At 38.2% G+C, this 44,029-nt stretch carries 45 protein-coding genes and 1 riboswitch; of the genes, 14 read left to right on the forward strand and 31 right to left on the reverse strand.

Translation table 11 applies throughout. The annotated features are described in order from the left end of the window. Positions 1-125 precede the first annotated feature (125 nt). The 3 genes from argF to F1560_RS05315 form a co-directional block, all read right to left on the reverse strand. Positions 126-1,088 carry an ornithine carbamoyltransferase gene (argF, locus tag F1560_RS05305; protein ID WP_149473603.1) on the reverse strand — a complete coding sequence of 321 codons (963 nt, stop codon included), beginning with the start codon at positions 1,086-1,088 and terminating at the stop codon, positions 126-128. Between the two features lie 230 nt (positions 1,089-1,318). Next, positions 1,319-2,509: a class I SAM-dependent rRNA methyltransferase gene (locus F1560_RS05310; RefSeq protein ID WP_149473604.1), complete on the reverse strand. Its 1,191-nt coding sequence runs from the start codon at positions 2,507-2,509 to the stop codon at positions 1,319-1,321. A 74-nt stretch (positions 2,510-2,583) separates the two neighbouring features. Beyond that, positions 2,584-2,847 carry a DUF3219 family protein gene (locus tag F1560_RS05315; RefSeq protein WP_149473645.1) on the reverse strand — a complete coding sequence of 88 codons (264 nt, stop codon included), beginning with the start codon at positions 2,845-2,847 and terminating at the stop codon, positions 2,584-2,586. Between the two features lie 137 nt (positions 2,848-2,984). On the opposite strand from F1560_RS05315, the gene F1560_RS05320 reads away from it, so the two are divergent. Continuing rightward, positions 2,985-4,346, forward strand: coding sequence for an FAD-dependent oxidoreductase (locus F1560_RS05320; protein WP_149473605.1), 1,362 nt, complete (start codon positions 2,985-2,987; stop codon positions 4,344-4,346). A 184-nt stretch (positions 4,347-4,530) separates the two neighbouring features. Further along, positions 4,531-5,796 carry an ATP-binding protein gene (locus F1560_RS05325; protein ID WP_245347898.1) on the forward strand — a complete coding sequence of 422 codons (1,266 nt, stop codon included), beginning with the start codon at positions 4,531-4,533 and terminating at the stop codon, positions 5,794-5,796. Positions 5,797-5,853: 57 nt separating this feature from the next. Here the strand turns inward: F1560_RS05325 and F1560_RS05330 are convergent, their stop codons facing one another. From F1560_RS05330 to F1560_RS05350, 5 genes are all read right to left on the reverse strand, one after another. Then, positions 5,854-6,480 carry a LysE family translocator gene (locus F1560_RS05330; protein WP_149473607.1) on the reverse strand — a complete coding sequence of 209 codons (627 nt, stop codon included), beginning with the start codon at positions 6,478-6,480 and terminating at the stop codon, positions 5,854-5,856. A gap of 128 nt (positions 6,481-6,608) precedes the next feature. After that, the gene (locus F1560_RS05335; protein ID WP_149473608.1) at positions 6,609-7,310 is read right to left on the reverse strand and encodes a hypothetical protein; all 702 of its coding nucleotides are present in this window, start codon (positions 7,308-7,310) and stop codon (positions 6,609-6,611) included. Next, positions 7,307-8,053 carry a hypothetical protein gene (locus tag F1560_RS05340; protein WP_149473609.1) on the reverse strand — a complete coding sequence of 249 codons (747 nt, stop codon included), beginning with the start codon at positions 8,051-8,053 and terminating at the stop codon, positions 7,307-7,309. Before F1560_RS05340 ends, F1560_RS05335 begins: the two co-directional genes overlap by 4 nt. After that, a complete protein-coding gene (locus F1560_RS05345) occupies positions 8,040-8,930 on the reverse strand; it encodes an ATP-binding cassette domain-containing protein (protein WP_149473610.1) in 891 nt (296 codons plus the stop codon). The genes F1560_RS05340 and F1560_RS05345 overlap by 14 nt, the downstream gene beginning before the upstream one ends. Continuing rightward, positions 8,930-9,313, reverse strand: coding sequence for a GntR family transcriptional regulator (locus tag F1560_RS05350; protein WP_149473611.1), 384 nt, complete (start codon positions 9,311-9,313; stop codon positions 8,930-8,932). Before F1560_RS05350 ends, F1560_RS05345 begins: the two co-directional genes overlap by 1 nt. Positions 9,314-9,497: 184 nt before the next feature. On the opposite strand from F1560_RS05350, the gene F1560_RS05355 reads away from it, so the two are divergent. After that, positions 9,498-10,055 (forward strand): GNAT family N-acetyltransferase, encoded by a 558-nt coding sequence (locus F1560_RS05355; protein ID WP_149473612.1) that lies wholly within the window; start codon positions 9,498-9,500, stop codon positions 10,053-10,055. Positions 10,056-10,106: 51 nt separating this feature from the next. On the opposite strand, the gene F1560_RS05360 is transcribed toward F1560_RS05355, so the two are convergent. Further along, the gene (locus F1560_RS05360) at positions 10,107-11,108 is read right to left on the reverse strand and encodes an HAAS signaling domain-containing protein (protein WP_149473613.1); all 1,002 of its coding nucleotides are present in this window, start codon (positions 11,106-11,108) and stop codon (positions 10,107-10,109) included. Continuing rightward, on the reverse strand, positions 11,095-11,457 hold the full coding sequence (locus F1560_RS05365) for a PadR family transcriptional regulator (RefSeq protein WP_149473614.1): 363 nt from the start codon (positions 11,455-11,457) through the stop codon (positions 11,095-11,097). The genes F1560_RS05360 and F1560_RS05365 overlap by 14 nt, the downstream gene beginning before the upstream one ends. A gap of 138 nt (positions 11,458-11,595) precedes the next feature. Between F1560_RS05365 and F1560_RS05370 the strand changes: the two genes are divergently transcribed. Continuing rightward, a complete protein-coding gene (locus tag F1560_RS05370) occupies positions 11,596-12,048 on the forward strand; it encodes a YaiI/YqxD family protein (RefSeq protein ID WP_149473615.1) in 453 nt (150 codons plus the stop codon). A 69-nt stretch (positions 12,049-12,117) separates the two neighbouring features. Here the strand turns inward: F1560_RS05370 and F1560_RS05375 are convergent, their stop codons facing one another. After that, on the reverse strand, positions 12,118-13,023 hold the full coding sequence (locus F1560_RS05375; protein WP_149473616.1) for a macrolide 2'-phosphotransferase: 906 nt from the start codon (positions 13,021-13,023) through the stop codon (positions 12,118-12,120). Between the two features lie 31 nt (positions 13,024-13,054). Then, complete coding sequence (gene hflX / locus F1560_RS05380) at positions 13,055-14,320, reverse strand: GTPase HflX (RefSeq protein ID WP_149473617.1); 1,266 nt, start codon at positions 14,318-14,320, stop codon at positions 13,055-13,057. 695 nt (positions 14,321-15,015) lie between these two features. Here hflX and F1560_RS05385 point away from each other — a divergent pair. Then, on the forward strand, positions 15,016-15,597 hold the full coding sequence (locus F1560_RS05385) for a hypothetical protein (protein ID WP_149473618.1): 582 nt from the start codon (positions 15,016-15,018) through the stop codon (positions 15,595-15,597). A gap of 93 nt (positions 15,598-15,690) precedes the next feature. Here F1560_RS05385 and F1560_RS05390 read toward each other — a convergent pair whose 3' ends face one another. From F1560_RS05390 to F1560_RS05410, 5 genes are all read right to left on the reverse strand, one after another. Continuing rightward, positions 15,691-16,386, reverse strand: a complete 696-nt coding sequence (locus tag F1560_RS05390; protein ID WP_149473619.1) for an undecaprenyl pyrophosphate synthase — start codon at positions 16,384-16,386, stop codon at positions 15,691-15,693. Positions 16,387-16,406: 20 nt separating this feature from the next. Further along, the gene (locus F1560_RS05395; RefSeq protein WP_149473620.1) at positions 16,407-17,858 is read right to left on the reverse strand and encodes a DUF4153 domain-containing protein; all 1,452 of its coding nucleotides are present in this window, start codon (positions 17,856-17,858) and stop codon (positions 16,407-16,409) included. Positions 17,859-17,966: 108 nt separating this feature from the next. After that, entirely contained in the window at positions 17,967-18,599 is a 633-nt protein-coding gene (locus F1560_RS05400) for an HAAS signaling domain-containing protein (RefSeq protein ID WP_149473621.1), read from the reverse strand. After that, the gene (locus F1560_RS05405; RefSeq protein WP_149473622.1) at positions 18,596-18,928 is read right to left on the reverse strand and encodes a PadR family transcriptional regulator; all 333 of its coding nucleotides are present in this window, start codon (positions 18,926-18,928) and stop codon (positions 18,596-18,598) included. The genes F1560_RS05400 and F1560_RS05405 overlap by 4 nt, the downstream gene beginning before the upstream one ends. 580 nt (positions 18,929-19,508) lie before the next feature. Next, on the reverse strand, positions 19,509-20,600 hold the full coding sequence (locus tag F1560_RS05410; protein ID WP_149473623.1) for a nitric oxide synthase oxygenase: 1,092 nt from the start codon (positions 20,598-20,600) through the stop codon (positions 19,509-19,511). A gap of 554 nt (positions 20,601-21,154) precedes the next feature. On the opposite strand from F1560_RS05410, the gene F1560_RS05415 reads away from it, so the two are divergent. After that, entirely contained in the window at positions 21,155-22,729 is a 1,575-nt protein-coding gene (locus F1560_RS05415; RefSeq protein WP_149473624.1) for a Vga family ABC-F type ribosomal protection protein, read from the forward strand. An 88-nt stretch (positions 22,730-22,817) separates the two neighbouring features. Here the strand turns inward: F1560_RS05415 and F1560_RS05420 are convergent, their stop codons facing one another. Next, a complete protein-coding gene (locus F1560_RS05420) occupies positions 22,818-23,000 on the reverse strand; it encodes a hypothetical protein (RefSeq protein WP_149473625.1) in 183 nt (60 codons plus the stop codon). Positions 23,001-23,144: 144 nt separating this feature from the next. On the opposite strand from F1560_RS05420, the gene F1560_RS05425 reads away from it, so the two are divergent. Then, positions 23,145-23,492: a hypothetical protein gene (locus F1560_RS05425; RefSeq protein WP_149473626.1), complete on the forward strand. Its 348-nt coding sequence runs from the start codon at positions 23,145-23,147 to the stop codon at positions 23,490-23,492. A gap of 43 nt (positions 23,493-23,535) precedes the next feature. Here the strand turns inward: F1560_RS05425 and ltaS are convergent, their stop codons facing one another. The 4 genes from ltaS to F1560_RS05445 all read right to left on the reverse strand — a co-directional run bounded on the left by ltaS (position 23,536) and on the right by F1560_RS05445 (position 30,944). Then, positions 23,536-25,482, reverse strand: coding sequence for a lipoteichoic acid synthase (gene ltaS, locus F1560_RS05430; RefSeq protein ID WP_281292625.1), 1,947 nt, complete (start codon positions 25,480-25,482; stop codon positions 23,536-23,538). Between the two features lie 164 nt (positions 25,483-25,646). Beyond that, positions 25,647-26,837 carry an amidohydrolase gene (locus tag F1560_RS05435; RefSeq protein ID WP_149473627.1) on the reverse strand — a complete coding sequence of 397 codons (1,191 nt, stop codon included), beginning with the start codon at positions 26,835-26,837 and terminating at the stop codon, positions 25,647-25,649. A 43-nt stretch (positions 26,838-26,880) separates the two neighbouring features. Then, positions 26,881-28,308, reverse strand: a complete 1,428-nt coding sequence (locus F1560_RS05440; RefSeq protein ID WP_149473628.1) for an MFS transporter — start codon at positions 28,306-28,308, stop codon at positions 26,881-26,883. 296 nt (positions 28,309-28,604) lie between these two features. Further along, a complete protein-coding gene (locus F1560_RS05445; protein ID WP_149473629.1) occupies positions 28,605-30,944 on the reverse strand; it encodes a helix-turn-helix domain-containing protein in 2,340 nt (779 codons plus the stop codon). Positions 30,945-31,167: 223 nt separating this feature from the next. On the opposite strand from F1560_RS05445, the gene F1560_RS05450 reads away from it, so the two are divergent. From F1560_RS05450 to F1560_RS05460, 3 genes are read left to right on the forward strand one after another with little or no spacing between them, the layout of a single operon-like run. Beyond that, positions 31,168-31,599, forward strand: a complete 432-nt coding sequence (locus F1560_RS05450) for a MarR family winged helix-turn-helix transcriptional regulator (protein WP_149473630.1) — start codon at positions 31,168-31,170, stop codon at positions 31,597-31,599. A gap of 52 nt (positions 31,600-31,651) precedes the next feature. Then, a complete protein-coding gene (locus F1560_RS05455; protein WP_149473631.1) occupies positions 31,652-32,260 on the forward strand; it encodes a flavin reductase family protein in 609 nt (202 codons plus the stop codon). A 14-nt stretch (positions 32,261-32,274) separates the two neighbouring features. Beyond that, on the forward strand, positions 32,275-32,874 hold the full coding sequence (locus F1560_RS05460) for an alpha/beta hydrolase (RefSeq protein ID WP_149473632.1): 600 nt from the start codon (positions 32,275-32,277) through the stop codon (positions 32,872-32,874). Between the two features lie 57 nt (positions 32,875-32,931). Here the strand turns inward: F1560_RS05460 and F1560_RS05465 are convergent, their stop codons facing one another. Next, positions 32,932-33,798: a VOC family protein gene (locus tag F1560_RS05465; RefSeq protein WP_149473633.1), complete on the reverse strand. Its 867-nt coding sequence runs from the start codon at positions 33,796-33,798 to the stop codon at positions 32,932-32,934. A gap of 203 nt (positions 33,799-34,001) precedes the next feature. Here F1560_RS05465 and F1560_RS05470 point away from each other — a divergent pair, with 203 nt between their 5' ends. Both F1560_RS05470 and F1560_RS05475 read left to right on the forward strand, forming a co-directional pair. Further along, positions 34,002-34,733 carry an ABC transporter ATP-binding protein gene (locus F1560_RS05470; RefSeq protein ID WP_149473634.1) on the forward strand — a complete coding sequence of 244 codons (732 nt, stop codon included), beginning with the start codon at positions 34,002-34,004 and terminating at the stop codon, positions 34,731-34,733. Continuing rightward, positions 34,730-35,485, forward strand: coding sequence for an ABC transporter permease (locus tag F1560_RS05475; RefSeq protein ID WP_149473635.1), 756 nt, complete (start codon positions 34,730-34,732; stop codon positions 35,483-35,485). Before F1560_RS05470 ends, F1560_RS05475 begins: the two co-directional genes overlap by 4 nt. Positions 35,486-35,586: 101 nt before the next feature. Here F1560_RS05475 and F1560_RS05480 read toward each other — a convergent pair whose 3' ends face one another. The 7 genes from F1560_RS05480 to F1560_RS05510 all read right to left on the reverse strand — a co-directional run bounded on the left by F1560_RS05480 (position 35,587) and on the right by F1560_RS05510 (position 42,018). After that, the gene (locus F1560_RS05480) at positions 35,587-36,183 is read right to left on the reverse strand and encodes an ABC transporter ATP-binding protein (RefSeq protein ID WP_149473636.1); all 597 of its coding nucleotides are present in this window, start codon (positions 36,181-36,183) and stop codon (positions 35,587-35,589) included. Further along, on the reverse strand, positions 36,173-37,096 hold the full coding sequence (locus tag F1560_RS05485) for an ABC transporter ATP-binding protein (protein ID WP_149473637.1): 924 nt from the start codon (positions 37,094-37,096) through the stop codon (positions 36,173-36,175). Before F1560_RS05485 ends, F1560_RS05480 begins: the two co-directional genes overlap by 11 nt. Positions 37,097-37,136: 40 nt before the next feature. Beyond that, on the reverse strand, positions 37,137-37,991 hold the full coding sequence (locus tag F1560_RS05490) for an ABC transporter permease (protein WP_149473638.1): 855 nt from the start codon (positions 37,989-37,991) through the stop codon (positions 37,137-37,139). Next, a complete protein-coding gene (locus tag F1560_RS05495; protein ID WP_223116398.1) occupies positions 37,963-38,976 on the reverse strand; it encodes an ABC transporter permease in 1,014 nt (337 codons plus the stop codon). The genes F1560_RS05490 and F1560_RS05495 overlap by 29 nt, the downstream gene beginning before the upstream one ends. Positions 38,977-38,989: 13 nt before the next feature. Continuing rightward, complete coding sequence (locus F1560_RS05500; protein ID WP_149473639.1) at positions 38,990-40,606, reverse strand: ABC transporter substrate-binding protein; 1,617 nt, start codon at positions 40,604-40,606, stop codon at positions 38,990-38,992. Between the two features lie 39 nt (positions 40,607-40,645). After that, positions 40,646-41,065, reverse strand: coding sequence for a nickel-responsive transcriptional regulator NikR (nikR, locus tag F1560_RS05505; RefSeq protein ID WP_149473640.1), 420 nt, complete (start codon positions 41,063-41,065; stop codon positions 40,646-40,648). A gap of 518 nt (positions 41,066-41,583) precedes the next feature. Then, positions 41,584-42,018 carry a CBS domain-containing protein gene (locus tag F1560_RS05510; protein ID WP_149473641.1) on the reverse strand — a complete coding sequence of 145 codons (435 nt, stop codon included), beginning with the start codon at positions 42,016-42,018 and terminating at the stop codon, positions 41,584-41,586. A gap of 187 nt (positions 42,019-42,205) precedes the next feature. Further along, positions 42,206-42,250, forward strand: a riboswitch (PreQ1 riboswitch). A 7-nt stretch (positions 42,251-42,257) separates the two neighbouring features. Between F1560_RS05510 and F1560_RS05515 the strand changes: the two genes are divergently transcribed. Further along, on the forward strand, positions 42,258-42,743 hold the full coding sequence (locus F1560_RS05515) for a QueT transporter family protein (protein ID WP_149473642.1): 486 nt from the start codon (positions 42,258-42,260) through the stop codon (positions 42,741-42,743). Positions 42,744-42,856: 113 nt separating this feature from the next. Continuing rightward, positions 42,857-43,624, forward strand: a complete 768-nt coding sequence (locus F1560_RS05520; protein ID WP_149473643.1) for a DUF3891 family protein — start codon at positions 42,857-42,859, stop codon at positions 43,622-43,624. Positions 43,625-43,641: 17 nt separating this feature from the next. Here the strand turns inward: F1560_RS05520 and F1560_RS05525 are convergent. Then, positions 43,642-44,029, reverse strand: a 388-nt coding sequence (locus F1560_RS05525; RefSeq protein ID WP_149473644.1) for a small multi-drug export protein, incomplete at its 5' end; no start/stop codon positions are given.

Genomic DNA, 44,029 nt, shown 5'->3' on the forward strand with positions numbered 1-44,029 from the left:
TTGCGTTTCTCTAGTGGTTAGTTGATGTGTACCCCCACAGTGGACTTTCACCACCTAGATAGTCGCCATGCCTGGCGCACATCAAAAAGGACCACCGCCTTCTAGCGATAGCCCTTTTTAAAAAATTAGCTCATCAATGCTGTCATTAATGCTTTTTGTGCATGTAGACGATTCTCCGCTTGCTGGAAGACAACAGAATGTTCTCCATCAATTACTTCCGCAGTCACTTCCTCACCACGGTGTGCAGGCAAGCAATGCATAAATGTAACATCCGATTTTGCCTTTGCTAACAAAGCTGCATCTACACGGTATGCGTCAAAATCTTTTTCTCTTTTTGCTTGTTCTTCCTCCTGCCCCATACTTGCCCATACGTCTGTATAGATAACATCTGCATCTTGAACAGCTATAGCGGGATCCACCTCGATACTAATTTTCGCATTGTGTTCCGCTGCTATTTCCTGTGCTTTTGCTGTTACTTCTGGATTAGGCTGATAATCAGCAGGAGCTGCAATCACTAACTCCATCCCCATTTTAGCAGCTCCATGCATAAGAGAGTGTGCCATATTATTTCCGTCTCCAATATAAACTACCTTTTTGCCCTCTAGCGTCCCTTTTACTTCTTTAATCGTTTGCAAATCTGCGAGCACTTGGCAAGGATGATACAAATCTGTCAATCCGTTGATTACAGGGATACTTGAGTATGCTGCAAGCTCCTCAACCATCTCTTGAGAAAATGTACGAATCATAATTCCATCCAAATAACCAGATAACACCTGCGCCGTATCAGCGATTGTCTCGCCTCTACCAATCTGAATATCTTTTGAATTTAAGAAAATACCCATACCGCCTAATTGATAAATGCCAGCTTCAAATGATACACGCGTTCTTGTTGACGATTTTTCAAAAATCATCCCTAATGTTTTTCCTTTTAATGGTTCAAAAGGAATCCCTTCTTGCTTCTGCTTTTTAATATAATCCGCTAATTCCAATAAATAATTAATCTCATCCGTTGTATAATTAGAAAGCGTTAGAAAATCCCGACCTTTTAGCTCCTGTTTTATCAAATCGACTTCCTTTACTCCTACCATGATAAAACTCACATCCTCTTGTAATTTATATATGAATTATTATGCATTATTTAGAATAAATATACAAGTGTTTTAATAACTTTTTAATATATTTTTATATGGGTATGATTTTGATTGGGGCAAGCGCTGACTAATCAAATGAGAGTAGCAACCTCAAAATACCAACCACTGTCTAACTACTTCTAAATACCAAAAACCCGCTTTGAATCAAATCAAAGCCGGTTTTTTTGCTAACCTAATTTCTGTACAATGACTACCTTCAAATAATTACCTTGATTAAAATTACGATTCACTTGAAAGTCAGATGGCAGTGAAAACTCTTCAAGAATTTTATATTTCATTCCATTGAATCCTCGATCGATGAATCCTTTAAACTTCTTCATTCCAAAAGAAGCGTTATTCGTAGATGCCACAATAATGCCGTTCTTTTCCGTAATCGCTAGTGTATCTTGAATCAGGCCTGGATAATCCTTCGCAGTACTAAATGTATGTTTTTTCGAGCGAGCAAAGCTCGGCGGATCAAGGACAACGAGGTCGAATTTCAATTCTTTTCGTTTTGCGTATTTAAAGTAATCGAACACGTCCATCACGATAATATCCTGCTGCTCATAATCAATCCCATTTACAGCAAACTGCTCGATCGTTTTACTTTTACTACGCCCCGCAAGGTCTACACTCGTCGTTTTTGTAGCGTCCCCAAGTGCAGCTGCTACGGAAAAAGCACCCGTATAGGAAAACGTGTTTAACACATTTTTCCCTTTCGCATATTTATCCCGAATAGCTTTTCGCACATCGCGTTGATCAAGAAAAATTCCCACCATTGCACCATCGTTCAAATGAACCGCATAGTTCATGCCATTCTCTTTGATTATAATCGGAAACTCGCCTTGCTCTCCTTTTACAAAATCATTATCATCGACGTATTGTCCTTTTGTATCAAAGCGTTTCTTTTCATAAATCGCTTTATAATCGCCAAGTTCATCAAGTTCACGAATAACCTTGTCTTTAAAAGAATAGATTCCTTTACTATACCAGCTGATTAAATAATACCCATCAAAATAATCAATCGTAAATCCACCAATACCATCGCCTTCTCCATTAAAGATACGAAATGCATTCGTATTTTCGTCGTGGTAATACGACTGCCTTTTATTGATTGCAGCTAGTATTTTATTCTTAAAGAAGACCGTGTCCACCTTTTCATTTTCATTAAAAGATAGCACCCAGCCTAGACCTTTGTTTTGCTTGCCATAATAACCCTTTGCAAGAAACCGACTATGCTGATCTACTAAATGAACAATCATCCCCTCCTCAGACAAAGCCCCTGGATTTGCGATTGCGTCCTTTGTAATTAGAGGATATTTATTTTTATAATGCTTGATAAAATCCGGTTTCACTTTTAACTCAACGATATTTGTCATGTTTTCATCCTATTCCATTTTTGCCCATTATCGCATGTGATCCATGATTAGCGCAAGCTGTCGGCTAAATACGATTACTTTTCGACTAATTCGAGACTGAAATCCCCAACAGCACCAGCTTCGTACAAATTTGTAATCGAAGTAGCATAATTGTGGATTGTAGCTTGGAATTCAAGATTCTCTTCAGGAATCTGTATAATAAAATCGTTTTTATAGAGCATGGTAGTTAAATCATGATATTCTTCACTCGTTACTTTAAAATCAAAGCTCACTTTTCGGTTCTCATTCTGCAATGCCTCCACCTGGAAATGGAAGGCATCAATTTCATACCCATTCATGATCACTTTTCGCTTCAATCGACTCACTCCCTTTTTAATAATAGTTTAACAGCTCCATCGCCAACTGTTTACTAAAGCAACTTAATTTGTTTAATTCCTAACCTTTAAGGTAATAGTTTAATGAAAGGGTGATTTTGATGGAACATTTTGATGCAATAATTATTGGTTTTGGAAAAGGCGGGAAAACATTGGCATCGTCTCTTGCTAAGGCTGGAAAACGAGTTGCCATGTTAGAGCAATCTTCTAAAATGTACGGTGGGACATGCATTAACATTGCCTGTATCCCAACTAAATCGCTTGTTTTCCAATCACAAGATCGTTATAAGTCAACCGAATCTAATGAGGATTATTACCAGGAATCGATTCAAGAAAAGGATCAGTTAACCTCTACATTAAGAGATAAGAACTTCCATATGCTCGATGATCAAGAAACAGTTATGGTATATACCGCAAAAGCAACATTTATAGATAATAACAAGATACAATTAAACGCTGATACGGAATCCCTTGAGCTCACTGCAGATACGTTCTTCATTAATACTGGCTCATCCCCAATTATTCCACCAATTGATGGACTGGAAGAAACGGATTATGTCTATACTTCTACAACCCTTCAGAAGCGTAATGAACTCCCGGAAAAGCTAATTATCGTTGGTGGTGGCTATATTGGACTTGAATTTGCTTCGATGTATGCAAACTTCGGATCCGAGGTTACGGTGATTGACAGCTCTAAAGAGTTCTTATCAAATGATGATCGTGATATTGCAACTGAGGTACAAAAGATATTTGAGGAAAAAGGAATTACAATACAATTAGATAGCCGGGTACAATCTGTTAAGAATAAAGATAGTGGCGTTGCAGTAACTTATCAAACAGGCGATACAACCGAAGAAACATATGGTTGTGCACTACTACTTGCAACAGGAAGGAAGCCAAACACGGAAGGATTAGGTCTAGATAATACTTCCATTCAACAGGATGAAAAAGGAGCTATTCTTGTAGATGATTACTTAAAAACAGATGTAGATCATATTTGGGCATTAGGCGATGTTAATGGCGGTCCACAATTTACTTATATTTCGCTAGACGATTTCCGTATCGTTCGTGATCAATTATTTGGTAAAGGTACTTACTCCAAAAAGGAACGAAAAAATGTACCCTATTCCGTTTTCATCGAACCTGTCTTATCCCATGTTGGTCTAAATGAAAAGACAGCCAAAGAAAAGGGCATTGACTATAAGCTAGCATCCATTCCTGCTGCAGGAATTCCCTATGCACGTATCATCAAACAAACAGATGGTCTTTTGAAAGCTCTTGTTGACCCAGAGACAGATGAAATTTTAGGATGTACTCTATTTTGCGCTGATTCCAGTGAGATGATCAATACCGTGCGAATTGCGATGGAAGCTAAATTACCGTACTCACGTTTAAAAGATAATATTTTTACGCATCCATCCATGAGCGAAGCATTGAATGATTTGTTTTCTAGCTTTGATTGATGGTAGATATGAGGGCTGTTAAAGCCCTTTTTATTTTGGAAAAATATCGCGTTTTATTTCAAGCTAGATGGGAAATTTTTCATTACATAATCACGGGTATATGGTATTATGATTTTGATAACTATCAGAATTATTTCATAAAAAATCACGTATAAACTAAACAGAAGGCGAGAGGACATGCATATTGAAAAAGAATCCATCATTAATTAAATTCAGTGATACAGATAGTACGACGATTCCACATTATTACGATTATGCAGTAGGGATTGATAAAGTAAAAGAACTATTCATCGAAAAGCTTGGTTTTGACTTAAAGCTTTATGAAGCAGAAGAAGGATTAGAGGAAATTGACGACACGATTGAGCAAATCCTTTCTCGAAATGATACTGATATCGAAATTCTAGCAAGTGTTTATGATGCAGTAGGTACATCAGCCATTACATATAACGATACGGATAAGTATATGATTAAACCTTCTCTAACAAATAATATTTTTTACTTTCCAAACTATGAGGTCGCCATCGTAAAAATGCCACTCTATCAAAGTCATATGGAATATGTAAGAGACTTTATCTTTGCGAGAAACGACGAAGCTTTATTAAGCTTTCTTAACTTCATCATTGAAAAGCAAAGGGAATTCATGCTTGATGGAATTAACGTACTTACGGATACAGAGGATGGCTTAGAGCGTTCACGAGAAGAAATTACCTATCAAATTAAACGAGAAGATATACTTTTAGAAGAAGATGTAAAAACAGATATTTATCGTTCGATTGATGAATTCTTCTTAAAGGGTGGAGCATTTTTCAAAACCTACAATATTCCATACAAACGTGGAATTCTATTATATGGTTCTCCCGGTAACGGTAAAACAACGCTCGTCAAATCCATTGCAGGTAGTGTTGCCGCTCCTGTTGTTTATTGGCAAATTACAGAATATACATCCAGCTACTCCATTAAGGAAGTTTTCTCGACTGTTACAAAAATGGCTCCAATGATTCTTATGATTGAAGACATCGACTCCATGCCAGAAGAAGCTCGTTCTGTTTTCTTAAATACATTAGATGGCGCAACATCTAAGGAAGGAATCTTCTTAATTGGGACAACGAATTATCCAGAAAAGATTGACCCTGCCTTGATTAATCGAGCTGGACGTTTCGACCGTGCTTATGAAATCAAACAGCCTGATGAAACATTGCGAAATGAATACCTGCACAAAAAAGGGCTAACACAATTTTTAGATGTGGCTACGCTTGCTCAATTAGCGAAGCAAACAAAAGGACTGTCCATTGCACAGCTTAATGAGCTCTATATGTCGATTGCTCTCCAGTGGCATTATGAAAAGCAAGTAGATGTTGATAAAATTGTAAAAGACTTACAAGAGAATCAGCGAAGAACAATGAGACAAGACTGGGAAACAGAAGAATATGCAGGGAGATTGGGGTTTTAAGGAACCCACCTGAAAAATCTTGCTTCCATTAGGATGAAGCAAGATTTTTTTAATTCCCTATAAAAATTGATGAATAAACTCATATCCAAAATAGAAACTAAACCCAAATAAAATACAAGCAGCAAGGATGGAAACACCTTTTAGAATCTTTTGATTTAGAAATCGCCTCGTGTAATGAATGACACTCATTAATCCAATATCATGTACGAGTATACCAACCAGAATTCCCGCTGCGACAACTACAAAGTGTGTGCCAGCTCCATCACTTAAAGAAGATACAAGCAACGGTCCAAATATTCCAATCCAAAAAACAATATTAGCTGGTGAAATCGCCATCAAGAACCCTGATGTATATGCTTTTGCTACCGATTTCTTCGGAGCCGTTCCACTGAAGTCAACCGGTGTTTTTGATTCTTTTAAACTATCAATCCCAATGATTAATAAAAATACAAAACCAACAAACCACATTACGGTTTCAACCATTGGATTTGTTAGAAATTGAGAAAAGCCAAAATAAATAAGCGCAATTAATGTAAAGTCAATCGTCATGCCACCTAAACCTACAAACCAACCACTCAAAAAGCCATTCCGTAATGCTTGTTGAACCATTTGGACAGTCATCGCTCCCGGTGTCAGTGAGAGTGCTAGCCCCAATAGAAAATAAGTTAAAAATGCTGTAATCATACGCTGCTCCATTCTTCATTTAGTATTTGAATGGAATTATTATAGCGCTAAATGTATTTTTACACAACAAAATGAATTGTTATGCAAATAAAAACGCGATACTTAAATACGTATCACGTTTTTTACCTTCACTCACTTACATTCAAATATTCAATATTAATATCATAGTTACTACTAGTCTCAATCCCATTCGGTATACGCAAGTAAAGCAGCTGGGTTCCCCATTCTATTCCATAGCCGCTCCACCACCAATCATCATTTCCCTCCCTAAATTGTTGCATCGGAAACTCTTTTGCAAAGGAGGAAAATCTTAATTCCCTTAATTCCGCTAATTCAATTACCAACTGATCAGAGTACAATTGAAGATCAATCGGGGTCATGTATTCTTGTACATTTTCACCATTAACATAAGTAGGTGTTTGATAAAATGCCGCTTCGATTGAATTCCCATCGTATCTTTCAACAGCAACATTTATCGTATTCATATCGTCACCTAAATAATCAATATGAAGCGTATCTTCCTCATATGGAAATTCCCATTCCTTTTCTAAATATTGTTGGTAGGATTCAATTGGTGCTCCTTCATAAAGCACATTGTATAGATCCCCACGATTCATATCGTTATACTTAGATTCGACATTCTCTTCCTCCGAAACTGAAGAGAAATAATAAACTCCAACAGAAATAATTAACAGTAAGAAGTACCCAAAAAGCATCCAATACCCTCTTTTAGCAGTAAACAATTTACTTAACCTCCCAGCAGCTACGGCAATTGCCACGATAATGAAAACAAAAATAACTAATGGAAGAAGCATTGAAATCATGCTCATCGTCTCGCCTCCAATCGATTCGAAACTAGGATTGCACCAAGAAAACAGAGTATTGACGTTACGAGAATTTTTAAGATAAAGAATAGCGCATTCGTTTCTTGATAATAAAATTCACTTAGCCTAATAATTACATCTGACTCGGTTTGTGCAATGGTAATGATTATCCCAATTACTAAAACAGGTACAATTACCGGAAGCATGCGGTGTAGCTGTGTAATCATTCCTAATAAATAACCAAATGAGCCTAAAAGTATTAAATAGAATATCATAGCAACGATTCCGATAAGCACATCGCTTAACTGATACGTAAAACCAGTTCCTATAATTGGATTCGTATCAATGAAAAAATAAACAATAACACGCAGTAAAAACCCCGCTAGAATCGTAGTTACGCCACCAACAATACTAGCTAACAATAAAAACAAAGCATTAGACAGATTATTACTTAATTGATTGGACACAAACGTAAATCCATTTTCCCTTTCGGCTTTCGTTGTTATCATAATCGCATGAATGACAATCCAGAGCATTGTTAATATAAGTACGCTTGTATTGGTATAGAGCGTCGTATTTATAGATAAGTTATTATTATACGAACCACTTGATCCATTGCCTCCAAGCGAAAAGAGAATCGCAATGAGTTGCAGAACAACCAATGAGCTAAACACACTTGCATATGCCTTCAGCTTATATTGAAATTGTTTTTTCACAACCATTCCTAAGCTAACTTTATTTAAAGACATCATCAATACCGCCCTTCTGTTTGCGAGTTAAGTAGACACATAGATCACTAGCGGCTACAGAAGATACTTCTATCCCAAGCTGTTTCGCCTGCTCTAACGGAAAATAATCCTGCCTTACAACACAATACGTCGTATCTTTTCCCACCTGTTGACTATAGATGACTTCCTTATTTGCCGTCCATTGTTCAATAACCTCTGTTCTCCCCGATAACCCAACAGCATATTCCTTCAGCTCATCCATGGAAAGATGGAAGTATTTTTTTCCTTGATCAATTAATAAAACATCTTCTAATAAATCTTCAATTTCTTCTAAATGATGACTCGAAATAATAATCGTCCTCGGGTGAGCTAAGTAGTCTTTTAGCAGTGCCCGATAGAAATCCTTTCGTACCGACGCGTCCATTCCAGTCGTTGGCTCATCAAACATGGTCAACGCACACCTCGATGCCAAACCAATAATCATATTAAAAGTGCTTTTTTTCCCTTTTGACAGATGAACGTGTATTTGCTTTGGGTGAAATGAAAAGTAGTCAAATAATCGTTTAGCAAGCTTAGCATCCCAATTCGGGTAAAACCTGCCAGCTTCCTTTAAAATATCTGCTAATGGTAATCTTCCAGAGAAACTCATTTGGTCATCCACATAAATCGCATTCGTAGATACGAAGAGATTTTGAAACGGCTGTTCATTAAATACGCGGACTTCTCCAGCTGTTTCATACCAATAGCCTGCAAGAATTTTTAAAAGCGTTGTTTTACCTGCCCCGTTTCGGCCAATCAATCCAGTTATCGTATTCTCTTTAATCGTAAATGATAAATCATGTAAAGCATTTAGCTGCCCTTGCTTTTTGGTTAAACCTTCACACTCCACTACATTCATCACAAATCCCCCTTGCGTTCTTTCATAATTTGCCCTAGCATCTTCACTAATTCATTTTCCGTAACATGTAATCGTTCTGCCTCCAAAGCAACCTCCTGAAGTAGTCCTTTTAATGTCTGGTTTTTTCGTTTATTCATAATGATTGTGAGTGCATTTTCGGTCACAAACTTCCCCAGACCTCGCTTCGTATACAGAATTCCTTCATCAGCGAGAAGATTTAATCCTTTGGCTGCTGTTGCTGGATTAATGGTAAATAATTCTGCAAGCTTATATTGCGAATAAACTTTATCATCTTTTGTAAGGTTGCCGTTCAGTATTTCCGTTTCAATCCATTCAGAAATTTGAATATAGATTGGTTTGGAGCCATCCGCATTAAGAATCAATCCTGCAAACCCCCTCTCTAAACTAGTGCATTACTCATGTGACTTAGTATATTACTTAAATTAAATAATTACAACATGGAATTTAAAGCAGTAACACTTTTCAGTATTATGGTAAAATTAGATTGAAAGAAATCTAATAAAATGTACTTCAGCTAAACAAATTAAATAAATAGGAGTAGTTTTCATGAACATTGATATGAATGCCTTCCCGACACTTGAAACGAAACGGTTAAGATTACGAGAAATTGAAGAGAAAGACGCAGCTAGTATTTTGGAATACCTTTCAGATCAAGAGGTAATGAAACACTATGGACTTGAACCTTTTCAAACACTAAAAGAAGTCTTTGATGAAATTTCATGGTATCAATCGACACTAAAACAAAAAACAGGGATTAGATGGGGAATTACATTAAAAGAGGAAGATGTGGTTATTGGTAGTTGCGGTTTTCTTAATATCGCTTCACAGCATTCTCGAAGTGAAATTGGCTATGAATTACATAAAAATTACTGGGGTAAGGGAATTGCAAGTGAAGCGCTGGATGCTGTTATAGCATACGGATTTGAACAATTGAAGCTCCAACGAATTCAAGCCTTAATAGAGCCACCTAATATTGCTTCACTAAAGCTAGCAGAGAAACAGGGATTTATTAGAGAAGGATTACTAAGAAATTATGAATTTACTTGTGGGAAATTTGATGATATGTATATGTATTCCTTGCTGAGACAAGACTTGGAATTGTAAAAAAGCAGAATGGCTACTAACCATTCTGCTTCTTTAGAACATACAGTTCCCTTATTTTTTCCGCGCTCGAATAAATCCATCTACCGCATCCCAAATTAATCCAATGACGAGCAATACGAAAATCCAAAATGTAGATTGTTCCCAGATTTTCTGTCCGACTTCATATCCCTCGCTGCCAGCTGTGACAACACCAGCCTGGGCTAACTCATTCATAAAATCAGGATTCCAGAAGGTTGGTCCATTAACCATAAGCAAAATGACAGCCATAGAGATTGCATTCAATATCAACGTATACCCTGCTAGCTTATATGTCCATTTTCCAGAGACGAGCTTCAGACATTCTTTGATAATGCCAAAGCCAAATATAAGCAGGATAAACAATAAATACATACCATATGTTCTTTCATTTAGAAATGGAACAACTCCTGAAAAGCCATCGTTAAATACCCATACACCAAAATAGTCACTTGAAAATGCTAGTATGACGATAAATACAGCATAGAATATAATTCCGGCAATCGATTCTCCACGTTTAATTTGTCGTTTTTCATCTGGAATAGGAGCTAAATCAGCTGGGCTCCACTCCGCATCGATCTGGATATCCTTCATCTTGTATGCACCTAGATACTCCGGCAGTGCAAATCCGAATGTCGTCCAAGCAAAAGCCATCGGAATTCCGGTTACGGTCGATACAATTAAATCAACAAAATGATCGAGTATCAAAACAGGATCGAGTATGGTTTGCACCACGAATATCACGCCTAATATTGAGGCAACTGTTACAAGTACAATTTTCAAGACAATCAAATATGAATCAAAAAGCTCTGGTCCAATTAGATATTTTTTTGCGCCACGGTATTTATCTGCCAATTTCCTTGGGGTTCCTAATTCCAGTAGAACCTCTTCCACATCTTTATCGCTAATGTCTCTACTTCCAACACGTTCCTCGAGCATATCTTCAATTAAACCACGCAGTTCTTTCGCAATATCTTCCCTTTGTTCCTGCCGTATTTTTTGCGTAACCGCATAGATATATCGCTCAATCAGCTCCATTCTCATCATCTCCTTTATTTTCAATTACATGATTTAAGCTTTCCACAATACTTTTCCATTCAACGACAAGCAAATCATATACACTTTTTCCTGTTTCACTTAACAAATAGTACTTACGCGGTCGAGCTTCATTCGTATCCCATTTACTATCAAGCAATCCCTGTTTTTCTAGTCTTCTAAGCAATGGATATAATGTCCCTGGTTCGACCTGAATTCCTTTCTCTGCCAGCATTGTAACGAGGGAGTATCCATATTGGGGATTAGACAACTGACTTAACACCCCAATCGTAATCGTTCCCCGACGCAATTCCTGCATTAATTTATCTAAGTGCTCATTTTCATCGCTCATGTTATCAACTCCTAAAATCATTATAGTGTATGACGCACACTATTGTAAAGTGCATATTAATATAAATTTTAAATTGTATTTCAGTTGACAAATATAGGTTATCCGATTATTATCACAATCAATTAAGGAGCGAAGAAAATGAAAATATATGTTGATGCAGATGCATGCCCAGTAAAAGATGTCATTATAAAGGAAGCTGGTATGTTTAAGATCCCAGTGATTTTAGTTACAAGCCTGTCGCATTTTTCCCATGCAGAAAATCCCGCAGGTGTAGAAACCGTTTATGTTGATTCAGGTGCAGAGGCAGCTGACTACCGCATTATGAAACTTGCAGAAAACGGCGACTTCATCGTCACACAGGACTACGGACTAGCATCACTTGGTCTTGCGAAAGGGTGTATGGTAATGCACCATAAAGGATTTATCTATACGAATGACAATATTGATCAACTCCTGCAAACAAGATACTTGAGTGCAATGGCGAGAAAAAGCGGACAGCGTACAAAAGGGCCCAAAGCTTTTACAAATGAGGATAGAGAGAAGTTTAGGGAGATTTTCAAACAAAAGTTGGAGGAATTTTATGACGGATAATTACATTAGCTTCTGAACATGAAAAATCCCCGCCAGTATAACCTAGCGGGGGCATTTCCTTATTTCCTTTTATTCAGCGCCTACTCCGAGCGACTGCTTCGCCATTTCCATCATATCGTCTAGACCTGATTTCTCTGCAAACTCAGCGATACCAACTGGATATGCTGCTTGAAGCTCGACCACATGTTCAAACAAATTTGGCCAAACCTTTCCTCCAGCTCTTTCGTATGCATCAATTAATTGTTTGAGCGAATCCTCGCCAAATGCCATTAAATGAGATACAAAATCAGCTGCTGGATCATCCACTTTAGCTTCCGTCCAATCAATAAATCCAGTTACACGAGCATTTTCATCAATTAAAATATGTCCAGGGTGCAAATCGCCATGGATAAAGACTGTTTGCTGTGGCCACATGGATTCATTCGCAAGCCACTTTTGCCAACGGTCCCAAAGCGGTTGACTCACTCCAAACGTTGCCTTTACTTTTTCCATTCTCTCACGCATTACATCTCTCATTTCTACAGCAGTTTGCACCGTTAAACCTGCTTCTTTAACCTTTTCATGATTTATTTGATGCAACTCAGCCATAGCCTTCCCTAATGTGTCTACGTAAGCCTCGGGCAGATTTTTTTCATCAATCTCCCATACATATGCTTTCTTTTCAGGATCAATCGTTCCTGCAGGGATTCCAATTAAAAGTTTATAAGCAATTAATTCATCGGAAAATATCTCCCATTTCGGCGCTTGAAAGGAAATCTCAGGCACTACTAAATCTAGTATTCGCTTTTCTTGTTTTGCAGATGGGATAACATCGCTACGTCTTGGAAAGCGTAATACCCAATGGTCCCCCTTTTCATCTGTTGCGAATACCACCTGAAAGTCAAGGCCCGATTCATTGTACTTTAAAGAGTCCAGCGTAATATAAAGTCCATGCTCTTTTGCTTTAACAACTACTTGTGTGTTTGATAATGTCATGTAATTCACCACTTTCTCATGTTAATGCTTACTATTTATCCTCGATGATTTGATATTGCTTAAATCTTTCTGCATCTGAAGGCTTACATTCTACACGTAACCGAGTTCCATTCTCTTCAAACGCTTCTTCAAGAATGTTAGCTTGCTCATTAAGATAGGACACAACCTGCCCCTCTTGATAAGGTATTAACAGTTCACAAATCACATAGTCTTTAAAAATATTTGCCTTAATCAACTCGAGTAATTCACGAATACCGATACGCTTTTTAGCAGACAAGTAAATGTGATTGTTATCAACTACAGGATAACTCATTTCCATTTGATCGGCTTTATTATAGGCATAGAGCATCGGTATATCTGTCGCTCCAATTGCAGCTAAAATTTCATTCGTTAGCCTGCGATGCTCTTGATAATTCGGATTCGATACATCCAATACATGGATCAGAAGATCTGCTTCGATAACCTCTTCCAATGTAGAGCGAAATGCTTTTACAAGGTGATGTGGGAGCTTATTAATAAATCCAACCGTATCCGTTAGAAGAAAGGTTTGATTCGTTTCCAGCTCAACCTTTCGCACCGAAGTTTCCAGCGTTGCAAAGAGCATATCTTTTTCAAATACTTGTTTATCTATTCCCGATTGAAAAAAATCTAATACACCATTCATCATCGTAGATTTCCCTGCATTTGTATAACCAACGAGAGAAACGACAGGTACATCATTTTTTTCACGTTGCTTCCGCTGTGTTTTCCGTTGATTGACGAGATTTTCCAACTCGCGATTTAATTTAGCAATCTGCTCTTCAATTTTACGACGGTCCGTCTCAAGCTTTGTTTCACCAGACCCTCTATTAATCAGACCAGATCCACCGCCTTGACGACCAAGTGATTCACGGCTGCCAATTAATCGTGGCAGCATATATTTAAGCCGAGCTACTTCTACTTGAAGCTTCGATTCCCTCGTTTTAGCCCGATTCGCAAAGATTTCCAGAATGAGCATCGTGCGGTCCACGACTTGACATTCCGTTGCTTCTTCAATATTACGGATTTGGGAAGGAGATAATTCATCATCAAAGATAATCATATCGGCTTCTTCCGCTTCAACTATTTCCTTCAATTCATCTATTTTACCTGTACCAAGATAGTAGCCTTGGTTGATTCGATTCAAATTCTGCTTCAGTTCCCCAACAGCTTCAATTTGACAGGCTTCCGCTAAATTCCCCAATTCTTCCATGGAATAAGCAAATTCTTCTTCCTGCTTAGACGTATTAACGCCAACTAATATTGCTTTTTTATTCATTTAATTTCCTCCAATTTTAATAAAGCACAGACTTCTGCCTGTGCTTTGTAAAGGGATATACAGTTGTCTTTATCACTAAAGGCAACCTCATTTTTTAGACAACAAAAAGAAGGTAGACTACTCCCCTTCTTTCTGCATAAAAAACCGTATATAAAAGTTTTCCTTACGAAAAGGCAGACCAATCCCATTTACTCTGCGACACAGGCAGAGCTGAACATATTCAATTAATTGTTCAATCCTTGGATTCGAAGTCTGATAGTTGCCACAAGGAAAACCTCCATTTCTGTTTATAGTACCATCACTCTAACATAAATATGTCAATCAAACAAGATGTATTCCTTTGTGAAGAGCCCAATTCGGTTTTAGAGATGATTGTCTTTTGGACTTGATTGCAGACGGGGTGCGCGCTTTGATGATGGGTCTAATCGGCTTGGATAACTAAGGAGCGCACTCCAACCACAGGCCTGATCGTTTGGATGGCCAAGATGCAACAAAAGCGCGCTCGCCGCATTAGGTTAGAGTAAATACGTCTTCAGACCTAGGATGAAATATTACTCAGGTTGCTTATTAGATTACCTATTCTCGATTACTATTAAGAAAGATTAATCATAAAAAGTGAAACCTATGTCCATCTTACTTCGTCTATAAGGTGGCAGCATTTGAATGTTTCATGATGAGTTTAGGGGCGATTGTTATTGAATGAAAAAAAGTTATATATACTTTTAACGGATACAGGAACCGTTTTTACTAGATTAATAAAATCATATACAAAAAGACCATATAATCACGCTTCCATTTCCTTTGATCCACAGTTAGTGAATGCCTATAGTTTCGGCAGAAAAAAACCTCGAAACCCTTTCATTGGTGGATTTGTCCAGGAAAATATGCGGTCTGGACTATTCAAGCATGCGAGCGCAGCTATTTATAGCTGTACCGTCAATGAAGCTCAGCTTCAAAAAATCAATGCATATTTGGAAAAGATAGAAGCAGAGAAAGAACAATATCGCTATAATTTCTTAGGTCTGTTTGGAGTTATTTTAAACAAGCCAATTAAAAGAGAAAAAGCTTTCTTTTGTTCGCAATTTGTTGCATCCGTTCTAAAGGAGTGTGACATTGTAGACTTTCCGAAGCCGTTATCTTTAATAACACCTCATGACATTCAAGAATCAGGCAACTTTCAGCTCGTATACAGAGGAAAACTAGCCGATTTTTATGCAGATGGAAATCATATAGATATCATGGAACCTTCGTTTAACATGGTTCCACTAAAAATATAATTTACGCTTCCCTTTACTAGGTTGATTAGCAATCTTATAATCTAACACAAAAAACACCCAAAACAGATCACCTCACACTGTTTTGGGTGTTTTTCACACGAAAGAATACCGTTTCTGTAACGTACCAATCGCATCTTCTAATAACTGCTTATTTACATCAGGGAAAAACATGTCACTAAAATATAGCTCTGATGCCGAGCATTGCCATAACAAGAAATTACTCATTCTTTTCTCTCCACCTGTACGTATGACTAGCTCTGGATCTGGTAATTCCTTTGTATATAAAAACTGCTGGAATAGTGATTCATCTAGCTTTTCTAATTCTACATGATTGTGCTGCACTTCATAGATAACCTTATGCACAGCTTGGAGAATATCGTCTCTCCCTCCATAATTAAAGGCAAAATTAACAATCAGCCCATTATTATTTCTTGTTGCTTCAATAGAATCACCCAGTGCTCTTCTTGTAGCTGTCGGAAGAGCTTCCATGTTCCCGGTAACGAGAATTTTAATATTTCTTTTCATAAACTCTGGTAGCTTTTGTTTAAGGAATTTCACAGGTAAGCGCATGAGATAATTAACTTCGTCTTTTGGCCGTCTCCAGTTCTCTGAAGAAAAAGCATATAGCGTCAGTATTTGAATACCTAATTCAATACTGGCATCGATCATTCGCTCCATTGCCTGGGCTCCTGCATAATGTCCCTGACTCCTTGTTAAACCTCTTTTCTTACCCCACCTGCCATTTCCATCCATAATAATAGCAACATGCTTTGGTATTACGTTCCGCATTCTGCTACACCTCCATAAACTCATAACTCTAGACTTTGAATTTTTGCAATTACTTCTTGCTTCTTAAAATTAAACGATTGCCAAGAATTCGGCTCAAGCTCTAGTTTTCGTTGTTCGATTTTCAACAAGCGTTGTAAGTCTGGATAATCTGGTTCCATTTTATATAGTTCTATTAAAGCCTCTATCCCAGTGTAGGATAAGGTGCTCAAATAATAAATATCAATCTTCTCTGTTTGCTCATAACGCTCTAAATTATTTGTAACGATGATTTGTTCGATATGGATAACATTTAACACAACATAAAACAATAAACTCGTAATCAGATAGAAATGCAATAAAGCTAGCCTCTCGATCCACACTCGAATAAAGGTATATGCAAAAATCACCATAAGAAAGATCATAAATGCATGCGCTAAAATTCGATCCACGGTAAACCCGTAAGCAGCTTCATACATACTTAGTCGCCCAAACGCAGAGACAAGCATCACTCCACTCACAATAATTAGCAAGGAATTAAGTATCTTTAATGTAAGCTTCATAGCTTTATTCGGAGTGTTTACGCGCTTCAAAATAAAAATCAGCAATGTCCAATTAATCAATGTTACGATCATCAATTCAAAGAATCCTCTTCTTGCATATTCCGCATAAGTAAGTTCGGCCTGTAATCCCCCGCCGAAAAAATACGTAAACTGTATAGCTACAAATATTGCGTAAACCAGATTTAGCATCGCTAAGATTGTTACAACAATAACACTATCCAAATATATATGCTTTTTTTCTGGATTCATAACATTATTCGTTTCTATTTCAGTTCTTCTAGGCAGTACCTGAAAAATACCAAAGAATAAAAGAGAAAGAACAATGACAACAATCAGACGGAATAGATCTTCCGTAAAATTGAACCGCATCATAAACGACGGCAATTTTAACATCATATCCTGAAATACTTTGTCCGCTGACATTAACAATCCTATAATAACCAACAATAATGGAATACCTGTTACCAAACCAATCACAATACGTTTTATCGTTTTGCCTGCTTCTTCGTTCATCGGTTTAACCGTTACCCTACAAAATCTCGTGCTATATTGAATTGCTTCTTTCAATTTCGTTATCAATAAGATTACAAACGTTGGTTTACTCCAGACAATCTTGTTCGGACTCGTGATCATGATTAGATGAAAGAAAACGAGAGCAGGTATTAAAACTAAATTTAAAGGATAAAACAAGGTACTACTGTAAAAAAGATAACTCCCTGCTAGTATCCAAACTGCAGCCATAAGCAGTAAACCGATTCTGCGACGTTGATACGGAATTCTAATCTTTAAGAAAAAAACAGCATAAAACACTGCGATGAAAACGAGGTATGATAAGCCAATTTCTCCATGGAAAAAAATAATTTCTGCAAGTATTCCAAGTCCAATACATACAAGCAAAAACAGCCAATCTCTTTTCGTCACTTGAACATCCATCCATATCCCTCCAATACTTTGTTATTCTATATACATAGAATTTCTATGTATATAGGCAAAAAATAATAACGAACCAGGACTGAATGCATTACCCGTCTTCAGCCCATTTCATATCGAAGCTTTCCTTCCCCATCGATACCCCAGCCAGCTTATTGGGTACAGTACCGCCGTACAAAGAATGCAAATAATAATAAACGGCGTACTCAATAACGGTTGAAACCAGTGATGTGGAATAAGCTTAAAAACAATTAAATACATCAAGGTCAAATTAGGTACAACAGAGAACAAAAATGTCCTCTTCAACAATTTATGACCACGGGGCCCAAACTCTCTGCCAATTTCATAACCGAGCAATGCCCAAAAGAATCCATAAATAAGTACGATAATAGACGTAGCATTTGTTAAGCCCGCCCATAAACTTTCCAACCAGTCCCAATCAAATGCGTTATAGCCAATTGTAAGCAGCACCCCAAAAGTGAAAATGGCAATATTACAAAACACAAATAATTGCTGTGTTTTCTTAGGCGTTACGGATGACTCTTGTTTCCATAGTGCTGCAATCTCCTTTGGCGAACCGAGTCTATGTACCAATTCATCATATACTTTCGCTTCATCGATTGATCGTTCCTGGAGCAGGTCAAATACGTGCAGGTGATATTCCGCTATAATCTCTTCCTTATTGGGATGACGCCCAATTTCTTGTTCTAACTCATTTAAAAAGTGTTGTTCCCCTTCTGTCATGACTCGTTTCTCCCAATAAGGTTGTTCATCACCTGAACGTATCGATGCCATTCCGATGTTCTTTCTGCAAGGATTTCTTTCCCTTGCTCTGTAATGCGATAATATTTACGAGCGGGGCCCTTTTCTTGGTTTTGCCAATAACATTCAATGTATGTTTGCTTTTCCATCTTATGAAGTGCTGGGTAGAGTGTCCCTTCCTTCATTTGCAAATGGTTTTCACTACGACGATCCATTTCTTTTACAAGCTCGTAGCCATACATGTCACGTTCATTTAAAAGCTGTAATACAAGCAAAGAAGTACTGCCTTTTACAAGTTCGCGATTAAACATTTTCTCACCTACCTAGAATTATTAGGTATCATTACTATATAAAAATTACATCCCCTTGTAAAGGATTTATTTAACTTTTATTAAAAAAAATAATTAAAATAGGTTTAGTTCCTATACATACGGGAATACAAATTAATACAAGGCGAACTGCATTGGGAGGATTGTTGCAAACAACTTGCGAAAATGTAACCTCTTCATTTTCCAACTTGTTTACAAATGAATTCCAATGAGGAAATGCACAGCCTTGGCGGAAAATTTGCTTTACTGGCGATTGCTAGACTCGTCAGGAACTGTAACGATTTAAGTTCCATTTCACGGTTAGTTTTTCAACACAGTAAGTAGTTTTTTGTGAAAGTGCAACTGGTATACTGACTGAACACATGAGGATCAGATTGGAAGGCTCTTCCAGCGGTCTCTAAAGTAATAAACACAGTCAGTGGAACCAAACTGCAATGACGGGTTGTAAAATTGTCGTCAGAAAGAACAGTTTGGAGAAGATGAATTTAATTTTCCGCGTGCACCCCTTTTTAGGGGGAAGTGAAAGCATGTTCCGTTCATCGGAGCATGCTTTTCTTTTTTATCACATATAGTAATTTGATTGATAAAAATAATTTGGCTTTTGAACTTGATTATCATAAGGCTTGTGAAAGATGTGGGTTGCTGCTGGTGATAGTGGTGGAATCAACCATGTCCAATTCCCTGTAACCTTACGATTTGATTTCTGTTCTCGATTTTCAAAAACTTTAAATTGCTTTGCAGCCGTATGATGATCGACAATAGATACCCCATATTTTTTAAAGGAATCTAATACAGCAGCATTTAGCTCTACAAGTGCACGATCCTTCCATAAATTGCTTTCATGTTTTGTTTCTAATCCCATCTGTTTCGCTACTGTAGGAAGAAAATTATATCGCGTTTCGTCTGCCAGGTTTCTCGCTCCTATTTCTGTTCCCATATACCAGCCATTAAATGGAGCGGTAACGTAGTCAACTCCACCTATTTCCAAGCGCATATCGGAAATAATTGGTACAGCATACCATTTTACTGCCAAATCACCGAACAGTGAAAAGTCAGGATGTTCAATTGGAATTTCCATTACATATTCCTTTGGTATTTCCATAAACTCCGGGTCATGATCACCAATTTGAACAACGAGTGGAAGCAAATCAAATGCAGTTCCTTCACCAACCCAGCCAAGCTTCAAGCATTCCTTCGTAAACGCTATAGAAGCTGGATCACCTACTATCCCATTCTCCGTTTCATATCCAGCATAGCGAAGCAACTGGTGATTCCAAATCTTCACCTGTCTATATCCATGTATTTCTGGTTCGAAGATCGTTATCATCGGTTTGATTTTCCCCTGGTTGGTTGCATTTCTTATATGATTAAGCAAATGAGTAAATACTTCTTCACTACGCGTAGCGTGTCTTGCATCAATCACCTCTAGCTTTTCCCAGAAAAGTCTACCAATGCAGCGATTCGAATTACGCCAAGCCAACTTTGCACCATAAGCCAGTTCCTCATACGTATGCTCATAGTACCCTTTTTCATTCAGTTCTACTTGAATTTCATCCAGTCTTGCGGCAATTTCTTCTGACGTTTTGCCAAGCTCTCTATATAAATTTTCAATAAATGTATCTGCTTCTTGCTTTCGGATTACTTTTTTCATCATGGAATCCTCCTGTCCTCAACATATTTATTTTACCAAAGATAATCTTCTTTTTTGTGACGGAGTTTCTACAAATAGTTAGAAGCAGGGTATTGCATCAAAGCATTTCATTCGTTTATAATAAAATTAACTCTATTAGTGCGTGTTCAAAAAGGAGGATGGAAAGGACCGAGAAGTTCGAGGCGGCGAAGTTTTGAGTACCAGAACGTATGCAATTAATACGTGAGGAACGGAAAAGCAAACCAACGAAGAAATTCGATGTGTCATTTTCACCGGACTTTTTGAACTACCTCTATAAGCGGAAGGGTGAACCAAGGGGACATGAAAAACTAATCCTATTTTTCGAAAACATTCAAGTGAACGTATGTAAAAAATCAGCGGATTTTATCTGCTCTTTTCATCATGCGATTCACCGAATTTTTCAGAATAGGATTGTAGACTTTTGTGTTCCAGTAAAAGGGATTAGTCTCTCTTTTTTCGGTGCACCTCTGCCTCCTATTCTGAAAAGAATTTGGAGGCTTTTTTGGTCTCCACATAAAAGAACGGAGATGATAGGTATGGTCATAATGGAATTAAGCGGACTGCAATATGAAGTCAAAGATCGTTTACTCTTTGCAGCCGATCATTTAGCTATCCAAAATAAAGATCGAATTGGACTTGTTGGCAGAAATGGCAGTGGGAAGACCAGTCTACTAGAACTGCTTGCTGGAAAGCGACAGCCAAGTGAAGGTATGATTACACAGCAAGTAACCTGTGAATTGCTGCCCCAATTAAAAAACACGAATACAACAAAGAGTGGTGGTGAGGTTACGCAGGAATATATTAATCAATCTTTAGCAACGCAAGCTGGCCTTTTACTTGCTGATGAACCAACAACCAACTTGGATACGGAGCATATTGAAAAGTTAGAAAAGCAGCTGCAAAGACGGCAAGGAGCCATTGTTATTGTGTCACATGACCGAAGCTTTTTAGATGCCCTTTGTACGACGATCTGGGAAATTGACGACAAAAAAATAAATGTATATAAAGGGAACTATTCGAATTATATCGCTCAAAAGGAACTAGCAATCAGACAGCAAGAAAGTGCATATGAACAATACCAACGAAAGAAAAAGCAGTTGGAAAACGCAATCGAGTTAAAGGAGCAAAAAGCACAACGCGCAACGAAAAAACCGAAGAACGTTAGCGCTTCTGAAGCAAATATTACTGGAGCAAAGCCATACTTTGCAAAAAAGCAGAAGAAGCTACAAAAAACAGCAAAATCGATTGAAACGCGATTAGAAAAGCTTGAAAAAGTAGAAAAGGTAACAGAAATGCCTGCTATTAAAATGAATTTACCGAATCAGGAAGCTTTCACAGGTCAGATTATTATTCGGGTAGAGGAATTAACCGGAAAAGTTGCAAATCGCATCCTCTGGAAGCCAGCAAGCTTCTATATTCGCGGCGGCCAGAAGATAGCAATTATCGGTAAAAATGGTGTTGGTAAAACAACACTACTAAAGAAAATAATGAATGGTACAGATGGTATCACGGTATCACCCGCTGCCCAGATTGGTTATTTCAGCCAGAACCTGGACGTTCTTGATACAACAGACACCATTCTGGAAAACGTTCACTCGACCTCTATACAGGATGAAACCTTCATTCGCACTGTGCTTGCAAGGTTACACTTTTACCGGGATGATGTGTATAAAAAAGTAGAAGTACTAAGTGGCGGTGAGCGCGTTAAAGTAGCTTTTGCAAAACTATTCGTCAGCAATATAAATACACTTGTCTTAGATGAGCCGACGAACTATCTCGATATTGAAGCGGTCGAAGCATTAGAGGATCTTCTATCCGATTACGAAGGTACGGTACTTCTTGTTTCCCACGATCGACGATTTATTGAGCATGTCGCTAACCGGATTTTAGCAATCGAAAATCAAGCAATAACGTTGTTTGAAGGAAACTATGAAGCGTATAAAAATTATGTTCCAAAACAAGCTGCCGATTCAAAAGAACAAGAGCTACTTGTTATTGAAACAAAGCTAACGGAAGTCCTGAGCAAGCTTAGTATAGAGCCATCTGAAGCATTAGACCAGGAATTCCAAGCCCTTTTAAAAAGAAAACGAGAGCTTGAAAACAACAGTTAGGAAGAAGAATAAACGATTGTATAAGCATGCTCGGATTACTCCAGCATGCTTATTTATCTCTAGATAAAGATGACCATCGTCTTCAAACTTACTTTGCCTCTAACTTCTTTTGTACCCAATGCCCTACAAAAACAATACCTGCTGATACACCTAAGGCTGTAGAGAAGGCTGTTGCTAAATTTACAGATGATTGGAAGATCGCATTAACGATTACATTTAAAATAAATAGAGCCAAAAAAAACCATAAAAATTCCAATAAAATTTGCTTCAAATGCATCTGCCCCTTCCTAACACGATTCAGAAAATCTTTCCTTCTTCAAATTAAATTTTATCATATAATTATCTATACGATTTTTTAAAAGGAGGCGAGGATTTAAAAGTAAGTGTATATCTTTAAAATCTCAGAGGTGTTGACGTGTATAAAAAATTCACATTTTATCTATTCGTATGCTTCTTACTTATGGTTGGGTGTTCTAGCTCGAATGATGTCGAAAACGACACAAATGGATTAACAGCTTATCTTCAGGAGTCAATTGAATATTACGATAGGGTGATTATCGAGAAGGAAACCTTGAGTGAAAAGGAGCAAAAAACGTATAACGACTCTTTCCGTTCATTTCAACCAGAATTAGAAAGTATGTTTGAAAACATGTTAAGCGAGGAAGAAAAAGATGTTATTAGACGATTAGCAGCCCCTAAAGGACCTGAAGCGTATGAACAAGCTCGAGAAGAAGCAATCGAAATGTTTAGTCTTGATGATTAAGAGAATGAAAATGGCACTGACGCTTCCGTCAGTGCCATTTCCCTTATTCCTCTTCTTCACTATCTTCTAACTTATAATTATAGTCATAATCAGTAGGATCAATTGGTTCCCACTCATCATTCGGTGTGTAATAACGAAGCAAGTCTCCGTTCAACACCCGGTCTGAAAGCTCCAACTCATGTAGAACTGTTTCACTTAATTCTTCCATCTCTTCCGTTGGTTCTTCAATAACTTCCTTCGTTTCATTGTCATAATAAATACCATTTACTAAGCTGTATTCTTCCGTCATATAACCACCATTTCGGAATGGCACATAGTCCTTATGATCCTCAGAAAACATATCCGTACCGAATAGAATGTAATCACGTGCATCAATTCCTAAAATATGCAGCAACGTTGGCATAACATCAATTTGACCAGAATAGGTATGATTCGTACCTTGTCCCTCAACACCAGGAACTTTGATCATAAATGGTACACGCTGAAGCTCTGCATTTTTCAATGATGTAATTTCTTCACCTAGAATTTCTGACATCGCACGATTATGATTATCTGAGATACCATAATGGTCACCATAAATCATAATAATTGAATCCTCGTACAGACCTGATTCCTTCAAGTCATTAAAGAACTGTTCTAATGACTCATCCAAATAACGCGCTGTTTGGAAATAACGGTCTACCGAACCATCTCCGGTCTCAGCAGGTGCAATCGTTGCATCCTCTTCATCAATTAAATAAGGATGGTGGTGCGTTAATGTCATCATATGCGCATAAAATGGTTGTTCCATTTCTTCTAATAATGGCATTGATTCTTCAAAGAACGGTTTATCCTTTAATCCGTAGTTGATAACCCGGTCTGGGCTCATATCATAAAAGATATCATAATAGAAATCATTAATACCGAGATGCTTATACACTTCATCACGGTTCCAGAACGATTTACCATCCCCGTGGAATACTCCACTTGTATAGCCCTGTTCCTGTTCCATAATTGCCGGTAATGCTTGGTACGTATTTTTCCCTCGCGTCACAAAAGCAGACCCTTGCGGCAAGCCATAAAGTGACGTATCCATGATTAACTCGGCATCAGCCGTTTTTCCCTGTTCCGTTTGATGGAAAAAGTTATCAAAATACGTGAATCCTTGATTCTGATCGTTCACTAAGGAATTTAAGAACGGTGTAACCTCTTCCCCATGTAACTCAAAATCTATTAAAAAGGATTGGAAGGACTCCAGATGAATTTTAATAATGTTCTTCCCTTCACCTTTTCCGAAATATGCTTCATTCGGTTCTGCATACTTGCTTTTCGTATAATTGTCTACTTCTGTAATATCACTACTATCAGCAAGCACACGTTGTGTCGATGTCTCAAAGCTTTGGATAGCATCATAAACCATAAAATTATAGGTACCCAAATACTTTACTAAATAGTTACGGTCAAACGTACGCTCTAGGAGCTGTGGACGATCTATCTCAGCTAATCCTAGATTAATAACAAATGCCATGACACCAGCCATTAATACGATTAGCGGTTTTCGTAATTTTAGTCGCTCCATTGACCAATTCGTACGATTCTTCCAATACAATACAACCAATAAAATTAAGTCGAATGCATAGAGAATATCGCGCCATTCTACTAAACTCGCAATACTACCACCTAGACTACTAAAGTTACTTGTCTGCATCATCGTCGCAATCGTAATAAAGTCACTATTAAAGCGATAGAAAACGACATTCGCGTACAAGATAAAGGCTAAAAGGATATCTAACACAATAATCCATACTCCTGCTTTTCTACCAGAAGCAAAGAGTGCTAACCCCAAAACTAATAGTCCCGTACTTAACGGATTGAGAAATAATAAAAACTCTTGCATCGTACCACTAACACCAAGATTAAACTCTAGTTTATATATAAAATACGTTTTTATCCAAAATAGGAGTACAGCGATAGCGAAGAACCCCATCTTAGTAGATAATAATTTCTTCACATTGTTCACCTCAAAGTTTTATTAATTATTTGATACAAGCGTAGATTATACACCTTCATAATCCGTCTGTCAAAACTCAATACTATCCTACTAGGAATAAATATGTATAAGCATCCAACGAAAGAAAGAACTCCAATGCAGCTTATGCATTGGAGTTCTTTATCCTATTTATTTTTTTCAAAATAACTACATACAACATGTCCAACTGCTTTTGCAGCAACTAGAATAGCGTCCTCATCAATATCAAACTTCGGATGATGGTTGAAATAAGGTTTCTCTACGCCTTTTGGTGTACATCCGATAAAGAAATAACAGCCAGGAATTTTCTCCAAATAATAAGCGAAGTCCTCAGACGGAGATAAAGGTGGATATTGTTTTACTTCTTTAATATCCTTGTCATTCGCGTTATTCAAGCTTTCGGCTACCAATTCTGTATACTCTAACGTATTGAACAGTGGCGGATAATCAGCATTATATTCTAATGTGCATGTCACTCCGAATTCCACTTCAAGCCCTTTTACAATCCGTCTAAATTCCTGCTCAATAATTTCCTGACTTTCTTTACTCATGTAACGAATATCACCTTCGAGCTCTACGCTATCTTTAATCACATTAAATGTACCTTTGCCATCAAAGGATCCAACTGTGACAACTCCAGCATCCATTGGGTTCAATCTGCGACTAATAATGGTTTGAACAACCGTTACAAAGTGTGACCCAGCTACGATTGAATCATTAGCAGTATGCGGTGAGGAACCGTGACCACCAGTTCCCTGGATTTTCAACTTAAAGTAGGATCTACCATTAAATGTATAGCCACTACGATAACCAACAACACCAGCAGGATCCATCGGTAATACGTGAATACCAAAAATCGCATCTAAATCATCTAGCTTACCCGAATCCATAATGCTTTTCGCACCACCTGGTGGAACCTCTTCAGCATGCTGATGAATAATTTTAATTGTCCCGTTTAACTCTTCTTTCAGCTGGATTAAACAATCAGCAAGAACAAGTAAGTATGCTGTATGGGCATCATGGCCACATGCATGCATCACTCCTTCATTTTTGGATTTAAATGGGACATCTGCCTCTTCCGTAATTGGAAGGGCATCAAAGTCCGCTCTGAGTCCGATTGTTTTTCCTGGTTTTCCACCTTTAATTGTTACAATAATCCCATAGCCATTGCCAACATTTGTCTCTACCTCTACATCTTTACCTTGGTAAAAATCGGCAATATACTTAGCAGTTTTCTCTTCTTTAAAAGAAAGCTCTGGATTTTCATGTAAGTAACGACGAATTTCAACCATTTCATCTTTCCGTGCTTCTAACATTTCCATCAATTTACTTCTCATTACAACACTGCCTCCTTTTTTCCAATCAAAATGCTTTCAATCATTACTGTTTTACGTCAGCTGGACGTACAGTTGACGATCTTACAGGGTCATCTTCATTTTCTCCTGCTTCTCTAGGAACTAACATGATAATTGAAATCAATGACAATACCGCAAAGATTACATTGACGATTATTCCTGATGATGCTGCTACTTCAACACTGCTTACTAATGTTATTGCACTGTATACCGTTGCTGAAATTGCTACACCAAATGCATTCCCAAGTGAGCTTGCCATTTTGTATACCCCGGAAGCTTCCCCAACTTTATTTGCTGGAGCATAGGATACAGCTGTGTCAGTTGAAGGTGTTGCATACATTCCTAAACCTAATCCAAATAGGATAAATCCGACGAACACAACAATTGTATACATTAGATCTGGTAAGAAAGTAAGTCCCATAACACCTACACCAATTAAGGTTAAAGTCGTTCCCCAAACCATTGGCTTTCTTGCGCCGGTTTTTTGCATGATTTTTTCACCTACACGAATCATACCAAGCACTGCTATAAGATACCCAATTGAAAGCATTCCAGATTGAAATGCTGAGAATCCTCGTCCAACCTGTACATATGTGTTCGCAACAACTAATGTACCGGCAACTGCATTTAATAAGAAGTTGGAAATTGTTGCACCTGTATAGGCTTTGCTTTTAAACATTTTGAAATCAATAAGTGCATTATCACGTTTCGCTTCATACTTGATGAAAGCAATAACCCCGATAACCGTTACGATTGCAAGTCCGATTGTTGCTAAACTTGTCCAACCTAATTCTGCACCTTGTGTAATAAATACATTCAATGCAAGCATCGTCACAATGAATATTCCTAAACCACCGAAGTCAAATTTGAATTTTCCAGTTGTTTCCGCTTTGCTTTCAGGTGTGTCTTTAATTAACCACATTGCGAGTACTGCAAAGACAATGGAGAAAACGAAAATCCATTTCCATCCCATCGATGTTGCGACAGCACCACCGAAGAACGAACAGAAACCTGAACCACCCCAAGAACCAATTGACCAATAGCTTAGTGCACGTTGACGATCTTCGCCTTCAAAGTACTCCTTCACTAATGCTATCGTTGCAGGCATAATCGCAGCTGCAGATAACCCTTGTAAAATACGACCTAGAATTAAGAGAAATGCTCCATTGGCTAACACAAGCAATAAAGAACCAATAATACTCAAGATTAAACCAACGTACGTAATTTTTTTACGACCAATTCGGTCCGCTAAACCTCCAGCTACTACAATAAACATACCAGAAAACAAAGCAGATAAACTAATTGCTACGTTAATTGCTCCTAATGAAACACCTAAATCCGATTGAACTGCTGGTACAATATTAACCATTGACTGGGCAAATAACCAAAATGTAATAACTCCAAATACAATCCCTGTAATCAATTTATTGGTGCCTTTGTAAGCTGTATCCATTGTACAACCTCTCCTTTTTTAAAAAAATTATTTCATAATCATTAAACGTCATTCTTTCCTAATATGAACAAGTCATTACTGGATAATAATGCCTGCGGTCTTTCTTGAGCTCATCCTTACCACACTTTTAGTATAAGGAAATCCTTCATTACAAATAAGGCTTTTTTCACTATAATCACCATTAAAATATGTTCAATAATTCACATAAGAAAATAACGGTAAAAAAATAACCGTTATTTTTTGATATATATACAATTAGATAGGATGGCAGTAGCTACTATTATCACGATTGCTGCTTAATGAAAAGCTCTACGTATATCAAAGAAATGAATTGCATTTAATGACATGTAAGCGTACATGCTCCAATCACCATCAATCGTCTGATCAAATAATTCAAGTGATGGTTTACTTGTTTCGTTTATATAGTTGATAACCTCTTCATCCATCCCGTATTTACTATTTAAGTCCCACCATTTCGTATAAAGCGCTCCATGATCTTTATCAAAAACACGTTTACGAATCTGATAGTCCCCTGGCTCTATGCCCGAAATCGTCACTCGAATTTCCTTATTTAATTTTTTGAGGAACGTCTCTTCAATTGTAAAATGTGGATTCACATTATTAATATTCATTAAAACAAGCTGATAGCCACGATCATTTTTAGTCATGACATACTCTGAACCACGTGCAATAATGTCACCATTTAATCTTTCAAAAAACTGCATCGCAAAATAAGCAGGACGTTTGCCACTAAAAAAGTGAAAGAGCTCCAGTCCTTCCATCCGAATTTTCCGATCTCGTCCTGACTTCTCATGTTGTTCTGTATTAATCCAAAAGCCTATTGAATCTACCTCATTCGCTAAATCTAAGGCATTTTTCAACACTAATGCGCCACGGAAAAACGTTCCATTCGTAAATCTCGTGTTTCCAGAGAGTGTGTTCCAGCTAATTAAGCTAATTGGCTGATTTCTCCCATGCTTCTTTAAATACGTCTTCACTTTAGCTGTTTTTTCCTTTATATACCCTTCTGCTAGTGAAAATCGATCATCTCCAAGCTCTTCAAAATCGATTATCTCGTTTTGATTTGCTTCATACCCATAGAAATCGATCGGAAGTTTTTTCTCTATTAACCACGTATGACTCTTATTCGTTTTCTCTTCTTTATAGGAAAATGGCAAAAAGGCTCCTACCCTAACTTTGGGGACAAGCGTCTTAAGCGAACGATATAAATTTAAATAGACACGCTCAAGCTCACTCACACGGACAGCTGTTACAGATGGTTCATAAAACATAAAGTACCATTTTTCAATATAAGAAGTCCCATACACATTTAAGCAATGCTTTATAAAATCTTGCAGCTCTCGTACGTAACTCTCTTCATCGCTAGAAATCTCAGCGTAATCAATACGAATAAACAGTCCTAAATCGTGCTTACGCAGAAAATTCAAGACAAAATCTGCATTGTAATACGGGGAAGTAGTCGCGATAATTTCATCCGTCTCTACCGGAGGAATAAACGTAGAACCACCAATTAATTTACGTACCGAAATATTTTCGAGGCCAATTTCCTTCTTCGCCATCAAAATTTGCAGTCTCACCCCTTCCTTTAACAGCTCACTTAACTCACCAATAGCGAGATTATGAATCGGCCTGTTAATTTTAGTTGGGCTAACCTCCCGTATATCAAGCTTTAATTCTTCAGCTTCCGTTTCTATACTAGTGAATGTCATATCACTATCCGTCAGTAACATTCCTAATTCACCGATAATAGATGATGATTGAATAATATCAACTGCATCCTTTAGGTCATACGTTTTCATCGTGTCCATGCCAGTTTCCTGATTTTCTTCTCGGTATAATTTCGGAGTTTGTTTATACACTTCTTTAAAATAATGCACAAATGACTTTACATTCGGAAATCCATTATTCATCGCGATATGAGATATGGAATCTGTCGTATACAGTAGTTCCTTTACGGAATGCTCCAGCCTAATATTCATCATATAGCGATTGAAACCAGTCCCAACTTTCTGTTTAAAATAACGCGATAAATAACTGGACGATAAGTAAAACTTGTCGGCTACATCATCTAACGTAATTTTTTGCTGATAATTTTCTTCCATATAATGAATGATGTGCCTTATTCGTTGATCCCCAGTATCAATCCGCTCCTGAATCCTCCCTTTTTGCTTAAAGCGTCGAATAAGAATGAGCAGGATTTCACTAATAAAAGATTGGAGCTCAATCCGATAGCTCTCTCCCCCTCGAAAGTAGGCAATCATTAGTTCAGCCAAAAGCTTACGAATCCGGTTAATGACAGCATCTTTTTCCATATCCACGTCGCCAGAAAAGCATTCAAAACGACTATTCGGATATGCCTCATAATGCTGCTGCATATATTGGTCGGAAATTTGTAGTAATAGTACATGATTTTGTTGACTGCCTTTCGCTTGATAAATCTGATTCCGATTAATTACGAGCACGTCTTTTTCTTGCAATTGATAAAATCGACTATTTGTTTCAACGGTCAACTCCCCGTGAATCACAAAAATAACTCCAATTCCTTGATTCATTTTTGGAGCTAAAAACTCAATTTGCTGTAGATTTATAATAAAGTCCGTTAGCTGATTCTCCATTTTACCTTCCTCCATTCCCTGACGATAACCACGATAACCATTGCTATTCCTATTAGTTTACATGTATTCGGAAAGGAGAATCAAGTTAGAATTGACGATGGAAGCACGATATGATAATGGTTGACTTTAATCATCACATTTTATATAATTATAATTAATTAAAGATATTTTAATTAATTATTTCTGAATAACATATATCATATACGCTCTAGGAGGGAAAATAATGAGTGAGAACCTATCATTAAAAGCTTATGTCGTATTAATGAAAGCATACAAATCGATTGAAGAACGAATTAAGAAGGATATTAGCAGTCACGGCATGCGTACTTCTGATTTTGCTATATTAGAAGCATTATACCACAAAGGCAGACAAACGATTCGCCAAATTTCAGAAGCTGTTCTTATCAACACCGGATCCATTACCTACGTTATCGATAAACTCGAAAACAAAGATCTGCTCGAACGTAGTAATTGTAAGGATGATCGTCGCGTTGTCTATATTCAACTGACAGATCAAGGACGCCAGTTGATGGAAGATATTTTTCCAAAGCATCAAAAGGTAATTGAAGATTTGTTTGTCGGTATTTCTGACGAAGAGAAAAAGACAATGATTCATGTGCTTAAAACTGTTGGCAAAAAAAGTGAAGAACAGTGATAACGAATTTAGATGTACTTATCAATTTTCATTTAGCCAAGGAGGATTGAAATTGCTTTCCTTTGACCCACAAAACAATACAGAACGAGAAAATTATAAATTGTTAACCGGCAGCATTATTCCAAGACCAATTGCATTTGTAACAAGTTTGGCACAGGATGGCACAATTAACGCGGCACCATTCAGTTATTTTAACGTTGTTTCGTCTAATCCGCCAATGCTTTCTGTTTCCATCCAGCGAAAAGATGGGCAGTTAAAGGATACAGCCCGGAATATTCTAGAAAATAAACAGTTTGTCGTGCATATTGTCGATGAGGACAACGTTGAAGCGATTAATAAAACAGCTGCAACACTTCCAGCGACAGAAAGTGAACTAGACCTTACGAACTTCACGCTTATTGATAGTGAAACGATTGACGTATCAGGGGTTAAAGAAGCTAAGGTTCGATTTGAATGTACACTGGAACGAGCGATTGAGTTAGGCGATGGTGAATCGATTAATACGGATCTTTTAATTGGAAAGGTCGTTCGATTTCATGTGGATGAACACATTTTTGAGTCGGGAAGAATTAACCAAGATAAATTAAAAGCTGTAAGTCGTTTAGCAGGAAGTAATTACGCAAAAACTGGCGCATTATTTTCACTAGAACGACCTAAATAGGAGGAGTATGCCAAATGAAACATATATTTAAAAAAGGAAGTAACCCTTCCAAACCGACATTGTTGTTGCTACACGGAACCGGGGGAACGGAACAGGATTTACTTCCACTTGCAGAGATTATCGATAAAGAAGCAAATGTATTAAGTGTTCGTGGAAATATTCTCGAAAATGGAATGCCACGCTTTTTCAGAAGGTTAGCTGAAGGTGTTTTTGATGAAGAAGATCTTATTTTCCGAACAACAGAGCTTAATGAATTTTTAGATGAAGCAGCAGTCAAATATGAATTTGATCGCAATCATATCGTGGCGATTGGCTATTCAAACGGAGCAAACATTGCAGCAAGCTTAATGTTCCATTACAAAGACGCATTAAATGCCGCCATTTTACATCATCCAATGGTTCCAAGAAGAGGAATTGATTTACCTGATCTTTCTGGCAAACAAGTATTTATCGCCGCTGGAACAAATGACCCAATTTGTCCTGCACAAGAATCAGAAGACCTCCATTCTCTACTGGAATCTGCTGGTGCTAACGTAACATTACACTGGGAAAACCACGGACATCAATTAACCATGACCGAAGTGAAAGCAGCAGCTAGTTGGTATAGTAACTAAAAAGGAAAACACCGTCCGATGCTCTATAAGCATGGGAACGGTGTTTTATTATACGTATTAGGATTGAATGATTAATTTAATTTTATTACCGGACGGATCTTCCGTCATATAATCGTCCATTTCTTTGGTCACGATAGCTCCGACCCGCTCCAATTGATCAATTGTTTTCTTTCTAGTAGATTCGTCTGGGAATACAAGTGTATACCAATTAAGTCCGATACTGTTCGCTGTTGGTCTAGGAGCACCTACTCCACTCCACACATTGACAGCAACGTGATGATGATAGCCGTTATGCGATGTGAATAACGCACCAGGATATTTCGTAACAATATCAAATCCTAATCCATCAATGTAGAATTTCTCTGCCGCATCTAAATCGTCAACATGTAAATGAACATGCCCCATAAGGGTATCAGCAGGCATTCCCTCCCATTCTCCTTTTTGCTCGGCTAAAACCCCTTCTGCATCCAGTGGGTCTGTCCGCATCGTAACCTGACTATTTGTCCAATCCCACACTGAAGATGGCCGATCATGCGCAATTTCAATACCATTCCCATCTGGGTCTGAAAAATATAATGCTTCACTAACTACATGATCAGAAGCTCCAAACCCGAGCCTGTCTGCTAAGCCTGTTTGAATAAAATGCTTTAGAAATGCAGCAAGATCAGCACGACTTGGTAACAGAATAGCAAAATGATATAAGCCAGTCGTTCTTTGTTGTTTCGGAGTCACATCTTTAGGCTGTTCTAATGTGAGTAGCGGACGTTTACCATCAACTGTTAATACTGCTTTCCGTTCCGATTGTTTTAACACTTGGAATCCCATAATACCCTTATAAAATAATAAGGAATTTGATAGGTCACGTACATTTATATTAACCTCTCCAACATGAATCGTAGGCGCTTCAAAAAATTTCTTTTCCATTCAATTTACCACCTTTTAATTAGGTCTCCGATGTAATAAATTATAACTTAATTACTTTATGTATTATCTTACCCGTCAAGTTAGACTGAATAATTACTAGAAGTTTAATTTTCATGGAATTAAATTATCCTTATTTTATTAACTTTAGTACAATCGAATTAAACATTTTATTCGTAACTATTAAATGATTGAAGGGAACACAAATGACATCAAGCGATCCTGTAGCAATAAAATTTAAAAATGTAAATTACTCCGACGGCAAGCTACCTATTTTAAAAAATATTAATGGCTTTTTTCCGAAAGCAAAAATCACAACAATCGTCGGTCCTTCGGGAGCTGGAAAAACAACGTTATTCCGACTATGTAATGGCTTAATTTCTCCCAGTTCAGGAGAAACTATAGTGAATGAAAGAGATATTAATTACTATGAACCAACACAATTAAGAAGAACCTTTGGACTCGCACTACAACGTGCAACAATGCTTCGCGGCAATGTTTTTAAAAACCTTTCCATGCCACGAATATTGCAGGATAAGAGGTTACATAAAAACGAGGCAAAGGAATTATTAAATGATGTAGGATTAGATCCGAATATACTAGAACGAAATGTAAAGGATCTATCAGGTGGACAAAGGCAAAAAGTATCGATTGCGAGAACTTTAGTAAACAAGCCAAACATCTTATTACTTGATGAAATCACATCCTCACTGGATCAGGTTTCCCAACTGGATATCGAAACGCTTATTAAACAACTTAACGAGAAGTATAAAGTAACCATCATTTGGATTACACATAATTTACAGCAAGCACGATCTGTAGGTGACTACACGTGGGTGATGATGGACGGGCAACTAGTTGAATCTGGAGAAATCAGTTTACTTCATCATCCACAGCACGCTAAAGTGAAACGTTTTATTAAGGGGGAAGTCGAATGAGCTTTCTCACGTTAACTTTATCCCTTATTTTCGTGTTGATCCCTATCGTTTTATCTAAAACTTTGAAACTAGGGTTGGAAAAAGATACGATTATCGCGACAATTCGCTCGATTATTCAATTGCTCGCAGTTGGATATCTCCTTACATTCGTTTTTGATTCAGATAATTTTTTCTATCTTGTATGTATGATAATCCTAATGATTGGAGCTGCTACACAAAATGCTCGGAAAAAAGGAGCTGCTATTCAAGGAATAACATGGAAGCTAATCGTTACGTTTATCTTTGTTGAAGGACTAACACAAGGAATTTTACTCGGTCTACAAATCACACCGCCAGCGGCTCAATATATTATTCCAATTAGCGGCATGCTTATTGGAAATTCAATGGTTCTTTCTATCCTATTTCTGAATCGATTTACTTCCGAAGTGGAAACACGACAAGAAGAAACCGAATTAATTCTATCTCTTGGCGGAACACCGAAACAAGCGATTCATATGCCTTTAATCCACTCCATTAAAGCTAGCTTAATTCCGACCATTGAAAGCCAGAAAACAATTGGGCTCGTGCAATTACCAGGAATGATGAGCGGGCAAATTATCGCAGGCGCAGATCCTGCACAAGCTGTGCAATTTCAATTGTTAATTTTGTTCCTACTTTTAACAACTGCAGCAGTTACTAGCATTATGCTTGGGCTTTTATCCTACCCAACGTTGTTTAATAAGCAAATGCAGATGTTAAAGATCAGAGAGTGAAACTGATAAATGTTCTATTCGGTTGAAAAGAGCGGATTATTACCTAGCATACAAATGGGGGTGCCCCAAAACGGACACCCCCACGTCTAGCTCTCATTCTTTTATACTAGCTCAATCACTCGGTCACAAAGTCTTTCAATCAGCTTTGCTTCATGACTTATGACAACAATACCCATATTTCGTTTCCTAGAAATCTCCAGAACGGCATGCCAGATCTGTGCTTGAGTAATGGCATCGAGCATCGTTGTCATCTCATCCGCGATCAGAAAGCGTGTTTCCGGTCCTAATGCTCTTAGGACACAAAATCGTTGCAGCTCTCCACCAGATAGTTCTCCCGGCCAGCGTGTTAGCCATTCACGTTCAATACCAAATGTATCTAATAAGGCTTGATCCGGCTTCCAGCCTTCATGTAAGCTCTTATGCATCTTCCAACGTGGATTGATTGCTTTTTCTGGATGCTGGAATACGAGTTGGACTGGATAGTATCCCTTATTCTGTACCGAAAATCCATCCAAAGTGACCGTCCCTTCAATTGGCTCCTCAAAGCCCGCCAAAATACGAGCAAAGGTTGTTTTCCCTTGTCCACTTGGTCCAACAATACCTACAATTTCGCCAGGCTTTACGGTTAGGTTAACGCCACGAAATAACCAAGCTCCATTTCCATAACGAAATCCAATATCCCTTGCTTCAAGTTGCATGAATACACCTCACTGTACCATCTCTTAGTTCTCTCATCTCCGGTCGCCCTTTTCTGCAATCGGATGTTGCCCAAGGACAGCGCGGTTCAAATAAACATCCCGGGGGCAACGCACTTGAATGAGGTTGAGAACCTTTAATCGGGATAAAATCATTTTGGGGTAAAGCTCTCCATAAAGCTTTACTATACGGATGCCGTAATGCCTCTCCTTTTCCAGTAAAGTCCGTTACTGGCGCAATCTCCACCGTCGTTCCAGCATAGAAGACAGCAATCTCATCGGCAATGGATAGAGCAGAATCAATGTCATGGGTAATCAACATGACAGCACAACCACTATCTGCCAACTCTCGGAAATTTCCGAGTGCTTCTTTCATTACAGTAGGATCAAGACCAGGCGTAGGTTCATCGGCAATAATTACTTTAGCACCACTGACAATAGCTGTAGATAGCAACGTTCGCCTCGCCATCCCGCCGGAGAGCTCGAATGGATACATCCCTTCCACTTCTGGTTTTAGATGATAGCGTTCGAACACATTCTTTTGCGCTTCTTTCGGATCTCCAGTTCTTACCGACGTACGAACTTGTTTACCCACTTTCATCAGTGGATCTAAATAGTTTACCGATTGCGGAACGAGGGCAATTTCTTTCCCTCTTAATGCGATTTTCCGAGCATGTGTGAGCTCTTCTCCCACATATGTCATCGATCCACTGACTTTTGCATTCGTCGGAAGCACGCCTAAGATCGCATGCGCGAGCAGACTTTTTCCCGAACCACTCGCACCGACAACCGCAAGTATTTTCCCTGCTTCAAGCGTAACATTCAAATCTGAAATAACCTGGTGACTCTTCTGTTTAAATCCAGTTGTATATTGCGTAAAGGCAACAGATAAATTTTTCACTTCAAGAATAGGCATGTGTTACCTCCTTTTCATATGGAAATAGCACATTTTACGTTCATTCATGTGCTCGTGTAGGATCAATGAGCGTTCGGAGGTATTCTCCAATTTGGTCAAATGTCCTTACAACAATTAACAAACAAAGCCCCGGGAAGAATGCAAGCCACCACATACCGGAAGATAAGTACTTCATCGATTCAGACAAAATAATTCCAATTGCCGGCTCATGCGGTGAAAGTCCTAATCCTAAAAATGTAACAGCTGCTTCATGTAAGATGACATGCGGAAACAGTAACATAAAGCCAATTAAAATTTGCGGGCTTATATGTGGTAAAATGTGATGCAATGCAATCCACCAACGAGGTTTCCCCATTTGTTTCGACATTTGAACATATTCCGCTGAACGAACTTGCAGCACCTCTGCTCGAACAACGCGAGCAAGGCTCGGCCAATGTGTAAGCATCAGTCCAATCACAATCCCTTTAAATCCTCCACCTAATGTAAAAGCAATTAAAATCAGCGTTACAAGATGTGGAACACTCAAGAAAAGATCAATGATCCAGGAAATAACGCGATCAGCCACTCTCCCCATTGATGCAGCAGTCATTCCAAGAACTAGAGCGATCAGCGCACTTCCTGTCGCCCCAAGCAATCCAACACCGATACTAAGTGAAAGGCCCATGATTGTTCGGGTAAACATATCTCGCCCAAGCCAATCTGTACCAAATAAATGATCAAATGATGGAGGAACGTTTCGCTCATTAAGATTGGTCGCTATCCTTCCCTCATCCAAGAATAATCCACCTAATACGACACTTAGTAAAAATAGAAGTGCAATAACAATTGTAAGCAACATCCGTCTCCTCTGATTTAGGAGTGGCTGTTTATTTTTTTCTTCTGGAGTAGAAAGCATAATGTTCTCCTCCTCTCATCCTTGGGTCGAGCACCTTATAAATCAGGTCTGCTATTAAATTCCCAATAAAAACAAATAACGTACTAAAAATAACAATCCCTAATAAAAGCGGAACATCTCCTCTTACGCCAGCTTCAACAGTCGCTTGACCTAAACCCGGGTAAGAAAAAACCTGCTCAGCTAGTACAGCTCCACCAAATAACTCGCTAAACGCTGCGAATTGTAAGGTGATTGCCGGTAAAGCAACATTGCGTAATCCATGTCTCCAAAAAAGCACAAAGCCACGTTCACCTCTCGCACGGGCAAATAAAACATATTCACTCTGAAGCACATCGATCATTTTTTGGCGTGTATGGAGTGCTACATTAGCCACACCAAGAATACTCAATGTGATTGCCGGTAGAATGAGATGTTTGATTCGGTCGAGTAATGTAACGTCCTCTGCAAGTACACCAGCAGGAACTCCCATACCGACCGGAAACCATTTCAACCACACCGCAAAAACAATCAACACAAGTAACCCCATCCAAAATGTCGGTGTGGAGGCCAATGTATAACAATATCCTTTTATGATGCGGTCAATCCAAGTACCTTTTTTCATTGCGGCAACAACACCGAGAATAAACCCAATAATCCCAGATAATGCCCATGCTGTTAGCATCAGCGCAAGGGAATTGACAAAACGTTCGCCAATAATATCAGCAACTGGACGACGGTAAATCATCGACGTACCTAAGTCACCGGAAAGGATGGCAGATCCCCAGTTTAAAAATTGCACACCAACTGGCTGGTCAAGCCCCCAATACGCAGCTATCTTTGCACGCTGTTCCGGGCCTACATTTAACATATCCGCCCCAATATAAGCTTGAATAGGATCAATTGGGGAATTTTTAATTAATAGGAAGGAGATAAAACAAATGGCTACTAATAATGTAGCCATTCGTATCCCTTTCATTAGAAGAAAAAATCCTAGCTTCTTAATCATTTTGAACACACCTTTAGTTACTCCATTTCCAATCAACGATATTATCTGTTGCCGGCCAGCCATGACCGTGGACATGAATGCGTTGCTCACCGATATCCAAATTATCCTTTACAAGGTACAGGTGATCAATATTTACTAACCAAGCCCACGCAGCATCACCTTGTGCACTTAAGCCGGTTTCGCCATCCCATTGAGCTTTTTTCCAAAATTCGATAGCCTCTTCTTCACTAGAAGCTGCAAGAGCTTGTTCAAAATAGGCATCAACGGTTTCATTCTCGTAATAGCCCGTATTGTAATAATCAACTCCAGCATTATCACTACCATAAATATTATACATCTCATGCGGATCATGACTGCCCCAACCTAGCAATACAGCACTTGAATACATATGTTGACCAATAACATCCCAGCTTCCGCCCTCAACATTTATTTTAATTCCAAGTGGCTCCACCATATCCGCAGCAGATATTGCAAGTGATTGACGTATCGCATCACTTGCTAAGTAATAAAGTGAGAATTCGGCTTTCAAGCCGTCCTTTTCTAAAATCCCGTCACCATCTGTATCTTCCCATCCAGCTTCTTCTAAAAGTTCACGTGCACGATCCATATCAGCATCCTCAACTACCGTATCCGGATTCCACCATGGAAGCCCATCAACGGATGTATATGCAGGTGTACCATATCCTTCAAGCACACCATCTACTAAAGCTTGACGATCAACAGCAATATTGATCGCCTGACGAATTGCCGCGTCAGCTGTCACATCATTACCGATTGGTAAACCGTCTTCCGTAACTTTTCCTGACTCTGCAAATGGAAAGACAATTCCACGGTTATCAACCGTCTCTATTGCTTCAAGTTTCATACCAGGTACCTCTTGGTTACTAAATGCAGCTGGTATATACGCCATATCCACCTCACCTGCTTGAGCAGCAGCAAAGGAAGCGTCCTCACTTAAGAATAAAAATGTAATCCTTTTAAAATGAGGTTCCGTATCGTAATATTCCGGATTCGCCTCTACAATCAATTGTTGCCCTTTATCCCACTGTACAAGCTGAAACGGACCAGATCCAATTGGATTTTCGGCATAGTCTTCTGTATAGGCATGCTTTGGTACAATCCCCGTTGCTACAAGAGCATTAACAAATGTTGATTGCGGTTGCTCTAAAGTGAATTTTACAGTGTATTCATCTACCGCTTCTACCTTGTCAATACTGTTAAGATCTACTACAGATCCATTATCCATCGCCGTTTCAAATGTAAACACAACATCTTCAGCAGTTAAAGGTTCTCCATCTGAAAATGTCACATCATCACGTAATGTTACCGTCCAAACTTCACCATCTGCTTCATAGTCAGTAGCAAGATCATTGACAATTTGAAGATCATCATCTCTTTTTAAAAGCGTGCTTTGAAATAGCGGAGAGCCGTAGCGCCCCCAGCCTGTTGTTGGATCAAATCCGGTTTCCGGCTCTGATCCAAATGCTAATACAAGTTCATCTTTATTATTTTCTTCACTATCATTTGTTGCATCATCTGCTTGATCGGAATCCGACTGTGTACAGCCTGCTAATAAAATAGCAAAAATAAGCACGGTCAATAAGCCGATTCCAACTATTTTTCTATTCATTAACTTCACTCCATGTTCTATATATTTTTTAGTCCAAAATTAGATTCGCTCTACAGGAGCCAATGTAAACTTACCGTAATCTACACCCTTTATACTTGTTAGCTGATAACTTAGCTGCTGGATGTCTTTAGCTTTTCCCTTTACGATAATTAACTCTAAACAGCTCGCTTGGTTCAGATGGAAATGTGTCGTAGCAAGGATATTGTCGTGCATACGATGTTGAATCTTTGTAAGCTCGTCTACTAGATTCCGTTGGTGATGGTTATAAAACAAAAGAACACTCCCAGCAACAATTTGTTCATCCTGCTCCCAGGAGTGTTGCGTTAACGCATCTCGAACCAAATCTCGGACTGCTTCCGATCGGTTTTCATATCCTCGTTGTTTCACTAAATCATCAAATTTCCGAAGCAAATGCCCTTCCATTGATATACTAAACCTTTTTAATTCTGAATCATCCATGGTTTCCTCCTTGTCTGTTCGACTTTTCACAACGGCTATAAAAAGCGAACCTTAATTGTATCGACGCCATACTGCCTTTTCTACAAAGAACAGCATTGCGGTAACACGAATTAATATATATGTAACACTGAACTATTGAAAAAAATCGCCTTATACGCAATTTAATAGCTACTCTAATTTATCATTTTGAAATTCCTTAGTCAATGTATACCAAATGTTTATTTGCCATTAAGTAGGATTCACTTTGAATCAGTAATACTAAATGAATGAATCGTAACAATTTCCTCGGAAAAGAATTAAAATTTCAACTTAAATCTTATCACTTTCGATTATAAAAATTAGCCTGGAACAAATCCCTTGTTTCCAGTGTTTCAATAAGGGCATTGTTGGTAACATTTAATTCTCACTTATAAGCGTAAAATCTCTTGATACTACCCTTATTAAAAAAACACATTAGCACAGACTAAGGTTTCGGTCTGTGCTAACAATTATTTTATGACGATAAAAGCAACTCCTTACTACTGTTGAGGTGCGGAAGGAGTTGAAATGCTTTGTAATGCCTGTTCTGCCTCGTTTGCATATTGATTTTGTACTGCTACATCACCTAAGGCAACCATCCCTACGATTTGTTCATTTTCGACTACCGGTAATCGACGAATTTGTTGCTGAGCCATTAAATTTGCCGCTTGGTGAACATCCATGTCAGGTGTACCTTGTACGATTTGCTGCGCAGTCATAACTTGAGATACTGGTGTTTGTGCATTTTCGCCTTGAGCTGTCGTTCGAAGGGTAATATCACGATCGGTTACAATTCCAACCATTTGGTCACTGTTATTTATTACTGGAATAGCTCCGATATTATATTCACTCATTAATGCTGCAGCTTCCTGTACGCTCTGTGTTTCATTAACTGTAAGAACATTTGATGTCATGATCTCTCTTAAGTGTGTCATGAAATTACCTCCAAATATATTTTTTCCATTATAGGATGCGGAACATTGACTCTGTTATTAACGGTAAAATTTTCCTGGATATAAGCTGCGCCGTTTGTATATCAATTTTCGAGTAAAATGTATCATAAAAATAAATCTTGCTTTTCACCGAAAACCATTTATAATATAGTAGTTTGATTATTTTCTCAAACACGTGGTTCGTAACCATCCCACGTAAAAAAACTAAGGAGAGATTCATTATGAAGGTAAGAACACTTGTTGTGAATGGGTTAATAGCAGCGTTGTATATTGCTGTTTCCGCACTTATTGTTCCATTCGGATTTACAAATATTCAATTCCGAGTTTCTGAGGTATTTAACCACCTCATCGTATTCGATAAGCGCTACTTTTTCGGAATTGTAATAGGGGTATTTTTATATAACCTATTATTTTCACCTTTAGGGTGGTTTGATTTAGTCTTCGGGGTAGCACACTCCGCAATTTCATTAGCTATTATCATTCTACTAGCAAAATATATTAAAAATATATGGGTGTTACTTGTTGCTAATACACTTGTCTTTACATTCAATATGTTTATCATTGCATTCGAATTGAAGCTAGCATTGCAATTTCCATTCCTGTTGACATGGTTTACAACAGCTGTTGGGGAGTTCGCTGTATTAGCAATTGGTATTCCAATTATTTATGCGTTAAATAAACGATTACAATTTAATCGTCTAATGTAAATAACCTCCTCATTCGCCTGTACCATTATGCGAATGAGGAGGTTATTTTATTTCCATCGACACTAGATTTTGCTTATACTAGGGATACGTAAAGTCGGAGAGGATGGTTAGGAATGATTGTTCGAGAACGTGATCACGATTTTATTTTGATTCAGCAGGATCACCATGCTGCTATTTCCGGTGATATTGTGAAACAGTGGAAGAAAGATTACTTTCTAGGAGAAGCTTTACGAAGCTCCGTTGAATTTGCAGCATATCAGCATGACTGCGGCTGGAAGGAGTTTGACAAACAACCATTTCTGAACGACGAAAATGGGATCCCCTACTCCTTTTATGATTTTCCGGTTTTACCGAAAATTGTTCTTTATAAACACGGGATTGATGTTGTCGAGCAAGTAGATTCTTATGCTGCCCTTCTTTGCAGCGAGCACTACAAACGCTTCCTGTTAAATCATACTTCTCTTGAAGCTCAGGAATTTGTTACTGCGGAAAACACACGACAGCAAGCAATTATGGATGCACGAAACGAATTCAACAAACGTTTGTTTAACTTTCATTACAGCATTGTTCAGTTTAGTGACAACCTTTCTTTGTACCTTTGTATAAACGAACCAGGTATCACAAAGGAGTCCGAGCATTCTTTTTTTAAAGAAGGCATTCCAATGAGTCAAGCACTACAAGAATTCTGTAATGCTCACTTACAGTTACATTGGAAAAATGAGAACACAGTCGTATTGGATGATTTCCCATTTGAACAGCCATTTGACGTTATTATTAAACTGAAAGTTATACCGAAAGTTGATCTGTCAGCTAAGGGATTAGTAGCTAGCTATGAGGAAGCAGCTTTTGAAGAATGGAAAGTAACACTCACTGCTCCCTAAAAGCAGCGTACACTGACTTATTGTATAAAGATGTCTAACCCAAAAACAGTTGCCAATCCAAATACGAGTGTCCAGACTCCAAGAGAGACTGTAATCCATACCGTCGTATTTATTTTCCTTGCGCCAAGTGTCATTGCTAGAAACGCAGCAATATGGATTCCTGTCAAAATCGGACCTAGCAAGGCAAGTCCAGGCAAACCATATTTATTCCAAATTTGCTTTCCCCTTTCATTTCGCTTCGAAGGGGGTTTTTCTTTTTTCTCTTGTCGCTTCTGGTACCAGATCTTTGCTCTTTCAAATCCGAAAATGATTGGTAGCACCGTACTTGAACTACTCCACCTTAATTTCCTACGAAATTTGAAGATGGAGATTCCTAAGAACACCTTCGTAACCGAAAGTTTCGAT

Origin of the sequence: Oceanobacillus polygoni (assembly GCF_008304605.1) — a bacterium.
Lineage (GTDB): Bacteria > Bacillota > Bacilli > Bacillales > Amphibacillaceae > Oceanobacillus > Oceanobacillus polygoni.

Excerpts from the sequence above, each read along its gene's own strand:
- F1560_RS05395 (WP_149473620.1), bottom strand. The coding sequence starts at position 17,858 with ATGGATGTTCAAGTGACGAAAAGAGATTGGCTGTTTTTGCTTGTATGT.
- F1560_RS05440 (WP_149473628.1), bottom strand. The coding sequence starts at position 28,308 with ATGGATACAGCTTACAAAGGCACCAATAAATTGATTACAGGGATTGTA.
- F1560_RS05415 (WP_149473624.1), top strand. The coding sequence starts at position 21,155 with ATGGTCATAATGGAATTAAGCGGACTGCAATATGAAGTCAAAGATCGT.
- F1560_RS05340 (WP_149473609.1), bottom strand. The coding sequence starts at position 8,053 with ATGTCTTTAAATAAAGTTAGCTTAGGAATGGTTGTGAAAAAACAATTT.
- F1560_RS05345 (WP_149473610.1), bottom strand. The coding sequence starts at position 8,930 with ATGAATGTAGTGGAGTGTGAAGGTTTAACCAAAAAGCAAGGGCAGCTA.
- F1560_RS05370 (WP_149473615.1), top strand. The coding sequence starts at position 11,596 with ATGAAAATATATGTTGATGCAGATGCATGCCCAGTAAAAGATGTCATT.
- F1560_RS05410 (WP_149473623.1), bottom strand. The coding sequence starts at position 20,600 with ATGATGAAAAAAGTAATCCGAAAGCAAGAAGCAGATACATTTATTGAA.
- F1560_RS05485 (WP_149473637.1), bottom strand. The coding sequence starts at position 37,096 with ATGCCTATTCTTGAAGTGAAAAATTTATCTGTTGCCTTTACGCAATAT.
- F1560_RS05515 (WP_149473642.1), top strand. The coding sequence starts at position 42,258 with ATGAAGGTAAGAACACTTGTTGTGAATGGGTTAATAGCAGCGTTGTAT.
- F1560_RS05435 (WP_149473627.1), bottom strand. The coding sequence starts at position 26,837 with ATGAGAAGTAAATTGATGGAAATGTTAGAAGCACGGAAAGATGAAATG.
- F1560_RS05510 (WP_149473641.1), bottom strand. The coding sequence starts at position 42,018 with ATGACACACTTAAGAGAGATCATGACATCAAATGTTCTTACAGTTAAT.
- F1560_RS05310 (WP_149473604.1), bottom strand. The coding sequence starts at position 2,509 with ATGACAAATATCGTTGAGTTAAAAGTGAAACCGGATTTTATCAAGCAT.
- F1560_RS05320 (WP_149473605.1), top strand. The coding sequence starts at position 2,985 with ATGGAACATTTTGATGCAATAATTATTGGTTTTGGAAAAGGCGGGAAA.
- F1560_RS05460 (WP_149473632.1), top strand. The coding sequence starts at position 32,275 with ATGAAACATATATTTAAAAAAGGAAGTAACCCTTCCAAACCGACATTG.
- F1560_RS05475 (WP_149473635.1), top strand. The coding sequence starts at position 34,730 with ATGAGCTTTCTCACGTTAACTTTATCCCTTATTTTCGTGTTGATCCCT.
- F1560_RS05470 (WP_149473634.1), top strand. The coding sequence starts at position 34,002 with ATGACATCAAGCGATCCTGTAGCAATAAAATTTAAAAATGTAAATTAC.
- nikR (WP_149473640.1), bottom strand. The coding sequence starts at position 41,065 with ATGGATGATTCAGAATTAAAAAGGTTTAGTATATCAATGGAAGGGCAT.
- F1560_RS05375 (WP_149473616.1), bottom strand. The coding sequence starts at position 13,023 with ATGACATTATCAAACACACAAGTAGTTGTTAAAGCAAAAGAGCATGGA.
- F1560_RS05520 (WP_149473643.1), top strand. The coding sequence starts at position 42,857 with ATGATTGTTCGAGAACGTGATCACGATTTTATTTTGATTCAGCAGGAT.
- F1560_RS05445 (WP_149473629.1), bottom strand. The coding sequence starts at position 30,944 with ATGGAGAATCAGCTAACGGACTTTATTATAAATCTACAGCAAATTGAG.
- F1560_RS05330 (WP_149473607.1), bottom strand. The coding sequence starts at position 6,480 with ATGATTACAGCATTTTTAACTTATTTTCTATTGGGGCTAGCACTCTCA.
- F1560_RS05400 (WP_149473621.1), bottom strand. The coding sequence starts at position 18,599 with ATGACAGAAGGGGAACAACACTTTTTAAATGAGTTAGAACAAGAAATT.
- F1560_RS05315 (WP_149473645.1), bottom strand. The coding sequence starts at position 2,847 with ATGAATGGGTATGAAATTGATGCCTTCCATTTCCAGGTGGAGGCATTG.
- F1560_RS05355 (WP_149473612.1), top strand. The coding sequence starts at position 9,498 with ATGAACATTGATATGAATGCCTTCCCGACACTTGAAACGAAACGGTTA.
- F1560_RS05480 (WP_149473636.1), bottom strand. The coding sequence starts at position 36,183 with ATGCAACTTGAAGCAAGGGATATTGGATTTCGTTATGGAAATGGAGCT.
- F1560_RS05390 (WP_149473619.1), bottom strand. The coding sequence starts at position 16,386 with ATGCGGAACGTAATACCAAAGCATGTTGCTATTATTATGGATGGAAAT.
- F1560_RS05450 (WP_149473630.1), top strand. The coding sequence starts at position 31,168 with ATGAGTGAGAACCTATCATTAAAAGCTTATGTCGTATTAATGAAAGCA.
- argF (WP_149473603.1), bottom strand. The coding sequence starts at position 1,088 with ATGGTAGGAGTAAAGGAAGTCGATTTGATAAAACAGGAGCTAAAAGGT.
- F1560_RS05490 (WP_149473638.1), bottom strand. The coding sequence starts at position 37,991 with ATGCTTTCTACTCCAGAAGAAAAAAATAAACAGCCACTCCTAAATCAG.
- F1560_RS05465 (WP_149473633.1), bottom strand. The coding sequence starts at position 33,798 with ATGGAAAAGAAATTTTTTGAAGCGCCTACGATTCATGTTGGAGAGGTT.
- F1560_RS05405 (WP_149473622.1), bottom strand. The coding sequence starts at position 18,928 with ATGTTTAATCGCGAACTTGTAAAAGGCAGTACTTCTTTGCTTGTATTA.
- F1560_RS05360 (WP_149473613.1), bottom strand. The coding sequence starts at position 11,108 with ATGGAGCTGATTGAGCGATATATCTATGCGGTTACGCAAAAAATACGG.
- hflX (WP_149473617.1), bottom strand. The coding sequence starts at position 14,320 with ATGAATAAAAAAGCAATATTAGTTGGCGTTAATACGTCTAAGCAGGAA.
- F1560_RS05365 (WP_149473614.1), bottom strand. The coding sequence starts at position 11,457 with ATGAGCGATGAAAATGAGCACTTAGATAAATTAATGCAGGAATTGCGT.
- F1560_RS05500 (WP_149473639.1), bottom strand. The coding sequence starts at position 40,606 with ATGAATAGAAAAATAGTTGGAATCGGCTTATTGACCGTGCTTATTTTT.
- F1560_RS05495 (WP_223116398.1), bottom strand. The coding sequence starts at position 38,976 with ATGATTAAGAAGCTAGGATTTTTTCTTCTAATGAAAGGGATACGAATG.
- F1560_RS05335 (WP_149473608.1), bottom strand. The coding sequence starts at position 7,310 with ATGAGCATGATTTCAATGCTTCTTCCATTAGTTATTTTTGTTTTCATT.